This window comes from Pseudoduganella violaceinigra DSM 15887, assembly GCF_000425385.1.
In the GTDB taxonomy this organism is placed as follows: Bacteria; Pseudomonadota; Gammaproteobacteria; order Burkholderiales; family Burkholderiaceae_D; genus Rugamonas; species Rugamonas violaceinigra.
Window position 1 is genome coordinate 117240 of sequence record NZ_KE384360.1, and the last position, 56282, is coordinate 173521.

The 56282-nt window shown below is 63.9% G+C and carries 53 protein-coding genes (2 of these 53 cut by a window edge); 34 read left to right on the forward strand and 19 right to left on the reverse strand.

What is annotated here, in order from left to right:
• The 4 genes from pyrG to ftsB form a co-directional block, all read left to right on the forward strand.
• Positions 1-106 carry the 3' portion of a CTP synthase gene (gene pyrG / locus H597_RS32660; protein WP_051294144.1) on the forward strand. 1580 nt of this gene lie to the left of the window's left edge, so 106 of the gene's 1686 nt are visible here — the last part of the coding sequence; the start codon falls outside the window, past its left edge; it ends in the stop codon at positions 104-106.
• Positions 103-957 (forward strand): 3-deoxy-8-phosphooctulonate synthase, encoded by an 855-nt coding sequence (gene kdsA / locus H597_RS0127020; RefSeq protein WP_028104865.1) that lies wholly within the window; start codon positions 103-105, stop codon positions 955-957. Before pyrG ends, kdsA begins: the two co-directional genes overlap by 4 nt.
• Positions 958-1061: 104 nt before the next feature.
• Entirely contained in the window at positions 1062-2345 is a 1284-nt protein-coding gene (gene eno / locus H597_RS0127025) for a phosphopyruvate hydratase (RefSeq protein ID WP_028104866.1), read from the forward strand.
• A 47-nt stretch (positions 2346-2392) separates the two neighbouring features.
• On the forward strand, positions 2393-2683 hold the full coding sequence (ftsB, locus tag H597_RS0127030; protein ID WP_028104867.1) for a cell division protein FtsB: 291 nt from the start codon (positions 2393-2395) through the stop codon (positions 2681-2683).
• Positions 2684-2732: 49 nt separating this feature from the next.
• Here ftsB and H597_RS0127035 read toward each other — a convergent pair whose 3' ends face one another.
• Complete coding sequence (locus H597_RS0127035) at positions 2733-4550, reverse strand: DUF885 domain-containing protein (protein WP_035375349.1); 1818 nt, start codon at positions 4548-4550, stop codon at positions 2733-2735.
• Positions 4551-4695: 145 nt separating this feature from the next.
• Between H597_RS0127035 and H597_RS0127040 the strand changes: the two genes are divergently transcribed.
• Both H597_RS0127040 and H597_RS0127045 read left to right on the forward strand, forming a co-directional pair.
• Positions 4696-6918 (forward strand): TonB-dependent receptor domain-containing protein, encoded by a 2223-nt coding sequence (locus H597_RS0127040; protein WP_028104869.1) that lies wholly within the window; start codon positions 4696-4698, stop codon positions 6916-6918.
• A gap of 13 nt (positions 6919-6931) precedes the next feature.
• On the forward strand, positions 6932-8044 hold the full coding sequence (locus tag H597_RS0127045; RefSeq protein WP_028104870.1) for a hemin-degrading factor: 1113 nt from the start codon (positions 6932-6934) through the stop codon (positions 8042-8044).
• A gap of 99 nt (positions 8045-8143) precedes the next feature.
• Here H597_RS0127045 and hslO read toward each other — a convergent pair whose 3' ends face one another.
• Entirely contained in the window at positions 8144-9091 is a 948-nt protein-coding gene (gene hslO, locus H597_RS0127050) for an Hsp33 family molecular chaperone HslO (protein WP_028104871.1), read from the reverse strand.
• Positions 9092-9094: 3 nt separating this feature from the next.
• Complete coding sequence (locus H597_RS0127055) at positions 9095-9619, reverse strand: gamma carbonic anhydrase family protein (RefSeq protein ID WP_028104872.1); 525 nt, start codon at positions 9617-9619, stop codon at positions 9095-9097.
• A 103-nt stretch (positions 9620-9722) separates the two neighbouring features.
• Here H597_RS0127055 and H597_RS0127060 point away from each other — a divergent pair, with 103 nt between their 5' ends.
• The 9 genes from H597_RS0127060 (at position 9723) to bamC (ending at position 17662) form a co-directional block, all read left to right on the forward strand.
• The gene (locus H597_RS0127060; RefSeq protein ID WP_028104873.1) at positions 9723-10598 is read left to right on the forward strand and encodes an alpha/beta fold hydrolase; all 876 of its coding nucleotides are present in this window, start codon (positions 9723-9725) and stop codon (positions 10596-10598) included.
• 42 nt (positions 10599-10640) lie between these two features.
• Entirely contained in the window at positions 10641-11474 is an 834-nt protein-coding gene (locus H597_RS0127065; RefSeq protein ID WP_028104874.1) for a 3',5'-nucleoside bisphosphate phosphatase, read from the forward strand.
• Between the two features lie 69 nt (positions 11475-11543).
• Complete coding sequence (htpX, locus tag H597_RS0127070) at positions 11544-12443, forward strand: protease HtpX (RefSeq protein ID WP_028104875.1); 900 nt, start codon at positions 11544-11546, stop codon at positions 12441-12443.
• Positions 12440-13063 carry an L-threonylcarbamoyladenylate synthase gene (locus H597_RS0127075; RefSeq protein ID WP_028104876.1) on the forward strand — a complete coding sequence of 208 codons (624 nt, stop codon included), beginning with the start codon at positions 12440-12442 and terminating at the stop codon, positions 13061-13063. Before htpX ends, H597_RS0127075 begins: the two co-directional genes overlap by 4 nt.
• Before the next feature lie 67 nt (positions 13064-13130).
• A complete protein-coding gene (locus H597_RS0127080; protein ID WP_028104877.1) occupies positions 13131-13802 on the forward strand; it encodes a site-2 protease family protein in 672 nt (223 codons plus the stop codon).
• The gene (locus tag H597_RS0127085) at positions 13792-14994 is read left to right on the forward strand and encodes a tryptophan--tRNA ligase (RefSeq protein ID WP_028104878.1); all 1203 of its coding nucleotides are present in this window, start codon (positions 13792-13794) and stop codon (positions 14992-14994) included. The genes H597_RS0127080 and H597_RS0127085 overlap by 11 nt, the downstream gene beginning before the upstream one ends.
• Positions 14987-15544: a class I SAM-dependent methyltransferase gene (locus H597_RS0127090; protein ID WP_028104879.1), complete on the forward strand. Its 558-nt coding sequence runs from the start codon at positions 14987-14989 to the stop codon at positions 15542-15544. The genes H597_RS0127085 and H597_RS0127090 overlap by 8 nt, the downstream gene beginning before the upstream one ends.
• Positions 15545-15618: 74 nt before the next feature.
• Positions 15619-16497: a 4-hydroxy-tetrahydrodipicolinate synthase gene (gene dapA, locus H597_RS0127095; protein WP_028104880.1), complete on the forward strand. Its 879-nt coding sequence runs from the start codon at positions 15619-15621 to the stop codon at positions 16495-16497.
• A 13-nt stretch (positions 16498-16510) separates the two neighbouring features.
• Entirely contained in the window at positions 16511-17662 is a 1152-nt protein-coding gene (gene bamC / locus H597_RS0127100) for an NlpB/DapX family lipoprotein (RefSeq protein ID WP_051294145.1), read from the forward strand.
• 168 nt (positions 17663-17830) lie between these two features.
• Here the strand turns inward: bamC and H597_RS35750 are convergent, their stop codons facing one another.
• The 3 genes from H597_RS35750 to H597_RS0127110 all read right to left on the reverse strand — a co-directional run bounded on the left by H597_RS35750 (position 17831) and on the right by H597_RS0127110 (position 19998).
• Positions 17831-18103: a hypothetical protein gene (locus tag H597_RS35750; protein ID WP_083941311.1), complete on the reverse strand. Its 273-nt coding sequence runs from the start codon at positions 18101-18103 to the stop codon at positions 17831-17833.
• A gap of 287 nt (positions 18104-18390) precedes the next feature.
• Entirely contained in the window at positions 18391-18861 is a 471-nt protein-coding gene (locus tag H597_RS0127105) for a DUF7931 domain-containing protein (protein ID WP_028104882.1), read from the reverse strand.
• Between the two features lie 12 nt (positions 18862-18873).
• On the reverse strand, positions 18874-19998 hold the full coding sequence (locus H597_RS0127110) for a ribosomal protein uL16 3-hydroxylase (protein ID WP_028104883.1): 1125 nt from the start codon (positions 19996-19998) through the stop codon (positions 18874-18876).
• A 58-nt stretch (positions 19999-20056) separates the two neighbouring features.
• On the opposite strand from H597_RS0127110, the gene H597_RS0127115 reads away from it, so the two are divergent.
• Together H597_RS0127115 and H597_RS36055 are read left to right on the forward strand one after the other, a co-directional pair.
• Positions 20057-20602, forward strand: coding sequence for an FKBP-type peptidyl-prolyl cis-trans isomerase (locus tag H597_RS0127115; protein ID WP_028104884.1), 546 nt, complete (start codon positions 20057-20059; stop codon positions 20600-20602).
• Positions 20603-20904: 302 nt separating this feature from the next.
• Entirely contained in the window at positions 20905-21387 is a 483-nt protein-coding gene (locus H597_RS36055) for a pilin (RefSeq protein WP_028104885.1), read from the forward strand.
• A 145-nt stretch (positions 21388-21532) separates the two neighbouring features.
• On the opposite strand, the gene H597_RS0127125 is transcribed toward H597_RS36055, so the two are convergent.
• The gene (locus H597_RS0127125) at positions 21533-22474 is read right to left on the reverse strand and encodes a hypothetical protein (RefSeq protein ID WP_229632255.1); all 942 of its coding nucleotides are present in this window, start codon (positions 22472-22474) and stop codon (positions 21533-21535) included.
• A complete protein-coding gene (gene mutS, locus H597_RS0127130) occupies positions 22471-25146 on the reverse strand; it encodes a DNA mismatch repair protein MutS (protein WP_028104887.1) in 2676 nt (891 codons plus the stop codon). The genes H597_RS0127125 and mutS overlap by 4 nt, the downstream gene beginning before the upstream one ends.
• 134 nt (positions 25147-25280) lie before the next feature.
• Between mutS and H597_RS0127135 the strand changes: the two genes are divergently transcribed.
• The gene (locus tag H597_RS0127135; RefSeq protein ID WP_161630647.1) at positions 25281-26363 is read left to right on the forward strand and encodes a porin; all 1083 of its coding nucleotides are present in this window, start codon (positions 25281-25283) and stop codon (positions 26361-26363) included.
• A 5-nt stretch (positions 26364-26368) separates the two neighbouring features.
• Positions 26369-28312 (forward strand): ATP-binding protein, encoded by a 1944-nt coding sequence (locus H597_RS33615; RefSeq protein WP_051294146.1) that lies wholly within the window; start codon positions 26369-26371, stop codon positions 28310-28312.
• A 6-nt stretch (positions 28313-28318) separates the two neighbouring features.
• Here the strand turns inward: H597_RS33615 and H597_RS0127145 are convergent, their stop codons facing one another.
• Complete coding sequence (locus tag H597_RS0127145) at positions 28319-29182, reverse strand: phosphate/phosphite/phosphonate ABC transporter substrate-binding protein (protein WP_161630648.1); 864 nt, start codon at positions 29180-29182, stop codon at positions 28319-28321.
• A 293-nt stretch (positions 29183-29475) separates the two neighbouring features.
• Here H597_RS0127145 and H597_RS0127150 point away from each other — a divergent pair, with 293 nt between their 5' ends.
• Positions 29476-31671, forward strand: coding sequence for a TonB-dependent receptor (locus H597_RS0127150; protein WP_035375355.1), 2196 nt, complete (start codon positions 29476-29478; stop codon positions 31669-31671).
• On the opposite strand, the gene H597_RS0127155 is transcribed toward H597_RS0127150, so the two are convergent.
• Complete coding sequence (locus H597_RS0127155) at positions 31665-32390, reverse strand: substrate-binding periplasmic protein (protein WP_229632256.1); 726 nt, start codon at positions 32388-32390, stop codon at positions 31665-31667. The genes H597_RS0127150 and H597_RS0127155 overlap by 7 nt on opposite strands.
• A 236-nt stretch (positions 32391-32626) precedes the next feature.
• Here H597_RS0127155 and H597_RS32670 point away from each other — a divergent pair, with 236 nt between their 5' ends.
• Both H597_RS32670 and H597_RS0127165 read left to right on the forward strand, forming a co-directional pair.
• Positions 32627-34648, forward strand: a complete 2022-nt coding sequence (locus H597_RS32670; RefSeq protein ID WP_035375357.1) for a methyl-accepting chemotaxis protein — start codon at positions 32627-32629, stop codon at positions 34646-34648.
• Between the two features lie 8 nt (positions 34649-34656).
• Positions 34657-35493 (forward strand): HDOD domain-containing protein, encoded by an 837-nt coding sequence (locus tag H597_RS0127165; RefSeq protein ID WP_028104892.1) that lies wholly within the window; start codon positions 34657-34659, stop codon positions 35491-35493.
• On the opposite strand, the gene H597_RS0127170 is transcribed toward H597_RS0127165, so the two are convergent.
• A complete protein-coding gene (locus H597_RS0127170) occupies positions 35482-36381 on the reverse strand; it encodes a LysR family transcriptional regulator (protein ID WP_028104893.1) in 900 nt (299 codons plus the stop codon). The genes H597_RS0127165 and H597_RS0127170 overlap by 12 nt on opposite strands.
• A 90-nt stretch (positions 36382-36471) precedes the next feature.
• Here H597_RS0127170 and H597_RS0127175 point away from each other — a divergent pair, with 90 nt between their 5' ends.
• Positions 36472-37236 carry a sulfite exporter TauE/SafE family protein gene (locus H597_RS0127175; protein WP_028104894.1) on the forward strand — a complete coding sequence of 255 codons (765 nt, stop codon included), beginning with the start codon at positions 36472-36474 and terminating at the stop codon, positions 37234-37236.
• Between the two features lie 140 nt (positions 37237-37376).
• Here the strand turns inward: H597_RS0127175 and msrC are convergent, their stop codons facing one another.
• Entirely contained in the window at positions 37377-37886 is a 510-nt protein-coding gene (msrC, locus tag H597_RS0127180; RefSeq protein WP_028104895.1) for a free L-methionine (R)-S-oxide reductase MsrC, read from the reverse strand.
• A gap of 64 nt (positions 37887-37950) precedes the next feature.
• Between msrC and H597_RS32675 the strand changes: the two genes are divergently transcribed.
• From H597_RS32675 to H597_RS0127195, 3 genes are all read left to right on the forward strand, one after another.
• On the forward strand, positions 37951-39369 hold the full coding sequence (locus tag H597_RS32675; protein ID WP_051294147.1) for a RecQ family ATP-dependent DNA helicase: 1419 nt from the start codon (positions 37951-37953) through the stop codon (positions 39367-39369).
• A gap of 153 nt (positions 39370-39522) precedes the next feature.
• The gene (locus H597_RS34465) at positions 39523-39873 is read left to right on the forward strand and encodes a KGG domain-containing protein (RefSeq protein ID WP_083941314.1); all 351 of its coding nucleotides are present in this window, start codon (positions 39523-39525) and stop codon (positions 39871-39873) included.
• Between the two features lie 26 nt (positions 39874-39899).
• Positions 39900-40136, forward strand: a complete 237-nt coding sequence (locus tag H597_RS0127195) for a hypothetical protein (RefSeq protein ID WP_028104896.1) — start codon at positions 39900-39902, stop codon at positions 40134-40136.
• 43 nt (positions 40137-40179) lie between these two features.
• On the opposite strand, the gene H597_RS0127200 is transcribed toward H597_RS0127195, so the two are convergent.
• Entirely contained in the window at positions 40180-42429 is a 2250-nt protein-coding gene (locus H597_RS0127200) for a catecholate siderophore receptor Fiu (protein WP_229632257.1), read from the reverse strand.
• Between the two features lie 171 nt (positions 42430-42600).
• Between H597_RS0127200 and H597_RS0127205 the strand changes: the two genes are divergently transcribed.
• The 6 genes from H597_RS0127205 (at position 42601) to H597_RS0127230 (ending at position 49991) form a co-directional block, all read left to right on the forward strand.
• Positions 42601-43236, forward strand: coding sequence for a PepSY-associated TM helix domain-containing protein (locus H597_RS0127205; RefSeq protein ID WP_028104898.1), 636 nt, complete (start codon positions 42601-42603; stop codon positions 43234-43236).
• Between the two features lie 7 nt (positions 43237-43243).
• Positions 43244-43759, forward strand: coding sequence for a DUF2271 domain-containing protein (locus H597_RS0127210; protein WP_028104899.1), 516 nt, complete (start codon positions 43244-43246; stop codon positions 43757-43759).
• Between the two features lie 10 nt (positions 43760-43769).
• Positions 43770-44597: a DUF4198 domain-containing protein gene (locus H597_RS0127215; protein ID WP_028104900.1), complete on the forward strand. Its 828-nt coding sequence runs from the start codon at positions 43770-43772 to the stop codon at positions 44595-44597.
• Positions 44598-44601: 4 nt separating this feature from the next.
• Positions 44602-45612, forward strand: coding sequence for an FAD:protein FMN transferase (locus H597_RS0127220; RefSeq protein WP_028104901.1), 1011 nt, complete (start codon positions 44602-44604; stop codon positions 45610-45612).
• Complete coding sequence (locus tag H597_RS0127225) at positions 45609-46976, forward strand: sulfite reductase subunit alpha (protein WP_028104902.1); 1368 nt, start codon at positions 45609-45611, stop codon at positions 46974-46976. Before H597_RS0127220 ends, H597_RS0127225 begins: the two co-directional genes overlap by 4 nt.
• A 225-nt stretch (positions 46977-47201) precedes the next feature.
• The gene (locus H597_RS0127230) at positions 47202-49991 is read left to right on the forward strand and encodes a TonB-dependent receptor (protein ID WP_028104903.1); all 2790 of its coding nucleotides are present in this window, start codon (positions 47202-47204) and stop codon (positions 49989-49991) included.
• Positions 49992-50136: 145 nt separating this feature from the next.
• Here H597_RS0127230 and H597_RS0127235 read toward each other — a convergent pair whose 3' ends face one another.
• The 6 genes from H597_RS0127235 to H597_RS0127260 all read right to left on the reverse strand — a co-directional run bounded on the left by H597_RS0127235 (position 50137) and on the right by H597_RS0127260 (position 54240).
• Complete coding sequence (locus H597_RS0127235; protein WP_028104904.1) at positions 50137-51363, reverse strand: DUF2325 domain-containing protein; 1227 nt, start codon at positions 51361-51363, stop codon at positions 50137-50139.
• Positions 51364-51371: 8 nt separating this feature from the next.
• The gene (locus tag H597_RS0127240; protein ID WP_028104905.1) at positions 51372-51704 is read right to left on the reverse strand and encodes a hypothetical protein; all 333 of its coding nucleotides are present in this window, start codon (positions 51702-51704) and stop codon (positions 51372-51374) included.
• Positions 51705-51776: 72 nt separating this feature from the next.
• The gene (gene hemP, locus H597_RS32685; protein ID WP_035375358.1) at positions 51777-51974 is read right to left on the reverse strand and encodes a hemin uptake protein HemP; all 198 of its coding nucleotides are present in this window, start codon (positions 51972-51974) and stop codon (positions 51777-51779) included.
• 129 nt (positions 51975-52103) lie between these two features.
• Positions 52104-52916, reverse strand: a complete 813-nt coding sequence (locus H597_RS0127250; protein WP_035375359.1) for a Crp/Fnr family transcriptional regulator — start codon at positions 52914-52916, stop codon at positions 52104-52106.
• Positions 52917-53052: 136 nt separating this feature from the next.
• Complete coding sequence (locus H597_RS0127255; RefSeq protein ID WP_028104907.1) at positions 53053-53697, reverse strand: response regulator; 645 nt, start codon at positions 53695-53697, stop codon at positions 53053-53055.
• A gap of 75 nt (positions 53698-53772) precedes the next feature.
• Positions 53773-54240: a universal stress protein gene (locus H597_RS0127260; protein ID WP_028104908.1), complete on the reverse strand. Its 468-nt coding sequence runs from the start codon at positions 54238-54240 to the stop codon at positions 53773-53775.
• A 340-nt stretch (positions 54241-54580) separates the two neighbouring features.
• On the opposite strand from H597_RS0127260, the gene H597_RS0127265 reads away from it, so the two are divergent.
• Together H597_RS0127265 and H597_RS0127270 are read left to right on the forward strand one after the other, a co-directional pair.
• A complete protein-coding gene (locus tag H597_RS0127265; RefSeq protein ID WP_028104909.1) occupies positions 54581-55420 on the forward strand; it encodes a protein phosphatase CheZ in 840 nt (279 codons plus the stop codon).
• On the forward strand, positions 55420-56282 hold the 5' end (the start) of the coding sequence (locus tag H597_RS0127270; protein WP_028104910.1) for a chemotaxis protein CheA. The gene runs 1033 nt beyond the window's last position; the window shows 863 of its 1896 coding nt (coding positions 1-863); it begins with the start codon at positions 55420-55422; its stop codon lies off the right edge, out of view. The genes H597_RS0127265 and H597_RS0127270 overlap by 1 nt, the downstream gene beginning before the upstream one ends.

Consider the following 56282-nt stretch of genomic DNA (forward strand, 5'->3'; position numbering starts at 1 on the left):
CGGCCATCCGCTGTTCACCTCCTTCATCAAGGCAGCCCTGGCGCATAAAGCCGCCGCCGGCAAGCCAGCCCTGAAGGCAGTCGAAACCAAGGAGAACGTAGCATGAAGCTGTGTGGATTCGATGTAGGCCTGGACAAGCCATTCTTCCTGATCGCCGGCACCTGCGTGATCGAGTCGCGCCAGATGGCGTTCGACACCGCCGGCGCGCTGAAGGAAATGACCGCTGAACTGGGCATCCCATTCATCTACAAGTCGTCCTTCGACAAGGCCAACCGCACCTCGGGCACCTCGTACCGCGGTCCGGGCATGGAAAAGGGCCTTGAAATCCTGGGCGACGTGAAGCGCGAACTGCAGGTTCCCGTGCTGACCGATGTGCACACCGTGGAAGAAATCGCCGCCGTGTCGTCCGTGGTCGACGTGATCCAGACCCCGGCCTTCCTGTGCCGCCAGACCGACTTCATCACCGCCTGCGCCGAGTCCGGCCTGCCGGTGAACATCAAGAAGGGCCAGTTCCTGTCGCCGCACGAAATGAAAAACGTGATCGACAAGGCACGTGCCGCCGCCAAGGCCAAGGGCCTGAACGAAGACAATTTCATGGCATGCGAGCGTGGCGCTTCCTTCGGCTACAACAACCTGGTGTCGGACATGCGTTCGCTGGCCATCATGCGCGAAACCGGCGCACCGGTGGTGTTCGACGCGACCCACTCGGTGCAGCTGCCGGGCGGCCAGGGCGGCTCCTCGGGCGGCATGCGCGACATGGTGCCTGTGCTGTCGCGCGCCGCCGTGGCGGTTGGCGTGGCCGGCCTGTTCATGGAAACCCACCCGGTTCCAGCGCAAGCGCTGTCGGACGGCCCCAATGCCGTGCCGCTCGGCCGCATGAAGGAACTGCTGTCCGTTCTGATCGAACTGGACCGCGTCACCAAGAAGGCGGGTTTCCTCGAGACCAACTTCAACTAAGTTGTCTGCAAAGGGGCCGCAATGTTTTGCGGCCTTTTTTTGGTCCTGTCTGTTATCCTTGCAACAATTTTGCCCAGAATTCGCTTTAACTTTGGAGAAAACACATGAGTGCAATCGTTGACATCATCGGTCGTGAAGTAATCGACTCGCGCGGCAATCCGACCGTGGAATGCGACGTCCTGCTGGAATCCGGCGTCATGGGCCGTGCCGCCGTGCCGTCCGGCGCATCGACCGGTTCGCGCGAAGCCATCGAGCTGCGCGACGGCGACGCCAAGCGCTACTTCGGCAAAGGCGTGCTGAAAGCCTGCGAAAACATCAACACCGAAATCTCGGAAGCCATCATGGGCCTGGACGCCAATGAGCAGGCGTTCCTGGACCGCACCCTGATCGAACTGGACGGCACCGAGAACAAGTCCCGCCTGGGCGCCAACGCCATGCTGGCCGTGTCGATGGCGGTCGCCAAAGCCGCCGCTGAAGAAGCCGGCCTGCCGCTGTACCGCTACTTCGGCGGCTCCGGCGCCATGCAGATGCCGGTGCCGATGATGAACGTGATCAACGGCGGCGCGCACGCCGACAACAACCTGGACATCCAGGAATTCATGATCATCCCGGTCGGCGCTCCATCCTTCAAGGAAGCGGTGCGCTACGGCGCCGAAGTGTTCCACACCCTGAAGAAGATCCTGCACAAGAAGGGCATGAACACCGCCGTGGGCGACGAAGGCGGCTTCGCTCCTTCGCTGGCTTCGCACGAAGACGCGATCAAGCTGATCATGCAGGCAATCGAGGAAGCCGGCTACGAGCCAGGCACCCAGATCGCCATTGGCCTGGACTGCGCCGCCTCCGAGTTCTACAAGGACGGCAAGTACCACCTGGAAGGCGAAGGCATGGTCCTGTCGGCTGAGGAATTCACCAACCTGCTGGCCACCTGGTGCGACAAGTACCCGATCATCTCGATCGAAGACGCGATGCACGAAGGCGACTGGGCCGGCTGGGCGCATCTGACCCAGGTCCTGGGCAAGAAAGTGCAGCTGGTCGGCGACGACCTGTTCGTCACCAACACCAAGATCCTGAAAGAAGGCATCCAGAAGGATATCGCCAACTCGATCCTGATCAAGATCAACCAGATCGGCACCCTGACCGAAACCTTCGCAGCGATCGAAATGGCCAAGCGCGCCGGCTACACCGCCGTGATCTCGCACCGTTCCGGCGAAACCGAGGATTCGACCATCGCCGATATCGCCGTGGGCACCAACGCGCTGCAGATCAAGACCGGTTCCATGTCCCGTTCGGACCGCATGGCCAAGTACAACCAGCTGCTGCGCATCGAAGAAGACCTGGGCGATATCGCTTCCTACCCTGGCCGCGATGCGTTCTATAATCTGAAGTAATTAAGTACCCACCGGCCGGGTCTCCCGGCCGGTTCCGTTTTGAGCCAATGCGCCTGATTACCCTCGTTCTTGCCCTGCTGCTGATGCTGATCCAATACCCGCTCTGGTTCGGGAAGGGCGGCTGGCGGCGCGTGGGAGAGCTGGAAAAAGAAGTCGCGGCTGCGCAGGAAAAGAATGAAGGCCTGCGCCAGCGCAACGCCAAGCTGGCTTCCGAGGTGAACGACCTGAAAGACGGCACCGGCGCCGTCGAAGAGCGGGCGCGCTTCGAGCTCAGTATGATCAAGCAGAACGAAATCTACGTGCAGATCCTCGGCAAAGACCAGGCCAAGCCGCGATAATTGTCGGGCTCGTGTCCGATTGCCAGACCTGACCCCGACTTTCTGTTGCTTACTTCTTCGCTTTGGCGATCCACTCGTTGACGCGCGTCTCCAGAATAGGCAGCGGCAAGGTGCCGTCTCCCAGCACCACGGCGTGGAAGGCCGGGTAGCTGAATTTTGCGCCCAGTTCACGCTGGGCCCTGTCGCGCAATTCCAGGATCTTCATCGCACCAATCTTGTAGCTCAGAGCCTGCGCAGGCCAGACCATATAGCGCTCAACCTGGTTCTTGGCTCGTTCTTCCGGGACGCCCAGCGTTTCGACCATATAGGCGATAGCCTTCTCCCGGGGCCAACCCATCGAGTGCATGCCGGTATCGACCACCAGACGCACAGCGCGTAGCAATTCCGCATTCAGGTGGCCGTAGTGCCAGACCGGGTCTTCGTATAAGCCGAAGTTTTTGCCCAGCGTCTCGGCGTACAGCGCCCAGCCTTCGGTGTAGGCTGCGTTGTTCTGGTTTTCAGTGCTGAACTTGCGGAAATCGGGCAGCGGCATTTCCTTCAACAGCGCTGCGTGGAAGTGGTGGCCGGGCACACCCTCATGCAGCAGCAGGCTGGCCATGCCGGTGCGGTTGTAGTCCTTCGGATCGTTCACAACGGCCCAGAATACGCCGGGGTGGGAACCGTCGGCCGCCGGCGGCGTGTAATGGTCGGACGCGGTGGCACGCGTCAGAGCAGGTTCCAGGTCGACCACCAATTTGGATTTCGGCACGAGGCTGAAATAGGCGGGCAGCCTGGCCTGTACCAAATCGTAGATCTCGCGGTACTCGTCCAGCACTTCCGCTTCCGTGGCGAAGGGCGTGAAGCGCTTCTGGCCGCGCATCCATTGCGTGAAACTCTGCGTAGATCCGGCGAAATCCAATTTGAGCCTCAGGCTTAGCATCGTGGCGCTGATACGGGCGACTTCCTTCAATCCCAGGTCGTGGATCTCTTGCGGCCCCAGCGGCAGGTTGGTGCTGTCATGGATGCGAGCCTGGTACCATGCCCCGCCGTTCGGCAGGGAGTTCCAGCCGGTGCTCTTGCGGCTGGCGGGCAGGTATTCCGATTCCAGGAAGCGCACCAGGCGTTCCAGCGCCGGATCGAGTTGCTCCACCGCTGTACGGTAGTCGCGCGCCAGACGCGCCTTGTCCGCGGCGCTGAACGATGCGGGCATGCGCGCAATCGGCGAGTAATACACGCTGGATTCCGCGCTCTTGCTGCGCAGCGCTGCCATCTGCGGCAGCATCGCTTGCGTGATGGCCTTGGGGTGGACGACACCCTTCTTGATGCCTTCGCGCATATTGGCGATGGCCTGGTCGATCCAGGGCGCCAACTGGCGCACCCGACTCAGGTAGTCTTGGTATTGCTTGACGGTGCCCAGCGGCTGGGAGCCGGTGCCGCTGGCGTAATTGGCCAGGGTGCTCGGAATATTGTCGAAATGGTTCAGCGGCAGCAGGTGTTCGGGGAAGGGGGCCAATGCCAATGCCGCATCCAGCTCATAGGCCAGCAGGTCGAGCGTCATCTTGTCCTGGTCCGCCAGCTGGGTGCGCGGGATCGTTGCGAGGCGGGCCTGCATCTGGCGGTAGGCTGCGAACTGCTTGGCGCGCACGTCGGGGGCGATGGCCATGCCGATCTGGTCGTTGTAGCGGCTGTCGCCGTTGGCAGTCGCGAACAGCAGCGGGTCGAAGCTGGCGCGGGCGATGTGGAAGTCGTTTGCCAACTGGGCCAGTTGGCGACTGGCCTGGCTTGCCTCTTGTTTGACGGCCGGCGCCGCCAGTGCAGCGTCGAGGGCGAGTGGACTGGCCAGCAGGCTGGCTATAAGGACGGCGGCGGAAAGACGGGAAGACTGCATCAGGGATCCTGGACAAAAGGGAAGCCGCAAGCATACTCCAAAATCTTCCCTCCTTAACGTCTTGCGAATGAGAATTATTCGCATTAGAATGGCGTTCCCGTGCCAGCCGAGAGCCAGCGTTTGACCGACTCTCTACTGGAAGATCATGACTGCATCCGTATTGCGGCCGCAGCGCCTGGCGCTGTTGCTGGCTGCCGCCCTGGGCGCGAACGCCCATGCCCAAGAAACCACCCGCCTGGGCGAAATCCTCGTTACGGCCAAGCCTGAGGAAAACAAGACGATTACTGCGCGCGAGCTCGAGCGGCGCGGCGTGACCGATATGGCGCAAATGGCCCGCTACGAAACGCTGGTCACCGTACCGGCGGCGCTGAGCGGCGGCGCCAATATCTGGGATGGCGCGGGCAATACGGGCTTCAACATCCGTGGTGTGGAAGGCAACCGCATCGGCCTCGATCTGGACGGCATTGCGCTGCCCGATGCGGCGCCGCGTCCGGACAATTCGACGCTGAACAGCTTCGGCGTCGGGCGCGACTATTTCGACCCCGAAACCTTCCGCGAAGTGCGCATCGGCGCAGGTAGCACCGCAGCCGACGGCGGCAGCGCAGGCCTGGGCGGCAAGGTATCTTTTGTGACCAAGTCGCCATCCGACTTCGTGAGCGCGGAAAAACCCGTCTATGCCGAGTACAAATTTGGCTACCACGGCGCCAACGACGCGCGCATGCATGCCCTGACCGGCGCCGTGCAGTCAGGCTCGTTGCAGGCATTGGCGGTGGCGGTACGTCGCAACGGCGAACAGTCCCAGAGTGAAGGCAGCGTGGCGCCCAATCCGGATGACTGGCGCTCCGATGCGCTGCTGGCCAAGCTGGCGTGGCGCCTGGCGCCGGGCCAGAAGCTCGGCTTCACCTTCGACGGCTTTCGCGCCGGGCATGACCGCAAATTCGACAACAAGCTGAACGCCATGTACCCCCAAGGCGCAGCGCAGGCTTCGAATACGCACCGCAACCGGGCCAGCCTGGAACATGAATACACTTCCGGCACCTGGCTGGTCGAGAGCAGGGCTTATGTGCAGAATTCGCGCGTGGAAGACCATACCGATGCAGCCTATGTGGCCGGTCCCCAGCGCTATGCGCGCAGCATCGACACGGGCTACTTTAACAAGAGCAAAGGCCTGGCCAGCAGCGCGACGCGCCAGTTCGGCGCCGACAGCATGTCATTCGGCGCGATGGTGGAAGACCAGGCGTCGCGCCGCCCCTGGAGGGAAGACCGCACGGTGTTGGCAAGCGGCGCGCACCAGGTCACCAACAAGAACCGCATGGCCGACATGGATACCTTGAAACTGTCGGCCTTCGTGCGCGGCGAGTATGTGTTCCCGCTGGCGGGCCTGCGCGCCACCGTGTCCCCAGGGCTGCGCGCCGAGTACCGCAAGCTGGAGCCGAAAAACCTGCAGAACTACGTGATCGCGGTACCGGCCGCAGCCAAGGAATTGAAGGACGACAGCGACAGCTTCCTGTCCCCGAGCCTTGGCCTGACGGTGGCCGTGACGCCGCAGGTCGACGTGTACGGCAAGTACACGCACGGCTACCGCATGCCGACCGCCGCCGAGCGCACCGGCACATACGATTCGTTCAGTTACACGGGAGCCGGCAACGGTTACGCGACGCTGGGCAACGCGAACCTGGGCAAAGAGAGCAGCAACACCTTTGAACTGGGCTTGCGCGGGCAGGCGGCAAGCTGGCTGACGGTGAGCGCCTCCACTTTCTACAACCGCTACAAGGATTTCATCGAGTACGTGGCGCAGCCGGCCGACCCGGTCAACTTCCCGACCGTGACGTTCGGCCTGTTCCGGCCTGAGAACATCGGAAATGCGCGCAGCTGGGGTGGCGAGTTTTCCGCGCTGGCGCAGATGGGGCAGGGCTTCAGCGCCGCGCTGTCGGCAGGCGCTTCGCGCGGCACGCTGGAAAACAAGCGCACCGGCCAGAAAGGCGGCATGAACTCCATCCAGCCGTACAAGGCCACGGCCAGCCTGGCCTGGGACGACCCGCAAAAGCGCGGCGGAGCATCGCTGACCGCCGTCCACATGCGCGGCAAACAGGCGCAGGCCGATGTGACCGCTGCGCCGGCGCAGGCGCCGGCGGGTGCGTATTTCGCGGTGCCGGCGGCGACCGTGGTTGACCTGGCGGGCTACTGGAATATCGGCAGGAACGCGGTGCTGAATGCCGGCATCTATAACGTGGGCGACAAGAAGTACTGGGATTACGCCGCCGCGCGCAGCTTGGCCGCAGGTAGCACCGCCGCCGCGCGGGCCGAGATCGAGCGCCAGGCGCGCCCGGGCCGCCATGTCGCGCTCAACTTCAAACTGATGTACTGATAAGGAGAATACGATGAAAAAGACTTACGCCTTCCTGCTGCTTGGCGGTGCCATCGCCTTGGCTGCCGGCGCCGCGGGCGCAGCCGCGCTGAACGAACGCTGGGATGCACTGCGCGCCGAACAGCCAAAACTGCAGATCCGCGACGCCGCCCGCACGCTCGGCACATCCGAAGCCGAGCTGCTGGCGACCGGGATCGGCAAGACCGTGATCCGCCTGTCCGATGCGGAACACGCGGTGAACGACATCATGATCCGTGCGCTGGACCTGGGCACCGTCATGGCCCTGACCCGCAATGAGAACGGCGTATTGGAACGCACCGGCGTGGCAAGCCGGGCCAAGCCGGAATCCTTCAGCGACAAGGAACGCTACCGTGCCGTGGGCGGAGGCTATCTCGGCGGCGAGATCGACCTGCGCTTCCACTTCGCCAACTGGAAGCATGCCTTCGCGGTCGTGCAGCCGGGCCGCGACGGCGCGACCAGCCGCAGCCTGCAGTTCTTCGACGCGCAGGGCAATGCCGCGCACAAGGTCTATGTGAAGAGCGAGGCTGGCGTGGCGGTGTTCGACAAGATCGTGGCAGAATTCAAACATCCGCAGCAAAGCGGCGCGCTAAAGATTGTCGCCGCCGAGCCGAAGGCGCTTGAACTGGCGGACAGCGCCGTGGACGTGAAGGAATTCCAGCTGGCGTGGAAAGAGATGACCGATGTGCACCAGTTCAACCGGATTGTCGGCGAGTTCAAACTGAGCCGCGAACAAGCGATGCGCCTGGCTCCCGAGGGCGCGGTGCAGAAAATCGGACCGCAAGCGATGCGCAAGCTGCTGGAAGAATCGGCGAAGCAGCAGATGCCGATCATGGCCTTCCTGGGAAATGGCGCGGTGACGCAGATTTTCAGCGGCAAGATCAGCAAGACTGCTGCCAGCGGCGAGTGGTACAACGTGCTCGATCCGGAATTCAACCTGCACATCCGCGAAACCACGCTGAAGAGCGGCTATGTGGTGCAGCGCGCCGGCGTCACGTCGGTGGAATTCTTCGATAAGGACGGCGAGCTGGTCGTGACCTTCTTTGGCGTGCGGGAAAGGGCAAAGCCGCAGACGCAGGCGTGGGTTGACTTGACGCGCAGCCTGTAAGAACGGCCGGGTCCGTGGCAACCTTGGGGTCAGGCTCTTGGCTTGCCACGCGTGGCAACCCAAGAGCCTGACCCCAAGGTTGCCACGGACTCGGCTGGATCAGTGCTTGGCTTCGGTACCGTGCATCAGGGCTTCGGCCGGTGCGTCGGTGACGAACAGCTGCGCGCAGTCGACCGCGTCGTATTCATAGTGCTTGCCGCAGAAGTCGCAGTTGATGCCCAGCTTGCCTTGCTCGGACAGCGCGTCTTCCACTTCCTGCTGGCCCAGCATCTTCAGCATATTGCCCACCTTCTCGCGCGTGCAGGAGCAGTGGAAGTGCGGGTGCAGCGGCTCGAAGACGCGCAGGGTCTCTTCCCAGAACAGGCGCTTTTGCAGTTCGTCGATGCCGTGTTCCAGCATCTCCGCTTCCTTCAGCGTGTCGCCCAGCATGACCACGCGGTTCCAGGTTTCCTGCGAGTGTTCGATGGCGTGCGCCGTGGTTTCGGCCTTGCCGCCATGCAGGGGCAGCTTTTGCAGCAGCAGGCCGCGCGAGACCTTGTCGTCCGCCGCCAGCCACAGTTTGGTGTCCAGCTGTTCGGAGCGCAGCATATAGTGCTCGATCACGGTCGCCACGTCGTCGCCGTCCAGCGGTACGATGCCCTGGTATGGCTGCTGGCCCGGCACTTTTTCGGCTGGATCCAGGGTGATCACGAAACGGCCGTGGCCTTGGGCGTTGACCAGCGCCTGCAGGCCGGCGTCTTCCGCGATCGCGAACTCGGCATTCAATTTGGCGGTGGCGCGCATGCGCAGGTCGGAATCGCATTCCACCACCAGCAGGCGCACCGGGCCGTCGCCATGCAGCTGCATGATCAGCGAGCCGTTGAATTTGAGGTTGGCTGACAGCAGCGCCGCCGCCGACACCATCTGGCCCAGCAGGCGCTTGACAGCGACCGGGTAGTGGTGGCGGGCCACGATCTCGCGCCAGGTGGCGGAGATGTCGACCAGCTCACCGCGCACGGCGGCGTCTTCGAAAACAAACTTCTGCAGGGTATCCGGGGTGTTCGTCATTGCTTATCCAATCTTTTTCAGTTGCGACTTGAACAGCTGGCCACGTTTGACATAGCTGTCGGCGCTGCCTTGCAGGCGCGCCACGTCTTCCGCTGTCAGCTGGCGCACCACCTTGGCGGGCACGCCGACGATCAGCGAGTTGTCGGGAAACTCCTTGCCCTCGGTGACCAGGGCGCCGGCGCCGACCAGGCAGCCCTTGCCGATCCTGGCGCCGTTCAGCACCACGGCCTGGATGCCGACCAGCGAACCGTCGCCGATGGTGCAGCCATGCAGCATGGCCTGGTGGCCGATGGTCACGTCCTTGCCCACCGTGAGCGGGAAGCCCATATCGGTGTGCATCACCGTACCTTCCTGCACATTACTGTTTTCACCAATTGTGATGCGCTCATTATCGCCGCGGATGGTTGCGCCAAACCAGACGGAGCTGTTTGCCTGCAAGGTCACCTTGCCGATCAAGGTGGCATTCTCCGCCACGAAAGCGGAAGCATCAATCTCTGGCGCGTGTTCGCCAAGCTGGTAAATTGTCATGGACGGTCCGGTAGGAGGGAAGGGAAGTGGCGCTATTGTACGCCAAGCAGGTTTTAGCACGGTCGTGCTATTATCGTGGTTCACCCATTTTTAGGCAGGCATCATGATTCCATCCCGTTCCGATTTTATCGATGTGCGCGGCATGCGCACCCACGTACTGCATTGGGGCCGCGAAGGCGCGCCCAAGATCTTCATGGTGCACGGCTGGATGGATGTGGGCGCCAGCTTCCAGTTCGTGGTCGATTGCCTGAAAGGGGACTGGCATGTGATTGCGCCGGACTGGCGCGGTTTCGGCCAGACCGAGCGCAATGGCACGGATACTTACTGGTTCGCCGACTATGTGGCCGACCTGGATGCGATCCTGCGCCATTACCAGCCAGAGGGCGCGATCAACCTGCTGGGCCACAGCATGGGCGGCAACGTGGTCAGCCTGTATGCCGGCATCCGTCCGGAGCGCATCCGCCGCCTGGTCAACCTGGAAGGCTTCGGCCTGAAAGCGACCGTGCCGGAGCAGGCGCCTTCGCGCTACCGCAAGTGGCTCGACGAATTGCTGGTGGCGCCAGAAATGCGCACCTACGACAGCCAGGCCGCCGTCGCGGCCCGTCTGCAGAAGACCAATCCGCGCCTGTCCGATGAACGCGCCGCCTTCCTGGCCAGCCATTGGTCGGCGCGCAATGCGCAGGGACAGTGGGAAATCCTGGGCGACCCGGTGCATAAGCGTCCCGGCCCGTCGCTGTACCGGGTGGAGGAAGTCCTGGCGTGCTGGAAGAAGATTACGGCGCCGGTGCTGTGGGTCGAGGCCGAGGATACCAATATGTGGCTGTGGATGGGCCCCAAGGACGAGGCGCGCGCGGAAATCGACCGCCGCCTGGCGCATCTGGCGCAGGTTACGCCGAAGATGATGCCGGACGCCGGCCATATGCTGCACCACGACCAGCCGGAACTGCTGGCCGAAATGCTGGAGGAATTCCTCGCTTGAGCTTTCAGCGTACAATGAATGCTTCGCAATATTGCAAAGCGTATGCTGAACGTAGACCTCCATTGCCATTCGAACGTGTCCGACGGGGTGCTGCCGCCTGCGGCGGTGGCCGAGCATGCCCATAAGGCGGGCGTCAATGTCTGGGCCCTGACCGACCATGATGAAGTGGGCGGCGTCGCCACGGCGCGCGCCGCGGCGCAGCTGTATGGCATGCGCTTCGTGTCGGGGGTGGAAATTTCCATCACCTGGGCCGGCGAGACGGTGCATATCGTCGGCCTGCAGCTGGACGAAAATAATGCCACCCTGCTCAAAGGCCTGGAGGATACCCGTTCCGGCCGCGATAACCGGGGCCGCGAAATTGGCCGCCAGCTGGAGCTGGCCGGCATTCCCGGCGCCTACGAGGGCGCGCTGCATTATGTCGACAATCCATCGCTGATGTCCCGTACCCACTTCGCACGCTTCCTGGTGGAGCAGGGGATTTGTTCCTCGGTGCCGGAAGTGTTCCGCAAATATCTTTCGCCAGGCAAGCCGGGCTTCGTCGAGCACCGCTGGGCGAGCTTGCAGGATGCGGTCGGCTGGATTCTGGGCGCGGGCGGGATCGCGGTGATCGCGCATCCGGGGCGCTACAAATTCACGCCGCTGCAGGAGGGTGTGCTGTTCGACGAATTCAAGCAGCTGGGCGGCACGGCAATCGAGGTCGTGACCGGCTCGCATACGCCGGACCAGTATCCGAAATATGCGAACCTGGCGAACAGCTATGGCTTCCTGGCGTCGCGCGGGACCGACTTCCATGCGCCGGGCGAGGCGCGCGTCGACTTCCGCCTACTGCCGCCGCTGCCGGGCAATGTGACGCCGGTCTGGCACGACTGGTTCTGACGCGGGGCTTGTAATTCCCTACTGCCGACCATAGATTATCATTCGGTAAAGTTGTCCGGAGCTTGTTCTATGAAACGCATCATCCTCTTTATCGCCACCAACCTGGCCGTGGTGGTGGTGCTCTCGATCGTGCTGTCCCTGCTCGGGATAGGCCGTCCCGGCTCGGGAATGAGCATGGGCGGCTTGCTGGCGTTTTCCTTGGTGGTGGGTTTCACCGGCGCCATTATTTCGCTGCTGATGTCCAAGCAGATGGCCAAGTGGTCGACCGGCGCGCGCGTGATCGACCATCCGCAGAATTCCCATGAGCAGTGGCTGCTTGGCACCGTGCATGCGTTGGCCGACAGGGCTGGCATCGGCCGTCCGGAAGTGGCGATTTATGATGGCGCCCCCAACGCCTTCGCCACCGGCGCATTCAAGAACGACGCCTTGGTTGCCGTGTCCACCGGCCTGCTGCAATCGATGAACCGGGAGGAAGTGGAGGCCGTGCTGGGACATGAAGTGGCCCACATCGCCAATGGCGACATGGTGACGCTGACCTTGATCCAGGGCGTCGTGAACACCTTTGTCGTGTTCCTGTCACGCATCGTCGGTAGCATCGTCGACAGCGTCCTGAACGGCCAGAACGACGACGAGCGTGCCTCATACCGCGGCCCAGGCATCGGTTATACCGTGACGGTGATCGTTTGCGAACTGGTGTTCGGCCTGCTGGCCTCCATGATCGTGGCCTGGTTCTCGCGCCAGCGCGAATTCCGGGCCGATGCCGGCTCGGCGCGCCTGCTGGGCTCCACCGTGCCCATGCAGCAGGCACTGGCGCGTCTGGGCGGCATCCAGCCCGGACAGTTACCGCAGGACATGGCCGCATCCGGGATCACATCGCCCAGCGGCTGGGGCGAGCTGTTCTCCAGCCATCCTCCGATCGAAGAACGTATCGCAGCCCTGCAACGGCTGCGCCAACAAGCTGAAACATGACCCAATTCTTCCAGGTACACCCTGATAACCCGCAGCTTCGCCTGATCAAGCAGGCGGCGCAAATCATCCAGGGCGGCGGCATCGTCGCGCTGCCGACCGATTCCTGCTACGCGCTGGTGTGCCAGCTGGATGACAAGGCCGCGGTCGACAAGCTGCGCCGCATCCGCGGCATCGACGAGCGGCACCACCTGACCCTGTTATGCCGCGACCTGAGCGAAATCGCCGTCTATGCCCGCGTCGACAACAAGCAGTTCCGCCTGTTGAAAGCGGCGACGCCTGGCCCCTACACCTTCATCCTGGAGGCGACGCGCGAAGTGCCGCGCCGCCTGTCCCACCCGTCACGCAAGACCATCGGCTTGCGCGTGCCGCAAAATCCGATCACCGAATTGCTGATGGCTGAACTGGGGCAGCCGCTGCTGGGGACTACCCTGATTTTGCCGGGCGACGACGAGCCGCTGACCGACCCCGAGATTGTGCTGGAGCGCCTGTGCAAGCAGGTCGACCTGGTGATCGACGGCGGCGCCTGCAGCCTGGAGCCCACCACGGTGGTGGACCTGACCGGCGACGAGCCGGAACTGGTGCGCACCGGACGCGGCGACCCCGCTGCCCTCGGCCTTTGAGACCCATGGGCATCCTCCACCCGCCGTGTAGGCGGGCATGCCGATGCCCTCTGATAAAATCCCAGTTATGAATACCGACCAGATAATCCAGGCAATCGCGGTCTACGCAATTCCCGTCCTGTTTGCTATTTCCCTGCATGAAGCTGCCCACGGTTACGTGGCGCGCTATTTTGGCGACAATACCGCCGAACAAATGGGCCGACTGACCCCCAACCCGATCAAGCATATCGATCTGTTTGGCACGATCATCCTGCCGATCGTCCTGCTATTTACTGCGCATATGGCATTCGGCTATGCCAAGCCGGTGCCGGTGGATTTCGGCCGCCTGCGCAATCCGAAAAAGCAAATGGGTTTTGTCGCCGCGGCGGGACCGGCTGCCAACTTTGTCATGGGGATCGCTTGGGTCCTATTGCATGTGCTGCTGGTTGCTGCCGGTGTTACGGAACCGTTCCTTCTTGGGATGTGTCAGGCCGGATTGTGGGTGAACGCGATCATGTGCGGCTTCAACCTGCTTCCGATCCCGCCATTGGATGGTGGCCGCATCGTGACGGCCATGTTGCCGCGCGACCTGGCGATCAAATTCGCCAGCATTGAGCGCCTTGGCCCCTTCATTTTTATCGGCATCATCCTGTTGCTGAATACGGGGCCATTCCGGGTTCTACTGGGCGCACTTGTACTGTTTGTGAAGAGCCTGATCCTTCTGCCGTTTAGCGCGCTCCCAAGTTACTATGTACCCTGACCGCGTCGTCTCCGGCATGCGCCCGACGGGCAGTATGCATCTGGGCCACTACCACGGCGCCCTGAAGAACTGGATCCGGATGCAGTCCGAGCAGCCTTGCCTGTTCTTCGTGGCCGACTGGCACGCCCTGACCACGCATTACGACGACCCGTCCATCATTGAGCAGTCCACCTGGGACATGCTGGTGGACTGGCTGGCGGCCGGCATCGACCCGACCCAGGCGACGCTGTTCATCCAGTCGAAAGTCCCGGAGCACGCCGAGCTGCACCTGCTGCTGTCGATGGCCACCCCGCTGGGCTGGCTGGAGCGCGTGCCGACCTACAAGGACCAGATCGACAACCTGGCCAACAAGGACTTGCAGACCTACGGCTTCCTCGGCTACCCGCTGCTGCAGGCGGCCGATGTGCTGATCTACCGCGCCAGCGAAGTGCCGGTGGGCGACGACCAGGTGCCGCACGTGGAAATGATGCGCGAGATCGCGCGCCGCTTTAACTACCTGTACGGCAAAGAAAAGGGCTTCGAGGAAAAGGCGCAGGACGCGGTCAAGAAGCTGGGCAGCAAACGCGCCAAGCTGTACCACGAACTGCGCACGGCCTACCAGCAGGAAGGCGACGACGCCGCGCTGGAGCAGGCCAAGGCCATGCTGGACGATGCGCAGAACCTGTCGATGATCGACCGCGAGCGCCTGTTCGGTTACCTGGAAGGGGCGCGCAAGCTGATCCTGGTGGAGCCGCAGGCCCGGCTGACCGAGGCGTCGCGCCTGCCGGGCCTGGACGGCCGCAAGATGTCCAAGAGCTACGGCAACGCGATTGCCCTGCGCGAGGACAAGGAATCGGTCACGAAAAAGATTCGCACCATGCCGACCGACCCGGCCCGCGTGCGCCGCACCGATGCCGGCGAGCCGGAGCGCTGCCCGGTCTGGCAATTCCACGTGGTGTATTCGGACCCGCCGACCCAGGAATGGGTGCAGCAGGGCTGTAAATCGGCGGGTATCGGTTGTCTCGAATGCAAGCAGCCGGTGATCGACGCCATCCTGAAAGAACAGGAACCGATGCATGAGCGTGCCCAGCCCTACCTGGACGATCCTTCCTTGGTGCGTGCTATTGTGGCGGACGGAAATGAAGCGGCGCGCAAGCAGGCGCAGGAAACCATGCGCGATGTGCGCGAAGCAATGGGATTGAGTTATGGCTGATGTGTTGACGCCGCCTTCGCCCTGGGTGGAGCGCTGTGCGCCGCTGGTGCCGGGCGGTGAAGTGCTGGACCTGGCTTGCGGCAGCGGCCGCCATGCGCGCCATTTGGCCGCGCTGGGCCATGCCGTGATCGCGGTCGACCGCGACCCCGAGGCGCTGGCCGCGGCAGCCGGTCCCGGCATCGTGACCAGCCAGATCGACCTGGAGGAGGAGGGCGCCTGCTGGCCGTTCGGCCCGGCGCGCTTTGCCGCCGTGATCGTGACCAACTACCTGCACCGTCCGCTGCTGGCCGACATGCTGGGCAGCCTGGCGCCGAACGGCATGCTGATTTACGAAACCTTCGCCGACGGCAATGCCGCTTTCGGCAAGCCATCCAACCCGGACTTCTTGCTGCAGCCGGGCGAATTGCTGGAATTGGCTAGAATGCATGGCTTGCGTGTCATCGCGTTCGAGGATGGCGTCGTTAATACGCCGAAACCGGCCATGGTGCAAAGGATTTGCGCCGTGAAAGGGGAGTTTCCAAGGGAGGCGGCGCTGTTGCCGTCATTTTGAGCGACCAAAATGCACCACGGGTGCAGGGTATGCTCTACAATCGTCGTTTTAATTCTTATTGCAATTGGTTTCCTATGATTAAGGGTAGCATTGTAGCAATCGTAACCCCGATGCACGCCGACGGCACCCTGGACTATCCAGGCCTGAACGCGCTGATCGACTGGCATATTGCCGAAGGCACGGACGCCATCGTGATCGTCGGTACCACCGGTGAATCCGCCACTGTCAACGTGGCCGAGCACTGCGCACTGATCAAGGCAACCGTGGAACGTGTCGCGGGCCGCATCCCGGTGATCGCGGGTTCCGGCGGCAATTCCACCGTGGAAGCCATCGAACTGACCCGCTTTGCCAAGAGCGCCGGCGCCGACGCTTCGCTGCAAGTGGTTCCTTACTACAACCGTCCTACCCAGGAAGGCATGTACCAGCACTTCAAGGCGATCGCCGAAGCGGTGGAGATGCCGGTCATCCTGTACAACGTACCGGGCCGCACCGTTGCCGACATGAGCAACGACACCATCCTGCGCCTGGCCCAGATCAAGAACATCATCGGCGTCAAGGACGCGACCGGCAATATCGGCCGCGGCTACGACCTGCTGCGCCGCGCCCCGGCCGACTTCGCCGTCTACTCCGGCGACGATCCGACTGCGATTGCGCTGATGCTGGCCGGTGGTAAGGGCAATATCTCGGTGACCGCCAATGTGGCGCCGCGCCAGATGCACGAAATGTGCGAAGCCGCGATGGCAGGCGATGCCGCCAAGGCGACCGCCATCAACAACCAGCTGCTCCCACTGCACCAGAACCTGTTCATCGAACCGAATCCGGTCCCGGTCAAATGGGCGCTGGCGGAAATGGGCCGGATGCCGAAAGGTATCCGCCTGCCGCTGGTGCAGCTGGCAGAGCAGTATCACGAGACCGTCCGCGCTGCCCTGCGTGAATCCGGTGTGCTGAACTAATCTTCTTTTTCACATGACTATTCGCAAGATCGTTTCCCAGACCCCGCAGCGCGGGCTCGTCGTTGGTGCCCTGATGCTGAGCCTGACCGGTTGCGGCATGGTGCAGTCCGTCGTTGGCGATTCCAAGGTGGATTACAAATCGGCCAAGAAGGCCAGCACGCTGGACGTGCCGCCGGACCTGACCCAGCTGTCCAAGGACAACCGCTACTCGCTGCCAAGCAATGACCGTGGCGTGGCGACCGCCTCCGGCTACCAGGCCGCGCGCGGCACCACGCCGGGCGCAGCGCCAGCCAGCACCAATGAGGTGGCCACCACCGGCAACGGCGCCGTGCGCGTCGAACGCGCCGGCAACCAGCGTTGGCTGGTGGTGCAGCAAACCCCCGAGGCCCTGTGGCCGCAGCTGAAATCGTTCTGGGAAGAGTCGGGCTTCAACCTGGCCGTGGAGAATTCCACCGCCGGCGTGATGGAGACCGAATGGAATGAAAACCGCGCCAAGATCCCGCAGGACTTCATCCGCAACACCATCGGCAAGGTATTCGATGGCCTGTACTCGAGCGGCGAGCGCGACAAGTACCGCACCCGCCTGGAGCGCAACCCTGCCGGCGGCACCGAGATTTACATCAGCCACCGCGGCACGCAGGAAGTGGCGAGCGGCCCGCAAAACGAGTCCACCATGTGGACCAACCGCAATAGCGATCCGAACCTGGAGGCGATCTTCCTGGCCAAGCTGATGGCCAAGCTGGGTGGTTCGCCGGACGAGACGACGGCGCGCACCTCGGTCGACAATGCGGCGGTTCAGGCGCAGCACGCGACCCTGATGGGGGAGGGTGCCGGCCGCTTCATCAAGACCGACGAAGGCTTTGACCGCACCTGGCGCCGTGTCGGCCTGGCGCTCGATCGTGCCGGCTTCACCGTGGAAGACCGCGATCGCGTGCAGGGCGTGTACTACGTGCGCTTTGTGAACGACGCCACCGATACCCGCGGCTGGTTCAGCAGGCTGTTCAGCTCTTCGGACAAGGATAAGGAAGCCCAGCGCTACCGTATTTCGGTACGTTCCGATTCGGTCAACTCGACCCAGGTATCGGTGTGGACCAACAAGGACACGCCGGACGAAACGCCGGTGGGCGAAAAGATCTTGACGCTGCTGCACGAGCAGCTGAAATAAGGCGCAAGCCTGACGGAAAAGGCCGGCGCAAGCCGGCTTTTTTATTGGCCCGAAATGGGCGTGGCAAAAATAAACAGGGGACGCACCCTTTTAAAGGTGCGTCCCCTGTTACCTTTTCGGGGCAAAAAAAACCAGCCCGAAGGCTGGTCTCTTTTCCCTGCAAAGGAATTACTTAGCAGCGGAAGCAGCGGAGGCAGCAGCCGAAGCAGCCGAAGCAGCTGCGGAAGCAGCAGCAGCAGCGTCGGTAGCAGCGGAAGCAGCAGCGGAAGCGGCTTCAGCAGCTGGAGCAGCGGCTGGGGTGGCTTCTGGAGCTGGGGTTGCTGCAGCAGGAGCTGGAGCAGCTGCTTCTGGGGTAGCTACTGGAGCAGGAGCCGCTTCTTCTTTTTTGCAGGCGGTCAGAGCAACGGCCAGCAGGGAGGCGATCAGCAGGGATTTTTTCATTTGTTTTCCTTAATTAACTCAACAAAAATTAAACAATGTTGCGATGAATAATTACCGGTAATTATCGCTCGTACGGCGTTTCGTCGGCCTTTCCAACCTCGAAAAAGGTCGACCAGACACGGAAACACACCGGATATTATAGCGTTTTCTGCTGCGTCGCAATAGCAAAACGGATTGTTTTCGCAACTATTTTGCGAAAACGCAATATTTTTTTACCGCTCCGTATTGCCTGCAACTGCAGCGATCGCCGGCTTATCTCGAACCGCAGTATTTTACAGTTTTCCAGCTTATAAGCCAGTCGTTCCTGGTTTCAGGCCCGGCTGAGTTTCAGCCCAGATCGCGTCATAACGCTCCAGACTGGTTTGCGTTGACGCCGGCGCGTTGAAATCTGCTTCACCGCGGAAATGGTCGGAATGGAAGCGGCGCACGATATGCACGCCATCGGCCACGCAGAAGGAGTCGGTCAGGGTGTGGATGCTGCGGCTGGTCAGCCGGCATTCGATCTGGTGCGAATAATCCTCCAACAGCTTGAGGAAGCGCGGTTCATGGCGTTCCAGGTGGGCATTGCTGTGGGCCACCAGCTGCAGCCGGCCTCGATGCTGCAGGAAGTGGCGCAGCAGGGCGTCGGTCTTGCTGCTGCCCAGCTGCCACCAGGCGTAGTCGGGATCGAACAGCTGCAAGGTCAGGCGGGCCCGCGACATGCACTCTTCGAGCAAGGCCTGAAACTGGGTACGGCTGTCAAAAAGCTGCTTCTCCATCCTATCCTCCGCTTATTTGTTCAGTTCCAGCCAGCCATCGGTGTACCAGGCAAACAGCGCTTCCAGCACGTCCTTGGACGCCCCTGCCACGGCCGCGCCGTCCAGAGCGCGGGTATTGGCCAGGGTTTCCAGCGCCGTTTTGTCCGCCTTGTGCATGGCGAAGGATTCGCCGTTGATGAAGACATTTTTGCCGCGGTACAGCATTTGCGTCTTGCGCGAGAGGGTGACGCCTTTTTTCTGCGCGGTTTGCTGGAATTTGCTGGCCGTTAGCGGCTTTTCCACGGGCTGGAAGAAGACGTTGTGCTTCGGTTCGGACAGGTATTCGCCGAGGAAAATGGCGAAATCGTCTTCGGTAAAGCTGACCTTGTTCAATTCATCGGCCAGTTTCGACAGCATGGCCTTGGGAATTTCAGCGGGCTTGTTGGTCGGTTCCAGTTCCGGGTCGGCATAGCGGCCCGGCAGGTCGATCGAGTCGGCCATGAATTGCAGGAAAGCTTCGCCCAGTTCCTGGTAGGACGGCGAGCGGAAACCGATCGAATAGGTCTGGCAATCGCCGATCGCCTCGCCATCGTGGGCGTAATGCGGCGGCAGATAGAGCATGTCGCCCGGCTCGAGCACGAATTCCTCGCTGGCCTTGAACTTTTTCAGTATCTTCAGCGGCAGGCCTTCAATCAGCGTCAGGTCCTTCTGCGCGCTGATCTTCCAGCGGCGCTGGCCTTGTGCCTGCAGCAGGAAGACGTCGTAGGAGTCGAAATGCGGTCCCACGCCGCCGCCGTCGGTGGCAAAGCTCACCATCAGGTCGTCCAGGCGGGCATCGGGCAGGAAGCGGAACTGGCGCAGCAGCTCGTCGGCCTGGTCGTCCTGCAGGTTGACGCCCTGGACCAGCATGGTCCACGCGCGTTCGCTGCGCGCCGGCAGCGCCTTCAGCGGGCCGTGCTGCATGTCCCAGTTGCCGTCCTTTTTGGTGACCAGGCGGCTTTCCACATAGTCCTTGGTGGCGAGTTCGGCCAACTGCTCGAAAGGCAGCAGCGGCTGGAAGCCGGGGATGGCCTGGCGGATCAGCAGCGGCTTCTTGTGCCAGTAATCGCGCAGGAATTGTTCGGGCGTGATATCGCCGAGGAGAGTCAGTTTTTTCATGGGCCCGATTATAGCAAGCGGTATAATCCTCCCCAGCTTAGATATGAAAGGAAGCTCAATGAAGATCGCCAAGAATACCGTTGTGACGGTGGAGTACAAACTGTCCGACGCACAAAACAATCTGATCGAAGACGGCCGCCAGCCTATGGTCTACCTGCACGGTGGCTACGAGAACACCCTGCCGAAGATCGAAGAAGAACTGGACGGCAAGGACGTCGGCTATGCCAACACGATCCAGATTGAGCCGGAAGATGCCTTTGGTGATTACGATCCGAACCTGCTGAAAGTGGAAGAGCGCGCGCGCCTGCCGGAGCCGCTGGAAATCGGCATGCAGTTCGAAGGCCTGCCAGAGGGTGGCGAAGAAGACGACGCGATGATTTTCACCGTGACGGAAATCGCCGAAGACAAAGTGGTCCTGGACGGCAATCATCCGCTGGCCGGCATGGCCTTGCGCTTCGAACTGAAAGTGATGGACGTGCGCGCCGCGACCGAAGAAGAGATCGCGCATGAGCACGTGCACGGCGCCCATGGCCACCACCACGAAGAAGATGAAGAGGGCGATGGCGAAGAGGGCGACCACTTCCGCAGCCACCCAATCCACTAAGAATCACACCCCGCACCAATGTAATGCCGTTCAGGTAAGACTGGATGGCATTTCGATTTACGGATCGGTAGCCGCACCATCCGCCGCCAGCCTGCGTCGCTCGGCCTCGACGATGACTTTTAATTCTTGCTGGAAGCGTTTCCTGACAAAATTTGTCAGTTGAGAATTAAAGTTGACAATATATTCTCCAAATTTGACAAGAGTTGTCAGTCAGCCCGACGATCCGGGCAAAATGGACTGGCATGAGAATTGCTTGGGTGTTATGACGTGCAACGTTGCCGTACCTATCCCAGGAAGTTCCCATGAAAAGCCCGAAAAAGACACATAAGCAAGCCCAGACGGGCTTTACCCTGGTTGAATTGATGATCGTTGTCGCGATCATCGGCATTCTGGCAGCAATTTCGATCCCGGCCTATTCCGATTACACCGCCAAGGCCAAGGCCGTTGCCGGCCTGACTGCGATTGACTCCTTCAAGACTGCCGTCGGCCTGTGCGCCCAGGAAGCTGCGGGTGACCTGTCCAAGTGCAACTCCGCCAACCCCAACAGTGGCATCCCAAGCAGCTTCACTCCAACCAAGGAAGTCTCCGCCGTTTCGGTGGCGGATGCTGGGGTGATCACCATGACGTACGCCGCTGACCTGGCGGACGGTGTCTCCGGCAAACAAGTGGTATGGACGCCGGCCCTGCCCGCTGGCGGATCTGCCATGACCTGGAAGATCGATGCGTCCGCCGTAACCAGACTTTCCGTCCAGAGTGCAGTACAAAAGAACAGCGTTGGTATCTGACCGCGCTCAGCGTATGGCCAGGTCGAAAATTCGGCCCGGCCGTCATAGTCTGGCCTCCGAACTGTAAGTTCGCCTTTTGTTTTTGCCTTAGAGGCCGTTTCAAAATGGCCATGGCGTTGTTGCAGCTCCTTGCCGTGCAGGCGCCTTATTCGCTGGCGAGGGTAAACAGCGAGGCGCTGCCCGGAATGATGCGCAGCGCCGCCCAATCGGCTCCCAGGGCCAGGTGGCCCACGTTCTTGTGCCATTCAATCGCTGCCGGCGTCTTGTCCTTTTTCTGACTGTCCACCAGCAGCAGCTGGCCCGGATACTTGTCGGCCAGGGTGCGTACCAGGCGGCGCGTTTCGGTGAAGCCGTCCTTCTTCTGCGCCAGGCGGGCGAAAAAACCCTGTTCTACGTGGGCGCCGATGTCCCCGTCCATCAGCAGCACGATACCGGCCAGCTTCCGGCTTTTTGCCGTCAGGAAGGCGCGGTGCAGCCAGCCGCGGTTGGCCACCATGCGGTCTTCGTACTCGCTGTTGCGGCCCGCCTCGGACAGGTAATGGTTGTTCTTGGCCGGCACGTTGATGGTGACAAACAGAACGTTTTCGTGCTCCCAGTAGGCGTTTTCGGCGTAGTCGCGGAATTTGGCGATGCCGGACTGGCGCGCCAGCAGCATCTTGTTTTTGCCGAGGGACTCCGAATCGGCGAAGAACAGCTCGCGGATCCGGTTCAAGCGCTCGACGGCGTTCGATTTGCCGTTGGAGTTGCGGCATTCGGTCCAGTCGCTGCCGGCCGTCAGCAATACCAGCGGCTGCTCGGCGCTGTTCATCAGTTCGCGCCGGTCTGCGTACAGGCGGTCGCTGCAGGGCTCGCTACTGGTCTTGATGCCGGTGGCGATGATGAAGGCCGGCTCGGCGCTGCCCGCTTCCGCCAGCAGGCGGCGGAATTCGGCATCGCCGTCGCCTTTGCGGAAGCTGTGCCCGACCACTGCCACCTTGAATTCGCCCTTGCGCGGCGGCTTGTCGGCGCGCGCCTGGACCGCCGGCATGGCCAGCAGGGCGGCGGCCATCACTACCGGCAGCAGGCGCATCGCGTGATGCCGCCTCATGCCTGCGCCAGGCGCTTCAGCTGATACAGGCGGTCCAGCGCTTCGCGCGGGGTCATGGCATCCGGGTCGATGCCGTCCAGCGCCGCCAGCAGTTCCTCGGCGCGCGGATCAGCCGCCGGCAGCGCAAGGGGCGCCTCGTCGTCGTTGGCGTCGGCCACCGGCGCGGCGAACAGGTCCAGCTGCGGCGTCGCATCCAGGGCCTGCGCCTCCAGGCGCGCCAGGTGCTTGCGGGCCGCCTTGATGACGGGCTGCGGCACGCCGGCCAGCTGGGCCACCTGCAAGCCATAGCTTTGCGAGGCCGGGCCGTTCTGCACCGCGTGCAGGAAGACGATGGAATCCTTGTGTTCCACCGCCGACAGGTGCACGTTGGCGGCGGTCGGATGCGCTTCCGGCAGCTGCGTCAGCTCGAAGTAATGGGTCGCGAACAGGGTAAAGCTGCGGCTCGATTCGATCAGGTGGCGGGCGATGGCCCAGGCCAGCGCCAGGCCGTCGAAGGTCGAGGTGCCGCGGCCGATTTCATCCATCAGCACCAGCGAATGCTCGGTAGCGCCGTTCAGGATGGTGGCCGCTTCCGTCATCTCCACCATGAAGGTGGAACGGCCGCCGGCCAGGTCGTCGGTTGCGCCGATACGGGTGAAGACGCGGTCGATCGGACCGATGGTCGCGCTGGCGGCCGGCACGTAGCTGCCGATGTAGGCCAGCAGGGTGATCAGGGCCACCTGGCGCATGAAGGTCGATTTACCGCCCATGTTCGGGCCGGTGATCAGCAGCAGGCGGCGCTCGGCCATGAATTTGCAGTCGTTGGCGATGAAGCGCTCGATCTGGTTTTCCACCACCGGATGGCGCCCTTCCACGATATGGATGCAGGGCTCGGCCACCAGGGTCGGCGCGCACCAGTTGTTGCGCAGCGCATGTTCCGCCAGGGCGCACAGGGTGTCGACCTGGGCCAGCGCCTGGGCGATCGCCTGCAGCGGGCCGATGAACGGCGCCAGCGCGGCCAGCAGCTCGTCGTACAGCATTTTTTCGCGCGCCAGGGCGCGGTCCTGCGCCGACAGCGCCTTGTCTTCGAAGGCCTTCAGTTCCGGCGTGATGTAGCGCTCGCAGTTCTTCAGGGTCTGGCGGCGGCGGTAGTCTTCCGGCACCTTGTCGGCCTGGCCGTTGGTGACTTCGATATAGAAGCCGTGCACGCGGTTGTATTCGACGCGCAGGTTGGCGATGCCGGTGCGCTCGCGTTCGCGGGTCTCCAGGTCGACCAGGAACTGGCCGGCGTTTTCGGACAGGCCGCGCAGCTCATCGAGCTCGGCGTCGAAGCCGCGCGCGATCACGCCGCCGTCGCGCACCATGGTGGCCGGTTCCGGCATGATGGCGCGCACCAGCAGGCCGACGCATTCCCGCGGCTCGTTCAGGCCGTAATGCAGCTTGGCCAGCAGGCCCTCCGCATTGTCGTGGCCCAGCGCGCGCAGCATGGCGTGCTGCAGCTTGGGCAGCTGTTGCAGGCCGTCGCGCAGGGCGGACAGGTCGCGCGGACGGGCCGACAGCAGGGCCACGCGGGTGGTGATGCGTTCGATGTCCGGCACCTGCGCCAGGTGGTAGGCGAGCGAACCGGTGGTGTCGTGCTGCATCAGGGCGGCGATGGCGTCGTGGCGCGCACGTGCGACCGCCTGCTCGCGTTTCGCGTGGTGCAGCCAGTGCCGCAGCAGGCGCGAACCCATGGCCGTGCGGCAGTGGTCCAGCAGCGAGAACAGGGTCGGGGACTCCTGGCCGCGGATGGTCTCGGTCAGTTCCAGGTTGCGGCGCGTGGCGGCGTCCAGGCCGATGTATTCGTTCTCCGTTTCGCAGGACAGGCTCTTGACGTGCTGCAGACCGCGGCCCTGGGTCGACTGGGCATAGCGCAGCAGGGCGCCGGCGGCGCCGAACGCGGCGCCCAGGCCTTCCGCGCCGAAGCCGGTCAGGGTGGCGACGGCCAACTGGTCGAGCAGCGCCTTGTGGCCGTGCACCACGTCGAAGTGCCAGGCCGGCACGTTGTTCACGTGGCAGAAGCTGATGTCGTCGAACATATCGGCGTCGTCGCCGCGCAGGATTTCGGCCGGTGCAATGCGCTCCAGTTCCTGCTGCAGGCGCACGTTGACGGTGCGCTGGTCGCCGGAGAATTCCATCAGGCGCAGCGCGCCGGAAGCCAGCGACAGCCAGGCCAGGCCGCAGGTGACGTGCTTGCGGTTGCTGATCATCGTCATCGCCAGCAGCGGGCGCTCCGATTTTTCCGGCAGCAGGTCCGAATCGGTCAGGGTGCCTGGCGTGACGACACGCACCACCTTGCGTTCAACGGGACCCTTGGCCAGGGCCGGGTCGCCGATCTGTTCGGCGATGGCGCAGGACTCGCCCACCTTGACCAGCTTGGCCAGATAGCCGTCCAGCGAGTGGAAGGGCACGCCCGCCATCTTGATCGGCACGCCGTTCTGGCTGCCGCGCGCGGTCAGTGTAATGCCCAGCACGCGCGAGGCCTTCTCCGCGTCGTCGAAGAACAATTCGTAAAAGTCGCCCATGCGGTAGAACACCAGCATATTCGGATAATCGGCCTTGATGCGCAAATATTGCTGCATCATGGGTGTGACTTTTTCGGCCGGGCTGTTCTTCACGGCTTCTGGGTTGATTTCGGAGGGCAGGGTGGTCATGGAGTCAGTGTCGGTAATGCAACGCCATCTGGCGCGGAATCAAGCCCGCCATTTTACCCGTTTCGCAATGGTGCTACCATCCAAAGACGGGCGGCAGCGCGCCGCGGGAGCAGGCGATGAAAAGGATATCCTTCTTGACTGGCCCCATTCTCATGTTGGCCATGGCGCCGGCCTGTGCGCAAACGCCGGTCACGCCCTTCGGCACCCTGGACGTGACCTCGGAAAGCGTGCATGCCGGGCCGGTCGGCAGGCAAAGCCGGGTCAGCAGCAACAGTTCCGGTTTCGGCTTCAAGGGCAGCGAAAGCCTGGACGGGGGCTGGAAGGCATTCTTCCAGATCGAAGGCGGCATCAGCGTCGACACCGGCGCCGGCGGCGTCAACTCGCGCGATACCTTTCTCGGACTGGCCGGGCCGCTTGGCACCTTGCGCCTGGGCTTCATGACCGCGCCCATGCGCGCGCTTGGCGGCCGCCTGAACTACGTGCCCGGCGCCACCTCCATTGCCAACAATCTCGGCGTCATGACCACCTTGAACGGCCTGCACGCGGGCCTGAATGCGCGCCTGGCCAACTCCGTGCAATACACGCTGCCGGCACCGGAGGGCTGGACGCCGACCTTGCTCTGGTCGCCCGGCGAAGCGCGCCCGCAAGGCTTCAACGACCGCACCCTGGGCGCCGGCCTCAACTACGAGGTGGGGCCTTGGTTCGCCGGCTGGGCTTATGAAAACCGCCGGGCGCAGCAAAAGCTGGCCCTGGGCGACTCCAGCGACTGGGAGACCCGCCTGGTGTTGCGCTATGCCTTCGGGGCCTGGGGCGTCAACGCCGGCTGGGACCGGCTGGGCTCGCGCGGCCTGTTCGGCGCCGGCCACGGCGCGGTGCGGCGCGATGCCTGGACCGCCGGCGCGGTCTGGCGCCAGGGGCAGCACGATGTGATGCTGCACTGGAGCCGGGCGCGGGCGGTGCATTGCAGCGGCGCGGCCGATGGCAAGGGCCAGTGCGCCGCCGCCAACATCGGCGCCACCGGTGCGCACCAGGTGGCGTTGCTGTATCACTATGCCTTGAGCAAACGCAGCACGGTAGGCCTTTTCTATACGCGGATCCTGAACGATGGTCAGGCGCTGTACGACTTCGACGTCAATCCGGTCGTTCCGACCCTGGCGCAGCGCCATCCCGGCGCGGACCCCACGGGCGTAGGCTGGGGCCTGCGCCATTCGTTTTAAGCTGCATGAAGCTGCCCCTGCCACGCACGCTGCGTTTCCGGCTGGTCATGGCCAGCGTGCTGGTGGAACTGGTGCTGCTGGCGCTGTTGATCGCCAATTCGGTGCGCCTGATCGACAGGGCGGCGCGCGCCAGTGTGCAGGCCTCGCTGGACCAGGTGGTGCCGATGCTGAACGCCGCCATCGCGCCCTACTTGCTGGAACGCGATTACGCGGGCTTGCAGGACTTCCTGGGCGCCTTCGTCCAGGGCCAATCGCGTGAATTGAGCTATGCCAGCATCTCCGAGGCCGATGGCGTCGAAGTGGCGCGGGTGGGCCTGGAGCGCGGCGTGGCGCTGGCGCCGCCCAGCGAAAGCGTGGAGCAGGCGGTGGCGCAGGGCGAGTACCGCAGCGAACGGCCGGTGATGGTGGGCGGGCAGAAACTGGGCATGCTGCGCATCGGCCTGTCGACCCGGATCGCGGCGGAAACCCGGGCTGCCCTGGTGCGCCAGGGCAGCCTGATCGCCGGCTTGGAAATCCTCGCCAGCGTGCTGGTCTTGAGCTTGCTGGGCCTGTGGCTGACGCATCACCTGGAGCGGGCCGCCGCCGCCAGCCGCGCCATTGGCGACGGCGATTACACGCGCCGCCTGCCGGAGCAGGGCGGCGCCGAAGTGGCGGAGCTGGCGCGCGCCGTCAACCGCATGGGGCAGGAAGTCGAGCAGCGCGAACAGGCCCTGCACCGGCTGAACCTGGAACTGGAGGTGCGCATCGCCGAACGTACCCACGCCTTGCAGCAAAGCCTGCTCGAGCAGAGCACCATCTTGGACAATGCCATTGTCGGCATCCTGTTCCTGCGCAACCGCATCATCCTGCGCTGCAACCGGGGCTGGGCCGAAATGCTGGGCTACTCCATTCCGGAAATGGAGGGGAAAAGCACGCGCATGTACTACGTCTCCGACGAGGCCTATGAACAGCAGGGGATGCTGCTGTATCCCTCCATCATGGCCGGCCACACCACCTATGGCGAAGCGTCGTTCCGGCGCAAGGATGGCAGTACGGTCGAGTGCAGCTTCCAGGGCAAGGCGATCGATCCGGGCGATATGGACAAGGGCAGTATCTGGGTGCTGCAGGACATCACGGCGCGCAAGGCGGCCGAGCGCTCGCTGGAGCAGCGCAGCCGCGACCTGGAGGATTCGCTGGAACGTCTGCGCAGCACCCAGCTGCAGCTGGTGGAAGCGGAGAAGCAGGCGGCGCTTGGGCAATTGGTGGCCGGCATGGCGCACGAACTGAATACGCCGATCGGCAATATCCTGACGGCCGCTTCCGGCCTGTCGCACTTGCACGGGCAATTGGAGCAGTCAATGGAGAGCAGGGAATTGACGCGCAGCCGGCTGCTGCAGTCCAACCGGCAGGCGCATGACGTGTCGCAGCTGATCGAACGCAATGCGGAGCGCGCCGCGCAGTTGATCGAACGCTTCAAGCTGGTGGCGGCCGACCAGCGCGAAGAACAGCGCCGCGTGTTTGCCGCCGCACCGCAAGTCCGGGCCGTGCTGGAAGGCTTCGAGCACCGCCTGCAGCGGCGCGGCGTCGCCGTGCACGCCGAGCTGGCCCAGGAAATCATCCTCGACAACTATCCCGGCATGCTGGTGCAAGTGCTGGTGACCTTGCTGAACAATGTGCTGGACCATGCATTTGACGGCGTGCCGGAGCCGCAGCTGTGGGTGCGCTTGTGGTGCCCGGCGGCGGGGCGGGCCGAAGTGGCGGTGCGCGACAACGGCAGCGGCATTGCTGGCGCGGCGCTGGCGCGCGTGTTCGAGCCTTTCTACACCACGCGGCGCGGCGCCGGCCATGCCGGCCTGGGCTTGCACATCCTGCATAACCTGGTGACAGCGATGGGCGGCGAGGTGCGCATCGACAGCACGCCGGGCGGCGGCACCAGCGTCACCATCGGTTTGCCCTGCATCCTGCACTAGCCCGTTTCAGGGGCGGGATTCCGCTTGCAGTTTCTGCAGCTGGCGCGCGGCGCTGCGGACGAAGGAAAAGTCGGCGTCGCTGACTGCGGCGAAGCCGCGTACCGAAGCCTGGGCCAGCGCTTTGCGGCCTTCCTCGCTGCGGGAAATGCGCAGGATCGCCTGGCTGATGCGCGCCAGCTCGCCTTCGTCCATGTCGGCGCGGGCGATCCAGACCCCGTGCGGAATCGGCGGCGAGCGCCATAGGATGCGCAGTTCGTCGATCTTCACGCCGTATTTTTCGTTCAGCTGGTTGTCCGCCATGGCGCCGGCGTCGGCCTGGCGGTTGTAGACGGCGATGGCGGCATTGGGCTGCTTTTTCACGTGATCGACCTTGCCCAGGTCGGCCAGCCCGATGCCGTTGCGATGCAGTTCCAAGAGCGGCATCAGGTAGCCGGAGGTGGATTTGACGTCGGTAAAGGCAAAGCGCTTGCCGCGCAGGTCGGCGACACTGCGCAGCCCCGAGTCCTGGCGCGTGAAGATGATCGCGTGGTAGGAGTCGCCGTCGTCCTCCAGATAGCGCACGACGAGGCGGGCGCCGAAGTCGTCGTGGGCCGTGACATAGCCGAAGGCGCCGGTGCCGGCAATGTCGACCTGGCCGTCTTTCAGCAAACGCAGGGTGTCGTCGTAATCGCGGCCGGAAACCAGGCGCACTGGACGTCCCAATTCCTTTTCGAGCTCGCGCGCAAAGGGGCCGAAATTATTCAGCAGTTCGATCGCGGAGAGATTGGGATTGGCGGCCAGGCGCAGTGCCTTGTCCTGGCCGGAGGCATGGCCGCGGAACAGGGCGGCAGCCGCCAGCATGACGCCAAGTATAGTCCGTCGTTGCACCATGGCCTTCTCCGGCTCGCAGGAAAGACCATCATACTCCTGCGGGCGAACTTGCGGTCGTATCGAGGCAGGGGGCGACGTAATTGAGCCGGGTGCATGCCAGCGCATGCCGATCCGCGATTTTGCAGCCTTGTTGCGCCGATGCGATAGTTGTTGCGGCCGGCCGCCTCGGTCAACAAGAATGAGCGCAGCGCCGGGCGAGGGGCAGGCGTTGCTGGAATGAAATTGAATTCATCGCCTTCATTACGCCCGGCCTTGCCAACTCTGCTAGCATCGATTCAACACAGGGAGGCAGCATGCGCGCATGGTGGATGATCGGTGTGGCGGGGCTGGCGGTAGTGCCGCCGGCGATGGCGGACGATGGGCTGCCCAGCGTCTACGTCACGGCGCAGCGCCGCGCGGAGCCGCTGCAGGAGGTGCCGTTCAATGTCTCGGTGCTGCGCGGCGAAGCGCTCGATGTGCTGGCAGCCAGTGGGCGCGATTTGCGCTTCCTGGCCTCGCGCATGCCCAGCCTGCATGTCGAATCCGATTTCGGCCGCTCCTTCCCGCGCTTTTACCTGCGTGGTTTGGGCAATACCGACTTCGACCTGAACGCGGCGCAGCCAGTCAGCGTGGTGTACGACGACGTGGTGCAGGAAAGCCCGCTGCTCAAATCGTTCCCCGTGTTCGACTTGCAGCAGGTGGAAGTGCTGCGCGGTCCGCAGGGCAGCCTGTTCGGCCGCAATGCGCCGGCCGGGGTGGTGAAATTCGATTCGGCGCGCCCGGCATTCAAGCGTGAGGGCTATGTCAGCGCCGGCTATGGCAAGGACGAACTACGTAACCTCGACGGCGCCTTCAATACCCCGCTGAGCGACACGCTGGCGCTGCGCGTCTCCCTGCAAAGCCAGCACCGCGACAACCGCGTGTTCAACGACCGCCCCCAAGCGCCCACGTCGGAATTCGAGGGCTATCACGACAATGCGGCAAGGGTACAGCTGCTGTACCAGCCCAGTCCCGCTTTCAGCGCGCTGTTGAATGGGCATGGCCGGCGCATGGCAGGCCGCGCCACGCTGTTCCGCGCCAATATCCTGCAAAAGGGCAGCAATGCTCTGGTGCCGGGATTCGACTACGCCAGCCTGCCGACCGACGGTATGAACCACCAGTTCCTGAAGACCAACGGCGCCAGCCTGCGCCTGCGCTGGCAGTTCGACGGCCTGAGCCTGCATGCCATTTCGGCGTGGGAGAAGGCGCGCTTTTACAGTCGCGCCGATGTCGACGCCGGCTACGGCTCGCTGGCGCATCCGCCGATGGGGCCGGGCCGCATTCCTTTCCCTTCCGAGACGGCGGACGCCCTGCCCAGGCACAAGCAGCTGACGCAGGAGTTCCGGCTGGAGTCGGAACCGGCGCAGGTGTGGAGCTGGCTGGCCGGCGTGTATGGCTTCAGCGAAAAGATCAAGGTCGACAGCTTCAATTTCGACACCTTCAACGGCAACCGGCAGAACGGCTATGCCTGGCAGGAGCAGGACAGCCGCTCGCTGGCCGCGTTCGGCGCGTTGTCATGGCGCGCCCAGCCTGGCTTGCTGCTGCGGGCCGGCCTGCGCTACACCAAGGACCGCAAGGATTTCTTCGCCGCGCGGCCGCAGCCGACGCCGGGCGCCCAGCCGATTGCCGGGCTTGCCGCGGCGCCGCGCAGCAATGACCTCAGTTGGGACCTTGGCGCGACCCAGGCGCTGTCGGCCGACAGCCATCTCTTCGCGCGCGTGGCGACAGGCTACCGGGCGCCGTCGATCCAGGGCCGTATCCTGTTCGGCAACAGTATTTCGGTCGCGCGCGCCGAGCAGGCCTTGAGCTGGGAGGCCGGCTGGAAGAAGGATTTCGCCGAGCGCCGGGCGCGCCTTGGCATAGCGGTCTTTCGCTATACGGTGGAGGATATGCAGCTGACCGCCGGCAGCGGCACGGTCAACCAGAATCGCCTGGTCAATGCCGCCAAGGTGCGCGGGCAGGGTGTGGAAGTGGAATGGCTGGCGCGCCCCAACAGCACATGGACCGCCAGCCTGGGCGGCAGCTACAACGCGACCAGGATACGCGACGCCGGCCTGTTCGTCCTGCCCTGTGGCAACGGCTGCACCGTGCTCGATCCGCGCGGCACGGCGCCGAACAATGTTTTTGTCGACGGCAATCCGCTGCCGCGCTCACCGCGCTGGATCGCCAACGCCACGCTGCGCTTTAGCCAGCCCTGGCGCAATGGCGAGCTGTATGCCTACACCGACTGGGCCTACCGCGGCAGCTACAACTTCTTCCTGTATGAGGCGGCGGAGTACCAGGCGCGGCCCCTGCTGGACGGCGGCCTGCGCCTGGGCTACAAGGATGGGCGCGAGCGCTTTGAAGTGGCGGCCTTTGTGCGCAATATGACGAACCGGCTGGTGGCGGTGAACGCCATCGACTTCAACAACTTCACGGCGGTGGTCAACGAGCCGCGCACCTACGGCGTGCAGGCGAAATTCGCCTACTGATACTTGGAGGCCATGCGCAGCCACTGCGGGTCGTCGCGCATGCGCTTGACGATGGGCGCCACCTTGTCGTACAGGTCGTTGCGTCCCATCGGCACCAGGAAGCGCCGTTCCGTCGCGCGGCCGGGCAGGTCGACCAAGGTGAGGCTGCTGGCCAGCCCGTGCAGGCGCACGAAGTAGCGCGCCACCGATTCCGACACCGCCACGCAGTCGATGCGGCCGCGGCGCAGCTTCTCCATATTGATTTCCTCGCTCATCGCATCCTGGCGCACCAGGCCGTGGCGATGGATCCACTCATCGATGCCGGGGTAGACATAGCCCAGGGTCAGGCCGATCGACTTGCCGGCCAGCACCGCTTGCGTGTCCGGCTGTACCGGATGCTCGGCGCGCGAGACCAGCACAAAGCGGTCGATCGCAAACGCCGTGGTCCACAGGTATTTCTTTTGTGCGACGTCATCGAACCACTGGGGCATCATACCGATCACAATGCCGTCCAATGAACCGTCTTCCAGCCGCATTTGCAGGCGCTTGCGCGGCAAATACGCCAGCCGGAAACTGGTGCCGTCCGTGGCCTGCTTGTTCAGGTAGTCAATGGCTTCATGGTAGATACCGCGGGTGCCGTCGATGACCAGCGGGGCAAAATTGGCGCTGGTGTAGACGGTGACGGTGTCGGCCTGCGCGCCAGCCGGCAGCAGCGCCACCAGCAGCGTCAGTATCGGCATGAGAAATTTCATGTACGCACTATACCAAAGCGATTTTTCTTGCATCATGAAAGTTAAATTTTGCACGGGCAATTGTTTCGCATCGGTGCAACAGAAATGGTGGCGGAGTAAGAGATTTTTGTGGTTAATTCTCACGAATTGTAACTCGCGGCCATAAAACGGCATATGATCAACGCACGAGGTATCGCGGTGCTGCAAGGCGCCTTCGATCGAACTTTTCTCTCTGGGAAACTGCCATGAATCCTACCTCCCTTCTCGGCCGGCTCACGCTGGCCCATAAGTTCCTGATCCTCGGTCTGATTGCGGCGGTGCTGGCGATCATTCCCGCCTACCTCTACATGCACGAAGCCGGCAAGGTCTTGCAGGCGTATGAGGATGAACACGCCGGCCTGCCGGTCGTGGTCGATGGGTTGAAGGTGGTGCAATACACGCAGCAGCACCGCGGCCTGTCGGCGCTGGTACTGGGCGGCGTGAGCACGGTGGCGGACAAGCGCCGCGCCAAGCAGGCCGAAGTCGATGCCGCATTCGGCAAGCTGGAAACGGCGATCGCGGCGCTGGGCGACAAAGCCATCATCGATGCCTTCGCCGGCGCCAAACAGGAATGGGAAAGCTTGCGCAACAATGTCGCCGAAGGCAAGATCACCGTCCCGCAAAGCTATGCGGGGCATACCAGCCTGTTGCCCAAGCTGCTCAAGGTGAATGAGCTGATCGGCGACGCCTACGGCCTGAGCCTTGATCCCGACAAGGACACCTACCAGTTGATCCAGTCAATGTTTTACCAGCTGCCCTGGCTGACCGAAGAGACGGGCAAGAGCCGCGCCAAGGGCGCCGGCCTGCTGGCGAAAAAGCAGGCGTCGGCGGAAGACCGCATGACGCTGGCGGCCATCATGTCGCGCGTCACCGACCGCCTGGACCAGACCCTCACGGCCTTTGGCAAGGCAGCCGCCGCCAATCCTGCGATCGACGCCAAGCTTGGTGCCCAGTTGCGCGATGCGGGCGACGCGGCGCGCAAGATTGTGGATCTGGGATCGGAGCAGATCGTCAAGGCCGATCCGCTGACGTATTCCGGCGAGGAATGGGTGGCAAAAACCACGGCGGCGATCGATATGCAGTTTGCCGCCAACGAAGCGGCGGCCAAGGAACTCGATGCCATGCTGGGCGAGAAAATCGCCGGCTTCACCAAGCAGCGCTGGATCATGATTGTCTCGATGGTGCTGCTGTTCGGGCTGGCGGCATGGCTGTGCATGCTGATCGCGCGCTCGGTGACGGGACCGCTGCAAAATGCCATCGCGGTCGCCGATGAAGTGGCAAAAGGAAAACTCGATAACGATTTCGACGTCGGGCCGCCCAATGAGGTAGGCCAGTTGCTGCGCTCCCTGAAGTCCATGAGCGAGAGCTTGCGCGGCATCGTCACCGACGTGCGCGGCAGCGTGGACCAGATCAATGCGGCCAGCCGCGATATCGCGACCGGCAACGCCGATGTTTCCTCGCGCCTGGAATCGCAGGCCTCCAACCTGGAGGAAACCGCTTCGTCGATGGAGGAGCTGACTTCCACGGTCAAGCAGAACGCCGACAATGCGCGCCAGGCCAACCAACTGGTGCATAGCGCGTCCGACGTCGCCAGCCGGGGCGGGCAAGTGGTGTCGCTAGTGGTGCAGACCATGGGCGAAATCAACGACAGCTCGCGCAAGATTGTCGACATCATCGGCGTGATCGACGGGATCGCCTTCCAGACCAATATCCTGGCGCTGAACGCGGCGGTGGAAGCGGCGCGGGCCGGCGAGCAGGGGCGCGGCTTTGCCGTGGTGGCGTCCGAAGTGCGCAACCTGGCGCAGCGGTCGGCGTCGGCGGCCAAGGAAATCAAGGAGCTGATCAACCACAGCGTCGACCGCGTCGAGACCGGCAACCGGCTGGTCGGGGAAGCGGGGCAGGCGATGCAGGAGGTGCTGAACAGCGTGCAAAGCATCACCGTCATCATGCAGGAAATCGCCACCGCCTCGGCCGAGCAGGGCAACGGCATCGAACAGATCAACATGGCCGTGACCCAGATGGACGACACCACCCAGCAGAACGCGGCGCTGGTGGAACAGACCGCCGCCGCTTCCGCCAGCCTGCAGGAGCAGGCGCAGATGCTGGTCAATTCGATCAGCATCTTCACACTGGGGAACGAAGGCCATGCCGCGCCGGTGACGCGCGTGGCTTCCGCGCCGCGGCGCATGCCTGGCAACGTGCGCGCCTTGCGGGCAGCCTCGGTATAATTTTCTGCATGGAAAAGCTCAGGGATTTAGCCGCCATCATTTCCGATATGCAGCGTGGGGAACTGGTCTTCCCCACCAGCGTCAATGCCGCGCTGGCATTGCAGATAGCCCTGGCCGATCCGGATTGCCACGATGAGGGCGTGACGCGCAGGGTGCTGGGCGAACCGGTGCTGGCTGCGCGCGCCGTGGCGCTGGCCAATGCCGCCGTGTTCCGCCGCCATGGCGCGCCCGCCGTCACCAGTGCCCGCGCCGCCGTGGCGCGGCTTGGCTACCGCAACCTGTATTCGCTGGCCGCCGCCATGGTGGTGCGCCAGTTCGGCGCCCGCATCCGCGACAAGGGCTTGAGGGAGCGCGCCGAGCAATTGTGGAAGTACTCGGCCCATGTGGCGGCCATCGCCTACCAGGTGGCGCGCCATATCACACGCATCGACCCGGACACGGCGCTGTTTGCCGGCATCGTGCATGAAGCGGGAAATTTCTATCTGCTCTCGCAAGCGGACCAGGTGCCCGGCTTGCTGGAGGAAATGGGGGCGCGGCTGGGACCGGTGCAGGAAATTGTGGCGCGGGAAGTGCTGCGCAAGTTGCAGGTCCCGCAAGCGGTCGCTGCCGCCATCATCTCCCTGCGCGACGGCGCCATCAGCCTGCCGCCCAGCGGCTTGCGCGATACGCTGCTGCTGGCGCGCCATCTCTGCCCGGTGCTCTCGCCGGTACTGGCGCCGCAGGACGATTACCTGGTGCGGCGCGCCGACATGGCGGCATGCCTGGAATCGTTCCCCGATCTTGCCGAACTGCTCGACATTGCCGCCGCCGAGGCGCGCTCGATGGGGGTGGCGCTACTGGCCTGACACGGCCGGCGGCGCATCCTGCAGCAGCTGCTTGGCAAACAAGCCGGCATGCGGCGTCAGCAGCGAAAAATCGCGCGCGCACAGGTAGAGGCGCCGCGTTGCCCAGTCCTCCGCCAGCGGCAGGATCGCCAAGTCGCGCCGCAACGCGCCGGCCACCGCACTCGAGAGTATTGAGATGCCGATGCCCGCTTCGACATGCATCGCCACATGGTCGATATTGCGCAGCTGGATGCGATAGTCGAGCTGGCGTCCCAGGCGCGACGCGCGCTCGGCGAGGTGGGTCTCGAGCGCTGTGTCGGCAATGCCCACGATCGGTTCGCCCAGGATATCGGCAAAGGCCAGGCTTGCTTTGCGCGCCACGGGATGCGTATGGCCGGCCACCACCACCAGCCGGTCGGTGGCGATGAGGTGGGCTTGCAGCGGCCCGAGGTCGGTGATGTCGGCAACGACACCGAGGTCGGCGCGCCGGTCCACCAGGAACTGGACAATCTCCACGCTGGGACGCTCCAGCAGGTCGATCGACAGGTCGCGGTGCGCGGCCAGGAAACGGCACAGTTGCGGCGGCAGGAACGAGGCCATGGCGGCCGAATTCGACATCACCCGGATACGGCCTTTCAGCCCTGTGGCATAGGTGCGCAGCTCGCCGCGCATCTGCTCGACCTGGCCCAGGATGGAACGGGCATGCCGGACCAGGGCCTCGCCAGCGGCCGTGGCGCGCACGCCGCGCCGGTTGCGCTCCAGCAAGGGCGCGCCCAGAACGGCCTCCATGCCGGCGATGCGCTCGCTGACGGAGGCCAGGGCCAGGTGCATGACACGGGCGCCCTGGGTCAGGCTGCCGCACTCCACCACGGTCAGGAAGAGCCGCATATCGGTCAGGTCGAAACGCATGTTGATGATCTCCAGCTTTCGGAATCTCCGAAGTGTAGCACCGGAAATGCCAGATTGTGGGATGGCTGCCAGGCTACTAACATCGTTTGCATGGAGACCTTGATCACAACTTTTGCTTGCGGAATGCTGGCTGGAGCGATGAATGCACTCGCCGGCGGCGGCTCATTCGTCAGCTTGTCGGCGCTGGTCGCCGCAGGCGTGCCACCGGTTCAGGCGAATGCATCGAGCACCGTTGCCCTGTTCCCCGGCGGCCTGGCCAGCGCCTGGGCTTATCGCGACGGGCTGCAGCCGGTCGCCGGCGTATCGCTGCGCGCCTTGTTGGCGGTCACGCTGGCCGGGGGCTTGGCCGGGGCTTTGCTCCTGCTGCGCACCTCGTCCGAAACCTTCACTTTTGTGCTGCCGTGGCTGCTCCTCGTGGCTGCCATTTCCATCGCGTTCGGACGCCGCCTGGGCGATGCCTTGCGCGCACGCTGGCAGGTGCGGGCGCCGGCGGTGCTGGCCGTGCAGTTCGCGCTCGGCGTGTATGGCGGCTATTTCGGCGGCGCGGTGGGGATCATGATGATGGCGATGTGGGGGCTGATCGACAAGCGCGATCTGAAGGAATTGAATCCGCCGCGTACCGTGCTGGTCAGCGCGGCGAACGCCGTGGCGGTATTGGCCTTCATCATGGCGGGCGCCGTGCATTGGCCTGCAACGCTGGCCATGCTGGTCGGCGCGGTCTTCGGCGGCTATGGCGGGGCCCGCATCGGGCGGCGTGCATCGCCCGGCGTGATCCGGGCCATTACCTTGCTTGCCACCTCGTGCATCACCGTGGCGTTCTTCGTGAAAACCTACCTGGGAGCAGGCCATGCTTAACGCATTGTTGGAGACGATCGGGACGCTGGGCGTCGTGGTCAGCATCCTGGCCAAGTTGCTGGCCTGCTTTCCCAAGCGGCGACATCGAAGTCGAGCGACTCGTCAACCGTAAGCGCGGCCGGGGCGCATGGTGCGCGCGATCAGCGGCGGGATTGTTCCAGGATGCGCACCAGCGATTCGACGCCCTCGGCGTCAACCGCATCGAATCGGCCCGGCAGCGGGCTGTCGAGATCGAACACGCCGATCACCTCGCCATCCTTGCCGAAGACCGGCACCACCAGTTCCGAGCGCGATGCCGCGTCGCAGGCGATATGGCCAGGGAAGGCGTGCACGTCGTCCACCACGCTGGTGGCGCGCTGTTCAACCGTCGTGCCGCATACGCCGCGGCCCTTCTTGATACGGATGCAGGCTGGCTTGCCCTGGAATGGCCCCAGTACCAGCTCGTCCGGGCCTTGCATGAAATAAAAGCCTGCCCAGTTCAAGCCTGGCATGCTGTTGAACACCAGTGCGCTGGCGTTGGCGGTGTTGGCGATCCAGTCATGTTCGCCGTGCACCAGGCCACCGAGCTGGGCGCGCAGGTCTGCGTACATGGCGCGCTTGGCTTCTGGCGTCTCGCTGCTGTAGGGAGTTTCGCTGAGGGAAAAGGACATATTGCAATCCGCTATGTTACTTAGGTCGCCGACATGTTACCAGTTCTGGCGATACCTTGCGGACATGGCTACTCATCCTCAAATCCGCCGCCTGCTGCGCGACGTCTTCGGCGTCGAGCGCTTACGCGCCGGCCAGCAACAAGTGATCGACAGCGTGTTGGCCGGACGCGACACGCTCGCCATCATGCCCACCGGCAGCGGCAAATCACTGTGCTACCAGATTCCCGCCGCGATCCTGAAGGGCAGCACGGTGGTGGTATCGCCGCTGATCGCGCTGATGAAGGACCAGGCGGAAAAGCTGGACGACTTCGGCATCGACGCTGCCCAGCTCAACAGTAAAGTGCCGGCCGAAGCGCAGCAGGAAGCGCTGCAAAGCTTGCGCGACAACGAGGAACGCATCGTCTTTTGCACGCCGGAGCGCTTGGCCACGCCGGAGTTCATGAGCCTGCTGCACCAGGCCGACATCGGCCTGGTCGTGGTCGACGAGGCCCATTGCATCTCGCGCTGGGGGCATGATTTCCGTCCGGCCTATCTCGACATCGGCGCCGCCCTCGATGCCCTGGGACGCCCGCCGGTGCTGGCGCTGACCGCCACCGCCACCGATGAAGTGGTGGACGATATCCGCCGCCAGCTGGGCGCGCCGACAATGTGCGTGGTGAACACCGGCATCTATCGGCCCAACCTGCATCTGGGTGTGCGCCAAGTGACCAACATTGGCGAGCGCGCCGCCGAAGCGCTGCGCCTGGTGCGCGAAACACCGGGCAGTGGCATCGTCTATGCCGCCACGGTCAAGGCAGCCGAAGACATGCTGGCCGTGCTGGAAGGGGCCGGGGAGAGCGTGGCGCTGTATCACGGCAAGCTGCGTGCCGGGGAGCGCCATCAGAACCAGGAAATGTTCATGTCCGGCGCGCGCCGCGTGATGGTGGCGACCAACGCCTTCGGCATGGGTATCGACAAGCCCGACATCCGCTTCGTGATCCACCTGCAGGTGCCTGCCAGCCTGGAAGCCTATTACCAGGAAGCGGGGCGGGCCGGGCGCGATGGCGAGGCCGCGGACTGCACGCTGCTTTACTTTCATGAGGACAAGCGCGTGCAGCAGTTTTTCCTCGCGCGCAGCTACCCGGATGCGGCCTTGTTGCGCGCCGCCTACGATGCGGCCGCCCAGGGCGAGCGTCCGCGCGACAAGCGCAGCCAGGTGGGCCTCAAGTTGCTGAAGGAGGGCGGCTGGCTGAAACAGGACCGCAAGCTGCAGTACCGCCTGGCGGGCGAGGCGCCGCGCCCGGTCGACCTGGAGCGGCTGGCGGAAGGCTACCGGGACAAGCAGGAGCATGACCGCGCAGCGCTGGCCCAGATGGTGTCCTACGCACAAAGCGGATATTGCCGGTGGAAACTCTTGCTCGATTATTTCGGCGACGAGGCCGCTGCCATAGAGCGCTGCGGCATTTGCGACAACTGCCGACAGCCCCCGACCGTGGGGGAATAAATTTTCCCAATCGAAATTCGGTAGGTAATATCCTACATTTGTCGCGCTGAACGTCCTATATTACCTGTACAGTGCTTGCACTAACATGAGTTCTCCCGCGCCTACGCACAGGGGCGGGGGTCTTTTCCACCGAACCGAGCAGGGGGACGAATCATGGCTTCGAACAACCAGGGCGACAAACGCGGCAACCGGCAGGACAGTCCGTCCGGCAGCAAGCAAAGCGCACGCGGCTTTGCTTCCATGGATCCGCAACGCCAGCGCGAAATCGCTTCCGAAGGCGGCCGCGCTGCCCATCAGAAGGGAACGGCGCACGAGTTCACTTCCGAGGAGGCACGCAAGGCCGGCAGCATGAGCCACAAGAACGATGGCAACCGCCAAAGCGGTTCGCGTGGCAATGCTAGCAAGTCCGAGCAGCCCAGCCAGGACCAGCAGGTAGGCCAGGAATACCAGCAGGACTATGAGAAGGACTACCAGGGCAATAAGCAGGGCGGCGACAAGTACTAAGGATTCTTTGCGGCAAGGAGGCCCGTATGGGAAGGCCCGATAAACCCAGTAAGGACACGGAGAGCCAGCAAAACTTTGTGCTGGTCGATACAGAGCATCCGGAGATCGGCAATACGGCGGTTCCGGAAGGCCAGATCCGCCGCGCCGACCGACCTTTGCCGGGCAACCGGCAAAGCGCCACGGAAAGCGGTTCGCGGCAGGGCGGCAGTGGACTGGGCACCGAAGGCGGTGCGCCAGGGCCGGACGCAAGTTCCGGCGTTTGAATCAAGGCGGGCAGCCAGCCCGCCTTTTTTTCGCCAACCTTGCTTAGAACTGGACGTTGGCGGTCAGCTGCGCGTAGCGGGGCGCGCCCAGGGTGGCGCGCGCGCCGCTGTTGTTCAGCGTGTTGATGTAGAACTTGTCGAACACGTTGTACAGGTTCAGCTGCAGCGCGACGTTCTTGTTCAGTTTGTACGACGCCATGGCGTCGACCACCGTGTAGTGCGGGATGGCCGGCATATTGACGCCGGCCGCAGCCTGGCCGGGATCGACCAGGCGCTTCTGCTCGCCCATATAGCGTACGCCGCCGCCGATGGCGAATGTGGCGTTGAATTGGTAGGCGGTCCACATGGTGGCCGAGACCTTCGGCGACCAGCGGCTGGCGGCGCCGACGGCGTTGTTGCCGGTGGTGCCTTCCTTGATTTCAGTGTCCATGGTGGCGATGCCGGCGGTCACGCTCCATGCCCTGGTGATCTGGCCTACCGCGCCCAGCTCCACGCCCTGCACGCGGCGCTCGCCCAGCTGCGCCCAGGTGTTGGTCACGGCGTCCACCAGCTGCGGGAATTCATCCTTGTTGGTGGTGCGGTACAGGGCGGCGGTCAGGGCCAGCTGCTTCTGGATCACGTCCCACTTGGTCCCCAGTTCCACATTGGTGGTTTTTTGCGGCTTGAGCGCCGGGTTGTTGGCGTTGGCGGCCGTTTGCGCTGCCAGCGAGTGGTTGGCGCTGCCCGGCGGGGTCTTGGCATTGGCGTACGCCAGGTAGACGCTGCCATCGGCGGTCGGTTTGTACAGCAGGCCCGCCTTGACGCTGGCCAGGTTGCCCGATTTCTCGACGTGGCTGCCGGCCAGGACGTTGGTGGTGGCGTTCAGGGTGGCGCTGTCGGTGCTGGTGCTATAGCGCTCGACGCGCAGGCCGCCATTCAGCTGCCACTGCTCGTTCAGTTTGATGGTGTCGAAGGCATAGGCGCCCACGGTTTCGGTCTTGCCGTTGGTGAAGGCGCCGTTTTCCGCCGGCTTGAATCCGCTCAGCGCATCGTTGCGATTCGGGTGGTACAGGTTGGCCGCCGGCGCGGTGCCCAGGCTGGTGCTCGGGCGGGTCGTGGCGAACTGCTCTTCGCTCAATAGTTCGATGCCGGTCGACAGGGTGTGCTGCCAGCCGCCCAGGGTGAATTCGCTGACGATATTGGTGGTGTTGGCCAGGATCTTGTTTTCCTGCAGGACGCTCTGGCGCAGGCGGCTCACGGTCCAGCTGGACGGCGCCGTGGTCGGCATGGCCAGGGTGTAGATGCCGGTCATGATGCGGTCCATCTTCGACTTGCCCCAGCGCGTGGTATTGGTCAGCGTGGTCTTGGGCGCCAGCTCGTGCTCGATCTTGGCGGTGAGCAGGTCGGCGTCCACTTTTTCGTAGTCGCCGTCGATGCCGTACCAGTTGTTGCGGTCGACGCGCGGCGCATTGCGCAGGGCTTCGCCGGCGTTGTAGAAGCCCGCCATGCCGACGCTCGGAATGCCGCCGTCGGGCACGTTGTCCTGGCGGATATGCTGCGAGAACAGGTAGACGCGGGTCGGCGTGCCCAGGCCCCAGGCGACCGACGGCGCCAAGCCTTTGCTCTTGCGCTCCAGCGCATTGCTGCCGTGGACGCTGCCATCCTGCGCCATGGCGTTCAGGCGGAAGGCGCCGCTGCTGCCGAAGCTGCGCGTGACGTCGGCGGTGCCGCGCTTGACGCCGCCCTGGGTGAAGCTGAGCGAGGCGGCGGCGGCATCTTCGCGCGTGGGCAGTTTGGAGACCAGGTTGATGTAGCCGGCGGCCGCACCGCGGCCGATATCGGCGCCGGCCGGGCCCTTGGCCACTTCGACCTGCTCGATATTGAAGGCTTCACGGGTCACGGCGCCCAGGTCGCGGATGCCGTCGACAAAGATCGAGGACTGGGCGGAGAAACCGCGCATCTGGAACGTGTCGCCGGCGCTGGTATTGCCGTTTTCGCCCAGCTGCAAGGTGATGCCGGGCGTGTTGCGCAGGGCTTCCACGATGGAGGAGGCGCCCTGTTCCTGGATCAGCTCCTTCCTGATCACGGAAATGGTTTGCGGCGTGTCGAGCAGCGGCGCCGTCAGTTTCGGCGACGAGGCACGCTCTGCCTTGTAGGGCACGTCGGCCGCGGCTTCGACCTTGACTTCGGCCATGGTTTTCTCCTGCGCCTGGGCGTGCACGGACAGCGGCAGGCCGAGGGCGGCCATGGCGAGCAGGGATTGGTTCAGCAGTGGCTGGGTGGCCAGCGTGTGCTTGCGGCTACGGATGGTCAAAATTCACTCCAGAGTTGATGCAGTTGATGTTTGTCGGCTGGCTGCATCCGTCAAACTGGAGTCGGCTGGCTGTTATGTGCGGGTAAAAGAATGTAAATGATAACGATTCTCAATTGCATTGACAAGCCCGCATGGATTATCATCTGGAATTCACTTACTGAAAGCGACATCTTGAGCAGTCCTGAAATCCAAGCGAAACGGGCCGTATGGCTCAAGCTGCTGCATGAATGGCACTGGGTCAGTTCGGCCATGTGCCTGCTCGGCATGTTCCTGTTTGCGATGACGGGCATTACCCTGAACCATGCCAGCCAGATCGAGGCCAAGCCGACGGTGGTGCGCAAGCAGGCCACGGCGCCGGCGGCGCTGCTGGGCGAGCTGCATGCCTTCGCCCAGCGGCACGATGGCGCCAAGGCGCCGCTGCCGGAAGCGGGCGAGCGCTGGCTGCGCGAGACCTGGTCGCTCAAGGCCGGCGGGCGCGAGGCCGAGTGGTCGGTCGATGAAGTCTACCTGCCGCTGCCGAAGGCCGGCGGCGACGCCTGGGTGCGCATCGGCCTGGAGGATGGCGCGGCCGAATTCGAACAGACGGAGCGCGGCTGGATTTCCTGGCTCAATGATGTGCACAAGGGCCGCAACACCGGCGCGGCCTGGAACTGGTTCATCGATATCTTTGCGGCGGCCTGCCTGGTGTTCTGCATCACCGGTTTGCTGATCCTGAAATTCCACGCGGCCAAGCGGCCGTTCACCTGGCCGATGGTGGGCCTGGGTGTCGTGATTCCCTGTGTTATCGCTTTGCTCTATATCCATTGAGGACTTTATGAAACTTCGTTATTCCATCGCCGTCGGCTTGCCGTTGGTGAGCGCCTCCGCGATGGCGGCCGACCTGACGCTGAAATTCGATATCCCGCAGCTGAACGTGGCGGAATACCACCGTCCTTACATCGCCGCGTGGCTGGAGAATGCCGACCAGAAGGTGGTGGCCAACCTGGCGGTGCTGTATGACGTCAAGAAGAAGGACAACGCCGGCACCAAGTGGCTGAAGGATATGCGCCAGTGGTGGCGCAAGTCCGGCCGCGACGTGGAGATGCCGATGGACGGCGTCAGCGGCGCCACCCGCGCCCCGGGCGAGCAGTCGCTCAGCTTCCCGGTCGCCAAGGATGCGCTGAACAAGCTACCGGCCGGCAATTACCAGCTGGTGGTGGAAGCGGCGCGCGAAGCGGGCGGCCGCGAACTGGTGAAAGTGCCGATGGCATGGCCGCCGAAGTCCGCGCAGTCCTTCTCGGCCAAGGGCAAGGAAGAACTGGGCGATGTGACCGTGCAAGTCAAACCGTAAGGAAAACGCCATGAAGCTGAGTAAAACCCTGATCGCGCTGGCCCTGGCCGGCGCCGCGTTCAGCGCCCAGGCGCACAAGCCATGGCTGCTGCCGTCGTCTTCGCTGGTCGATGCCAAGGAGCCGTGGGTCACCGTCGATGCGGCGATTTCGGAAGGCTTGTTCGATATCGACCACCAGCCCCTGAAGCTCGATGGCATCACGATCACCGGCCCGGACGGCGCCAAGGTGGAGATGCAGAATGCCCTGACCGGCCGCCTGCGCTCGACCTTCGACGTCAAGCTGGCCAAGCCGGGCACCTACAAGATCGCCCTGGTGAGCCAGTCGGTGATGGCGAGCTGGAAGGCCAACGGCGAGGTGAAGCGCTGGCGCGGCAGCGAAGCGGAGCTGGCGGCCAATGTGCCGGCCAATGCCGAAGAGCTGAACGTTTCGCGCACCGCGGGCCGCCTGGAAACTTTTGTCAGCGCCAACAAGACCGACGAGGCGGTGTTCCAGCCGACCGGCGCCGGGCTGGAATTGGTGCCGGTGACCCATCCGAACGATATGCGCGCGGGCGAGCAGGCCACCTGGCGCTTCCTGCTCGATGGCAAACCGGCCGCCAACCAGGCCTTCAGCCTGATCCCGGGCGGCGTACGCTATCGCGGCACGCTGGGCGAGATCCGCTTGGCGACCGATGCTAAGGGCGAAATCAGCTTCCTGATTCCGCCAGCGGGCATGTACCTGGTGTCGAGCAGCTGGCCGGCCGCCGTGGCGCCGCAGCCCGGCCAGCCGGCCGCTCCGCGTCCGATGCCGCCGCGCCGCGCAACGTACGCGGCGACGGTGGAAGTGCTGCCGCAGTAAGGCAGTGAGGCGCGTCCTGCTGCCGCCCACCATTTCCGCCGAGCCGCCGCCGGCGGGGGCGGAGATCGTCGCTTTCGGCGGCGCCTCGATGGGCACCAGCTGGTCGGCGCGGGCGGCCCTGCCGCGCGGCGCATGGCGCGCGGCGGACTTGCAGGCCGGCCTGCAGCTGCAGCTGGACCAGGTGGTGTCCGAGATGAGCCACTGGGAACCGCACTCCGACCTGGGCCGCTTCAACCGCGCCGGCGCCTGCACCTGGCATACGCTGCCGGGCGGTTTTTTCGACGTTTTGCAATACGCCCTCGAGGTGGCGCGCGACAGCGGCGGCGCCTGCGATCCCTGCGCCGGCGCCCTGGTCAACCTGTGGGGCTTCGGGCCAACGGGGCGGCACGACCAGCCGGGCTTTGTCGCGCCGGCGCCGCGCGCCGTCGCCGCCGTGCGCGCCGGCATGGACGGCCGCGCGGTGGCACTGGATATCCCGCGCCGGCGCGCTTTCCAGCCGGGCGGTGTGCAGCTGGACCTGTCGGCCGTGGCCAAAGGCTACGCGGTGGACCGGCTGGCGCGCTACCTGGAAGAGCAGGGCGTGCGCAACTACCTGGTGGAAGCGGGCGGCGAGCTGCGCGGCGCCGGCTTCAAGCCGGACGGCCAGCCATGGTGGGTCGCGCTGGAAGAGCCGCTGGCCGGGGCCGGCGAAATTGCCGTGGCCCTGCACGGCCTGGCTGTCGCCACCTCCGGCGACTACCGCAAATATTTCATGCAGGACGCCACCCGGCGCCCGCATACGATCGATCCCCGCAGCGGCATGCCGGTCGCCCATGCGCTGGCTGCGGTGACCGTGGTGCACGAACGCGCCATGGCGGCCGATGCCTGGTCCACCGCGTTGACGGTGCTGGGCCCGGAGCACGGGCTGGCGCTGGCCGAACGCAAGCGGCTGGCGGCGCGTTTCCTGCTGCGTGAAGGGGCGGGGCTGCGCGAAATCCTCAGCAGCCGCTTCCAGAAAATGCTTGAAGAAGAATGATCCTGACGAATGACCCGATCCGCCTCGGCCTGACGGCCGCCCTGTTGGCCGGCTATGGCATCGTGTGCCTGCTGCCGTGGCTGCGCGCGCGGCGCGCCCGCGCCGCCGCACGCGCCGCACGCGCGGCGGCGGGCGACTCGCCCTGGCTGGTGGCCTATGCCAGCCAGACCGGCAATGCCGAACTGCTGGCGCGCCAGACCAGCGAAACCTTGCGGCTGGCCGGCATTGCCCACCACCTGTGCGAATTCGACGACCTCGACGCGGCCGCGCTGCAGGGGACGGAGCGGATTTTGTTCCTGGCCTCGACTTACGGCGAAGGCGATGCGCCCGATGCCGCGGCGCGCTTTGCGCAGCGTCTGATGGCCCGTAGCGACCTGCAACTGGGGCGGCTGCACTACGCGGTGCTGGCGCTGGGCGATAGCGCCTACAGCAGCTTTTGCGGCTTTGGCCGGGCCCTGGACGCCTGGCTGGCGGCGCGCGGCGCCCAGGCCTTGTTCCCGCGCGTGGAAGTGGACCGCAGCGCCGCCCCGGCCATCGCCGCCTGGCGCCAGCAACTGAGCCACCTGGCCGGCACCAGCGACGCGCCGGACTGGGACGCGCCGGCCTTCGGCGAATGGCGCCTGGCCGAGCGGCGCCACCTGAATCCCGGCAGTTCGGGCGCACCGATCTACCACCTGGAGCTGGAGCCGGCCGGCGGCGCCGCCCTGCCGGCGTGGCAGTCGGGCGACCTGGTGCAGGTGGCCGCCCCGGCCGAGCCGGAGCGCCCGCGCGAATATTCGATCGCCTCCATTCCCGCCGACGGCCGGGTGCACCTGCTGGTGCGCCTGCACCGGCATGGCGACGGCAGCCACGGCCTGGCGTCCGGCTGGCTGACGCAGCAGGCCGAGCAGGGCGCCCTGGTGCGTCTGCGCTTGCGCGAGCACCGCCGCTTCCGTCTGGAGGCGAACGGCGCGCGCCCCCTGGTCCTGATCGGCAACGGCAGCGGCATTGCCGGTCTGCGCGGCCACCTCAAGGCCCGGGCCGCCGCCGGCCAAGCCCGCAACTGGCTGCTGTTCGGCGAGCGCGACCCGGTCCACGACGCCTTCTACCATGAGGAGCTGCAAGCCTGGCAGCAGGACGGCCTGCTGGCGCGCCTGGACCTAGCCTGGTCGCGCGGCCCGGATGGCAAGGAGTATGTGCAGGATGTGCTGCGGCGCCAGGCCGACACCCTGCGTCCCTGGGTGGCCGAGGGGGCGGCCATCTATGTGTGCGGCAGCCTGGAGGGCATGGCCGCCGGCGTCGACCAGGTTCTGGCCGATGTCTTTTCCAGCACATTTATGTCAGAACTTGCAAGTTCTGGTCGATATCGCCGCGATGTTTATTGATTAAGCTAACAACGTTGTTGTGATAACGCTACATTTGCATTATTTTTTGGCAAATATTATTTTGAATGTTGCCCTATTGCACGAATAAGCTCCGAATATTTCACTTCTGTAGCATTATTGACATCATATTGCCTCTTTACTCCCCCCATAATCCGCGGTCGGTGAGCAAAGGTCAAAAACCGCTTTGCTCATTCGAACGTTTTTTGAAACCCGAAGGAGTAGAGAATGGTATTCCAAGAAAAGATCGTTGTGCGTTCCGTGCGCCTGGCGATGTCCGCCCTGGCCCTGATCGCCGCCGGCCACGCCGTCGCGCAAGAAGCCCCGATGCAGCGCGTTGAAATTACCGGTTCCGCGATCAAGCGTATCGCCGTCGAAGGCGCACTGCCTGTGCAGCGTCTGTCGGCCGAGACGATCAAGAAGACCGGCGCCACCACGGTCGCCGAACTGGTCCAGGCCCTGCCAGCGATGCAAGGCTTCTCCGTTGAAGCCACCGCTGCCGGTTCCAATTCCGGTGGCAATGTGACTGCCTCGATCCACGACATCGGTGCGAGCTACACCCTGGTGCTGCTGAACGGCCGCCGCATCGCCCCGCAGGGCGACGGTTCCACCGTCAACCTGAATGCCATTCCGATGAGCGCGATCGAGCGCGTCGAGATCCTGACCGACGGCGCTTCGGCACTGTACGGTTCGGACGCCATCGCCGGCGTAATCAACTTCATCATGAAGAAGAATTACAAGGGCGTGAACCTGGAAGCCAACTTCGGCCAGCCGTTCGACAGCAGCTCCGGCCGCCAGACCGACTTCTCCATCACCGCAGGGACCAATGATCTGCTGGATGGCCGTCTGGCCCTGATGGGTAGCTACCGCCACGACGAGCACACCAAGCTGCGTGCCACCGAGCGCGACTTCGCGAAAACCTCGTATGTGCCGTTCACCTTCAACGGTCACAACTACGTGATGGACCGCACCAGCACCTCCTCCGTGCCGGCCAATGTCACCGTGGACTTCAAGGACAAGAGCGTTGGCGGCGTTGCCAACACCACGTTCAATCCCTACCTGCTGAAAAATGGCAACTGCGCGCCGATGAACTTCATCGTGCCGACCAACCCGCAGACTTGCGGCTTTGATTCGGGCGCTACGGTTGAAATCGTTCCGGAAAGCAAGCGCGACACCTTCTTCGGTAATGCCAATTTCAAGCTGACCGACAACGTCAACCTGTTTGCGGAAGCCGTACTGGGCCGCTTTGATCTGACCGCCCGCATTGCGCCGAACGCCATGCCGATTGCGGTTCCGACCACGTCGTCGTTCTACACCAACTACGTCCAGCCATACCTGACCCCGGCCCAGCAAGCCAATATGGCGGTGACCACCAAGCCAGGCACCTCGCCGGTAAACGCGACCTACCGCAGCTTCGACTGGGGCACCCGCGACAGCCAGACCATCACCGACACCCAGCACCTGGTGGTTGGTGCGGAAGGCGATCTGGGCGCGTGGAACTTCAGCACCGGCCTGACCTGGTCGCGCAACAAGATCGAAGAGCGCTACGTCGGCGGCTACCAGCTGAACAAGGAATTCCGCGACATGATGGCAAACGGCTCCTTCGACCCGTTTGCACCGCTGGGTCCAGTGAGCGATGCAACCCGCAAGCTGATCGACGGTTCCACCTATCACGGTGCCATCCGTAACGCATCGACCACCCTGACCGGCGTCGACGCCCGCGCATCGCGCGAATTGTTCGACCTCGGCCTGGGCGGCGGCGTCAGCTCGATCGCGGTAGGCGGCGACTTCCGCCGTTATCACTACGAGCAGACCCCGACCGATGCCGCCAAGAACGGCATGATCTACAACCTGAGCAGCCCAGCGACTTACGACATGGCGCGTAACACTTCTGGTTTGTTCAGCGAATTGCTGGTTCCGGTGGTGAAATCGCTGGAAGTGACCGGCGCCGTGCGTTACGACGCCTACACTGCCATCGACAATGGTGTGACCGGCACCAAGATGGGCAAGAAAGAGTCGGCCGTCACCTACAAGCTGAGCACCCGCTGGCAGCCTACCGCGTCCACCGTGGTTCGCGCATCCTACGGCACTGGCTTCAAGGCCCCTGATATGCTGAACATCGGCCAGCCGCTGGTGACTGCAGGCGTCACAGCCTCCAAGTACGCCTGCCCTGACGTACAGGGCAACAGCACCCTGTGCAAGCCAAGCGCACTGGATCAATACCCGGTCTACTCGGGCGGCAACGTCGAGCTGAAACCAGAGAAGTCGAAGCAGTTCACCATCGGCTTCCGCGTCGAGCCGGCAAACTGGTTCTCCGCCGGCGCCGACCTGTGGGACGTGAAGATCCGCGATGCGGTGTCGTCGGTTTCCGAGCAGTTGGCCTTCAGCAATGGCGGCGCGGACTATCCGCAGCTGTTCACCACCTACACCGAACCTGCGACCAGCAAGACCTTCTACGCCTTCAAGCGTCTGTCGATCAATATCGGCAAGACCCACAACCAAGGTATCGACTGGGACATGACTGGCCGCCGCAGCTTCGACTTCGGCAAGTTCTCGTCGACTCTGGCTGGCACCTACCTGATCAAGTCTGACTACACCAAGCCAGGCACCAGCGACCAGTGGACCGACAGCATGAACTTCTTCGGCATTAACAACGCCGTGTCGTTCCGTCACATTATCCGTTGGACCAACACCCTGGAAACCGGCGCGTTCAGCAATTCGATCACCGCCTACTACCGCAATGGTTACACCGATGCTCCTACCACCGTGTGGAACCTGGACACCAGCGCAACGGAAAAGGATGTTCGCATCCACGTGCCGTCGCACCTGACCTTCGACTGGCAAGGCAAGTGGAACGTCAACAAGCAATTGGCGCTGCGTGCTGGCATCAAGAACCTGTTCGACCGCGAACCGCCACTGTCGCTGCGTAACTCCTCGGGCCACCAGGTTGGCTTCGACCCACGCTACGCCGATCCAATGGGCCGTAGCTTCTACCTGAGCGGCAACTACAGCTTCTAAGCTTTAGTTCCATCAGCAAAAAACGCCCCGCGCGCGCAAGCGCTGGGGCGTTTTATTTTGAAAGCCGGGGTCAGGTCTGGCAATCGGACATTTGCGTACGCAAATGTCCGATTGCCAGACCTGACCCCGGCTTTTTATTTGCTTGTCAGGCCTGGGCCAGGATTTCGCGCTGGAGGGTGGTGACGCTGGGGTTGTCGATGAAGATGCAGCGTTTCTGGTGGCGCTTGCAGAAGTCCTTCACGCGCCAGTAGGCGCTGTGGCTGATGCAGGCGGTCTGGCAAATCACCAGGTCGGCTGCGGCCATGCTGCTTTCCAGGCGCGCGACATTGTCTTCCAGCCCGCCGTCGTGGTGCAGGAATTCGGCGCCGGCGTCTTCGATCACGGAACGGTAGCCCGCCACATTGCCGGCGCGGCCGCCGACGCACAGCACGCGTTCGGCCAGCAGGCCGTGCAGGGTGATGCGCTGCGGCGTGGTGCCCGCTGCGACAGCCGGCCCGCCCGTTGCGGCGGTGGCGGCTGCCGGCATGGCGGGCGACGGTTGCAGGGCGGCCAGCGCGCTGCGCGCTTCGGCCAGCTGGCGTTCGAGCGCGGCGGCTTCGGCGCGGGCGGCGGCCGCTTCCGCGCGCAGTTCATGCACGCGCTGTTCGGTGGTGCTGAGCTGGCGCGCCAGGCGCTCGCGCGTCCCCAGGCCGGGAATGCTGGCGTGCAGGTCTTCCAGTTGCTGCCGCAAGGAGGCCAGCGTGCTGTCGCGGCCGACCAGCTGGGCGCGCAGCTGCATGACGGCGGCGGCGTGCTGTTCCTGCTCGGCGTGGCGTTCGGCCTGCCAGGCGGTGCTGCGCTGCTGCAGGCGCGCCAGTTCGCGTTCGAGCGCGCCATTGGCCTGCTCCAGCGTCTGCAGGCGGCTGATGTCGGCGCGCGTGGCGGCGCCGGCCTGGTGCTGGATCATGTGCAGGTCGCGGCACATGCGCTCCTGCAGTTCGGTGCTGCATTGCGGGTGGCTGAGGCCGGCCCAGAACGGGCCCGGCACGTCGCCGCTGGCGACGGCGGCTTGCCACAGCGCTTCCAGGGCCGCGGCGTCGCGCGCCGCGCGGAAGCGCTGGATCACCACGGCGTAGCGGCGTTCCAGTTCTTTCTGCACCGCTTCCGACAGGCGGTTGCGGCTGCCGCATTCGCTGACGGCGCCCACGTGCACTTCATAGTCGTCGGCCAGCACCTTGCCGCCGACGGCCTTGGCGACGATCTTGCGCAGCACGCCGAGCGGCAGGCCGACGCCGACCAGCGGGCAGTGGCAGGTGTGGGGCAGGTCCCAGATGCGGCGCCGGCGCGCCGGTTCGGCGGCCGGTGCGGCCGCGGCTTGATGCTTGTCGCACATGGCAGGCCTCAGGCGGGGAGTGCAGTGGGGCGCGGACGGCCGATCAGGCGCGCCAGGAAGCCGGCGCGCTCTTGCGGAGGACGGGCTTGCTCGACCACGGCGGCCCATTGTTCGCACAGCTGCAGGCAGGTGGCGCGCAGCACCGGCGCCAGTTCGGGCAGGGCGGACAGGGCTTTCAGGTGGCGCTCGATGACGGAGGCGAGCTTGACGCAGCCGCCGTTGTCGGCGGCATTGGCCGTGTAGTGCGACATCAGGTGCAGCACGGCGGACAGCATCAGTTCCGGGTGCTGGGCGGCGGCGTTGCGGGACTGGAAGATGGGGTCGTTGCGGTCGATAGCCATGTTTCACTCCAAGAATTTGGGGTGGCTGGCGACCGCACGCAGCGGCTGGCTGGCGATGGGGGAGGGGACGCCTCAGGCAGTGAGGATCAGCTTGTTCAACTGCGTGATGCGAAGACGGTAGATGCGGCCGGCATGTTCGATTTCGATTTCACGCTGGTCTTCCATCAGGCCGCTGGTGGTGAAGCGGCGCAGGGATGGGGATGGCTGCTGGGCGGATGCGGCGTCAGCAGCCATGGGTTTGGGCGCTTCGGCAATGGTGGCGGTAGACATTGTTCTTTTTCCTTAAATAAGAATGATTCGCATTTACATTATGCGGATGCCTTAGGTATTTGTCAAATAAAATTATTATAGAAAAAAAAGGCCCGCCGAGGCGGGCCAAAGCTGGGTGAGTGTTACTCTTTACAAGGTTGCCAGCAGCGGCACGGGGGCTTCGCTGGCGGCAGCCTTGGCGCGCGACGGCAGCTTGCTGCGCGTGCGCGAAGGAGGTAGGCGGCGCAGGGACTTGAGCGCGTCGACATCCTTGATGCCGATGGTGCGCTGGTCCACGCTGATCAACCCGATTTCATTGAAGGCCGACAGGGTGCGGCTGACCGTTTCCAGGGTCAGGCCGAGGTAGCTGCCGATCTCGTGGCGTGTCATGCGCAGGTTGAACAGCTTGCTCGAATAGCCCATCTGCGCGAATTTTTCCGACAGCGTGACCAGGAAGCGCGCCACCCGCGCCTCCGCGCTCAGGGCGCCCAGCATGCCGATCATGGCTTGCTCGCGCACCAGTTCGCGGCTCATCACGCCGTACATCAAGTTTTCCAGTTCCACATGGGTGCGGCCCAGGGTGGTCAGCTTCTTGAACGGCAGCAGGATCAGGTCGCAATCGGACAGCGCCACCGCTTCCGAGGCGTAAGTCTTGCTGTGGATGCCGTCCACCCCCATCAGGTCGCCCTTCATGGGGAAGGCCAGCACCTGCTCGTTGCCGAACTCGTCGATCAGCACGGTTTTCATGAAGCCCGAATTGACCACGTACAGCATGTCGAAAGGCTGGCCGATGGTGTGGACCCGCTGGCCGGTCTTGAACTGCACATGCTGGAACAGCAGCTCTTCGGAACTGAGCGATACCGGCGGCAAGTGCAGCAGGTCGCACACTTCTTTCAGGTTGGACCACAAACGGCCTTGCCGCTGGCGGCCGGCCTCATGGGACACGGGTTGCGTTGAGAGCATGCTGATCTCCTGGTTCCCAAACGGAATGGTTTCAGTATGCCAACGTGAATGGGGGAAAAATATCAGTCGTTGCTGAATATGCCCGTAGGAGGGCAGTGGGCCATTGTAGGAATTATCCTAAAAACAACCTTGTCAATCATGCTTTGAACGGGGTCAGCAGCTTGTGCGCCACAGCGTACTGCACCATTTCCGAGAGCGAAGCCATGCCCATTTTCTGCATGATGCGGGTCTTGTGCGTGCTCACGGTTTTCACGCTCAAATGTAGGCCGTTGGCGATTTCAGTGATGGATTTTCCCGACACCAGTAGCGAAAATACTTCGAATTCGCGGTCCGAGAGTTGCTTGTGCAGCAGGATTTCGGCCGGCTGCATGATGTTCAGCGCCAGTTGCTCGGCCACTTCGGTGGAGATGTAAGGACGGCCGGAGGCGACCTTGCGGATGGCGCCCACCAGCTGGGTACCGGCGCTTTCCTTGGTCAGGTAGCCCTGGGCGCCGGCGCGGATGGCACGCACCGCATACTGTTCCTCTTCGTGCATGGTGAGGATCAGGATGGCCAGCTTGGGCGATTCGCTGCGGATCTGGCGGATCAGGTCGACGCCGCTGCGGCCCGGCATGGACAGGTCGAGCAGGAGCAGGTCGAAACCGCCCTGGCGGATGTGGGCGAGAACTTCGAAGCCGTCGATGGCTTCGCCTACGATATCGATGTCAGGGGCACCGTCGAGAATGCGCTTGAGTCCTTCGCGCATGATGGTGTGGTCGTCTGCGATGACAATGCGAATCATGGTTCCTCAAAATTTAGCAAAACTGTTCTCCCCGCGCCGCCCGTCGGGCGGGCACGAGTGGTAACGCCCGGCGTATCACGCCGGGCGCGGGTCTTTGATCAGCCGGTGCACCAGCACCGGGATCCGGGTATGCGACAGCACTTTATTGGTCACACTGCCCAGCAGCAATTGGCCCCAGCCGCTGCGCCCATGCGAACCAATGAAGATCAGGTCGCAGCCGCACTGGCCGGCCACGTCCACGATCTTCAGCGCCGCGCTTTCGGCAAAGGCCGTCATGCCCTCGGCACGCACGCCTTTATTCGCGCAGGCCGCAAGGATAGACTGAACATGCTCGTTGCCGGCGCGCTGCATCGCCGCGCGGTACTCTTCTTCGCTGGGGTAGCTGGGCGGGATGATTTCCACGTAAATCGGATACTGGTATTCCGGCGCCACAAACAAGGCCAGCACTTCCGCCCCGAGCTGCTGGGCGAATTCGACCCCGGCGCAGGCGGTCTTGCTGGAGACGGCCGAGCCGTCGGTTGTGATCAGGATTTTACGGTACATCTCAGCCTCCTTTAACTATTAAAAGAGTCTTGACCTGCCTTCATTGTAGCCCCGTTTATGGGTATTGTTCTGGTGTAAAGAATTGATATTTATCAAGAAACTGTCCGAGTATCATGGCCGATGGCGCAAATTCCCGCGATTTCAGGGGCTTGCAACGGGTATTTCACACGATCCGCAAATACAACAGTACACTGGGAGCGCGATGTCCCTTCACCTAAGAGATTGAACTGATGGGGGAGCCCCTGTTACACTCGCGTGAGTACCTTGTTTATTGCCGAGCGTCAAATTTGACACTTTTTCGGCATCAGGAACTTTTGAAAATTATGGAGAAGCAGGAATTATGACCGACGCCGCTGATGATTTCGATGCCTTATTTGAAGAAGTATCTGCGCAACGGGCGAATGCGCCTGCTCCTGCTCCAGCCGCTGCTCCGGCCGCTGCAGCCTCCGATTCAGGCGATTCGGATGACCTGGAAAACCTGTTTGAATCGGTAGCCGCGGCGAACCTGGCGCCGGCGCCGGCCGCGGCCCCCGCACCGGCGGCCGCCGCGCCAGCGGAAGGCTGCGAGCACGCGGAAGGCGACCAGCACGGCATGTTCGAGCGCCTGGGCGGCATCGTGCGCCTGCTGCACGACTCGCTGCGCGAACTGGGCTACGACAAGGCGCTGACCGAGGCCTCGACCCAGATCGTCGACGCCCAGGACCGCCTGGAATACGTCGCCTCGCTGACCGAGCAGGCCGCCAACAAAGTGCTGAACACCCTGGACGACGGCATGCCGGCGCAGGAGGTGCTGTCCAAGCAATCGAAGGAAATGGAAGAGCGCTGGGCGGCGCTGTTCGCGGGCAAGCTCAGCATCGACGAATTCAAGGCCCTGGCCGGCGATTCGCGCGCCTTTGCCGCCAAGGTGTCCGAGGCCACCGAGGCCGAGAAAGCGCGCCTGCTCGAGATCATGATGGCGCAGGACTTCCAGGACATCACCGGCCAGCTGATCAAGAAAGTCGTGGCCATCACCAAGAAGGTCGAAACCGAGCTGGCGCAGCTGTTGAAGGATAATGCGCCGGCCGATGTGCGGGAAAAGATTGCGCAGAAAGAGGTGTCGCTGATGTCGGGTCCGTCCGTGCCATCGGAAGCCCTGAATCAGGACAGCGTCGATGACCTGCTTGCCGACCTGGGGTTCTAATGGACGATATGCTCAAGGAGTTCGTGGTCGAGGCCATGGACCTGGCCGTCAACGTCGAAGAGCACCTGCTGCGCCTCGAACGTGACCCGCACAACAAGGAAACGCTGAACGCCGTTTTCCGCTCGTTCCACACCATCAAGGGCGGCGCGGGCTTCATGAACCTGGGCGCCTTAGTGTCGGCCTGCCACCTGACCGAAAACCTGTTCGACGCGCTGCGCACCGGCGCCGCGCCGGTCACCGCGCTGTCGATCGAGGCGGCGCTGCAGGCCTCGGGCTTCGTGGCCGACCAGCTGACCGACCTGAATAACGGCACCGCCCCGGACCAGCTGGCGCCGATGCCGGCCGACCTGGAAGCGATCTTGAAGGACGCCATCGACGGCAAGGCCAGTTCCGCCGCCGGCAAGGCCAAGCCGGCCGCCGCCGCGCCTGCCCCGGCACCTGCTGCGCCTGCAGCGGCGGCCGCCGCGCCGAGCGCCGCCGCTGCGGCGCCGTCGGCCGATGGCCTGGACTGGGAAGGCATGTACGAAGCCGTGGTGCCGCCTGGCACGTATGTGCGCCCGGCAGCCGAGACGCGCACGGAAGGCGTGGCCGCCGCGCACGCCGCGGCCGAAGGCACGCCGGCCGCTGTGCACGCGCCGGCCCCGGCCCCGGCCCCGGCCGCGGAAGCGAAAGAACGCCCGGCGCCCGAAGCCAAGCCGACCTCCGCGCCGGCCAAGGAAGAATCGATCCGTATCGATGCGGTCAAGCTGGATGCGCTGCTGGAGGTGGCGGGCGAGTCCGTGCAAGCCGCCAACCAGGCGGCCGTGCTGCTGGAACGCCTGCAGCAATTCAAGTTCGAAGGCCAGGCCGCCTCCCTGATGTC

Excerpts from the sequence above, each read along its gene's own strand:
- kdsA (WP_028104865.1), top strand. The coding sequence starts at position 103 with ATGAAGCTGTGTGGATTCGATGTAGGCCTGGACAAGCCATTCTTCCTG.
- eno (WP_028104866.1), top strand. The coding sequence starts at position 1,062 with ATGAGTGCAATCGTTGACATCATCGGTCGTGAAGTAATCGACTCGCGC.
- ftsB (WP_028104867.1), top strand. The coding sequence starts at position 2,393 with ATGCGCCTGATTACCCTCGTTCTTGCCCTGCTGCTGATGCTGATCCAA.
- H597_RS0127035 (WP_035375349.1), bottom strand. The coding sequence starts at position 4,550 with ATGCAGTCTTCCCGTCTTTCCGCCGCCGTCCTTATAGCCAGCCTGCTG.
- H597_RS0127040 (WP_028104869.1), top strand. The coding sequence starts at position 4,696 with ATGACTGCATCCGTATTGCGGCCGCAGCGCCTGGCGCTGTTGCTGGCT.
- H597_RS0127045 (WP_028104870.1), top strand. The coding sequence starts at position 6,932 with ATGAAAAAGACTTACGCCTTCCTGCTGCTTGGCGGTGCCATCGCCTTG.
- hslO (WP_028104871.1), bottom strand. The coding sequence starts at position 9,091 with ATGACGAACACCCCGGATACCCTGCAGAAGTTTGTTTTCGAAGACGCC.
- H597_RS0127055 (WP_028104872.1), bottom strand. The coding sequence starts at position 9,619 with ATGACAATTTACCAGCTTGGCGAACACGCGCCAGAGATTGATGCTTCC.
- H597_RS0127060 (WP_028104873.1), top strand. The coding sequence starts at position 9,723 with ATGATTCCATCCCGTTCCGATTTTATCGATGTGCGCGGCATGCGCACC.
- H597_RS0127065 (WP_028104874.1), top strand. The coding sequence starts at position 10,641 with ATGCTGAACGTAGACCTCCATTGCCATTCGAACGTGTCCGACGGGGTG.
- htpX (WP_028104875.1), top strand. The coding sequence starts at position 11,544 with ATGAAACGCATCATCCTCTTTATCGCCACCAACCTGGCCGTGGTGGTG.
- H597_RS0127075 (WP_028104876.1), top strand. The coding sequence starts at position 12,440 with ATGACCCAATTCTTCCAGGTACACCCTGATAACCCGCAGCTTCGCCTG.
- H597_RS0127080 (WP_028104877.1), top strand. The coding sequence starts at position 13,131 with ATGAATACCGACCAGATAATCCAGGCAATCGCGGTCTACGCAATTCCC.
- H597_RS0127085 (WP_028104878.1), top strand. The coding sequence starts at position 13,792 with ATGTACCCTGACCGCGTCGTCTCCGGCATGCGCCCGACGGGCAGTATG.
- H597_RS0127090 (WP_028104879.1), top strand. The coding sequence starts at position 14,987 with ATGGCTGATGTGTTGACGCCGCCTTCGCCCTGGGTGGAGCGCTGTGCG.
- dapA (WP_028104880.1), top strand. The coding sequence starts at position 15,619 with ATGATTAAGGGTAGCATTGTAGCAATCGTAACCCCGATGCACGCCGAC.
- bamC (WP_051294145.1), top strand. The coding sequence starts at position 16,511 with ATGACTATTCGCAAGATCGTTTCCCAGACCCCGCAGCGCGGGCTCGTC.
- H597_RS35750 (WP_083941311.1), bottom strand. The coding sequence starts at position 18,103 with ATGAAAAAATCCCTGCTGATCGCCTCCCTGCTGGCCGTTGCTCTGACC.
- H597_RS0127105 (WP_028104882.1), bottom strand. The coding sequence starts at position 18,861 with ATGGAGAAGCAGCTTTTTGACAGCCGTACCCAGTTTCAGGCCTTGCTC.
- H597_RS0127110 (WP_028104883.1), bottom strand. The coding sequence starts at position 19,998 with ATGAAAAAACTGACTCTCCTCGGCGATATCACGCCCGAACAATTCCTG.
- H597_RS0127115 (WP_028104884.1), top strand. The coding sequence starts at position 20,057 with ATGAAGATCGCCAAGAATACCGTTGTGACGGTGGAGTACAAACTGTCC.
- H597_RS36055 (WP_028104885.1), top strand. The coding sequence starts at position 20,905 with ATGAAAAGCCCGAAAAAGACACATAAGCAAGCCCAGACGGGCTTTACC.
- H597_RS0127125 (WP_229632255.1), bottom strand. The coding sequence starts at position 22,474 with ATGAGGCGGCATCACGCGATGCGCCTGCTGCCGGTAGTGATGGCCGCC.
- mutS (WP_028104887.1), bottom strand. The coding sequence starts at position 25,146 with ATGACCACCCTGCCCTCCGAAATCAACCCAGAAGCCGTGAAGAACAGC.
- H597_RS33615 (WP_051294146.1), top strand. The coding sequence starts at position 26,369 with ATGAAGCTGCCCCTGCCACGCACGCTGCGTTTCCGGCTGGTCATGGCC.
- H597_RS0127145 (WP_161630648.1), bottom strand. The coding sequence starts at position 29,182 with ATGGTGCAACGACGGACTATACTTGGCGTCATGCTGGCGGCTGCCGCC.
- H597_RS0127150 (WP_035375355.1), top strand. The coding sequence starts at position 29,476 with ATGCGCGCATGGTGGATGATCGGTGTGGCGGGGCTGGCGGTAGTGCCG.
- H597_RS0127155 (WP_229632256.1), bottom strand. The coding sequence starts at position 32,390 with ATGCCGATACTGACGCTGCTGGTGGCGCTGCTGCCGGCTGGCGCGCAG.
- H597_RS32670 (WP_035375357.1), top strand. The coding sequence starts at position 32,627 with ATGAATCCTACCTCCCTTCTCGGCCGGCTCACGCTGGCCCATAAGTTC.
- H597_RS0127165 (WP_028104892.1), top strand. The coding sequence starts at position 34,657 with ATGGAAAAGCTCAGGGATTTAGCCGCCATCATTTCCGATATGCAGCGT.
- H597_RS0127170 (WP_028104893.1), bottom strand. The coding sequence starts at position 36,381 with ATGCGTTTCGACCTGACCGATATGCGGCTCTTCCTGACCGTGGTGGAG.
- H597_RS0127175 (WP_028104894.1), top strand. The coding sequence starts at position 36,472 with ATGGAGACCTTGATCACAACTTTTGCTTGCGGAATGCTGGCTGGAGCG.
- msrC (WP_028104895.1), bottom strand. The coding sequence starts at position 37,886 with ATGTCCTTTTCCCTCAGCGAAACTCCCTACAGCAGCGAGACGCCAGAA.
- H597_RS32675 (WP_051294147.1), top strand. The coding sequence starts at position 37,951 with ATGGCTACTCATCCTCAAATCCGCCGCCTGCTGCGCGACGTCTTCGGC.
- H597_RS34465 (WP_083941314.1), top strand. The coding sequence starts at position 39,523 with ATGGCTTCGAACAACCAGGGCGACAAACGCGGCAACCGGCAGGACAGT.
- H597_RS0127195 (WP_028104896.1), top strand. The coding sequence starts at position 39,900 with ATGGGAAGGCCCGATAAACCCAGTAAGGACACGGAGAGCCAGCAAAAC.
- H597_RS0127210 (WP_028104899.1), top strand. The coding sequence starts at position 43,244 with ATGAAACTTCGTTATTCCATCGCCGTCGGCTTGCCGTTGGTGAGCGCC.
- H597_RS0127215 (WP_028104900.1), top strand. The coding sequence starts at position 43,770 with ATGAAGCTGAGTAAAACCCTGATCGCGCTGGCCCTGGCCGGCGCCGCG.
- H597_RS0127225 (WP_028104902.1), top strand. The coding sequence starts at position 45,609 with ATGATCCTGACGAATGACCCGATCCGCCTCGGCCTGACGGCCGCCCTG.
- H597_RS0127230 (WP_028104903.1), top strand. The coding sequence starts at position 47,202 with ATGGTATTCCAAGAAAAGATCGTTGTGCGTTCCGTGCGCCTGGCGATG.
- H597_RS0127235 (WP_028104904.1), bottom strand. The coding sequence starts at position 51,363 with ATGTGCGACAAGCATCAAGCCGCGGCCGCACCGGCCGCCGAACCGGCG.
- H597_RS0127240 (WP_028104905.1), bottom strand. The coding sequence starts at position 51,704 with ATGGCTATCGACCGCAACGACCCCATCTTCCAGTCCCGCAACGCCGCC.
- hemP (WP_035375358.1), bottom strand. The coding sequence starts at position 51,974 with ATGTCTACCGCCACCATTGCCGAAGCGCCCAAACCCATGGCTGCTGAC.
- H597_RS0127250 (WP_035375359.1), bottom strand. The coding sequence starts at position 52,916 with ATGCTCTCAACGCAACCCGTGTCCCATGAGGCCGGCCGCCAGCGGCAA.
- H597_RS0127255 (WP_028104907.1), bottom strand. The coding sequence starts at position 53,697 with ATGATTCGCATTGTCATCGCAGACGACCACACCATCATGCGCGAAGGA.
- H597_RS0127260 (WP_028104908.1), bottom strand. The coding sequence starts at position 54,240 with ATGTACCGTAAAATCCTGATCACAACCGACGGCTCGGCCGTCTCCAGC.
- H597_RS0127265 (WP_028104909.1), top strand. The coding sequence starts at position 54,581 with ATGACCGACGCCGCTGATGATTTCGATGCCTTATTTGAAGAAGTATCT.